We start from the raw sequence: 57,671 nt of genomic DNA, 5'->3' as shown, positions 1-57,671 counted from the left end.
CAAAACGCCAATTGCGTTGTTATGGTGCCGCCAAAAGAATTTCGATTTAACGAAGAAACTGCACGTGATAACGAGTTTCAAAACAGAGTTAATCTCACCGAAACTGAGGTGAAGTTAGAAACTATGGCTGAATTCAAGGCGATGGTGGTTTCATTACGTAAAGAGGGTGTGCAAGTTGTAGAGTTTGATTATCCAGAGCTTGGTGTGGAAACGCCAGATGCGGTGTTCCCAAACAATTGGTTCAGCACCTGCAGCGATGGCAGCTTATTCACCTTCCCAATGGCCTGTGAAAACCGTCAGAATGAAGTGAAACCAAATGCGCTTATTGAAGCACTAGAGGCGTCGGGTCGTATTGTTAATCACACTGAGTCGTTAGAGTCTTATATCGCGCAAGGCTCTTATCTTGAGAGTACGGGTGTGATGGTGATTGACCATATCAACAAGACCATCTATGCCGCGCTTTCTCAACGTTGTGACCGTGAGGTGTTAGAGGATTACGCGAAGCGTATTGGTTATTCACGCGTTGTTTCGTTCCAAACGGCATTGCCATCTGGCCAGCCGATTTACCATACCAATGTCATGATGGCGATTGGTGATAACTTCTGCGTGATTTGTGATGAAGTGATTCCAGAATTTGAGCGCCGTTTTGTGGTTAAGTCACTCGCGAAAGACAAGCAGGTTATCTCGATCTCAATTGATCAGATGAACCGATTCTGTGGCAACATCCTGCAGCTTGAAACCGTGAATGGCGACAAAGTGGTCGCGATGTCTCAATCGGCTTACGACGCGTTCTCTCCCGCTCAACTTGCACAACTTTCGACACACGGAAAGCTGCTACCATTTAACGTGAAAACAATTGAAGACATTGGTGGTGGTTCAGTGCGTTGTATGCTCGGTGAAGTATTCTTACCAACACGAGTGAACCTTCTGTAGCAAACGACTCATGTTGAGCTATAAACCTTTGAATACCACTTTTATCATAGAGTGGTATTTTTGTATTTACCGAAACAGGCGCGGGAGAAAGGCTAGGAAGCCTTCTTGAAAGCTCTGTGTTCGATAAATTGAGTAGAGAGCGTGACTACTTCCTTAGAATACACCAGCGCGGTGTGATTGAGCTTGAGTGCGCAGGTGTCTGTTGCGCCTCGCAGGTTTGCGTCTTCAAGCGTCACGGTGCCATCTCCTTGGTTTCTGCCCAATATAATGCGTCCCACACCTGCGTCGTAGGTGCCAGTAATCACACCAATTGGCACATCATTATCATAGTCACCAAGCCCATCGTTGAGGATGTGTTTGGTCGAACCAAAAATGAACCCAAGACCATGATTAGAAAGCGTTTTAGCTATAGTTGCTCCATTGTGTGGTGTGCCCGCTGTAATGATGCAGGTGTCAGCGAAGTGTGGTTGATAGAACTTAAAGTAGTGACGAATCAGCAAGCCACCGAGTGAGTGACCAAAGAAATAGACCTTATCGTGTTCATCAAAGCGTGCATTCACGAAGCGATTTAGGCGTTTTGCTGCGGATGGAAAGCGCAGTGAGTTATAGGCGAATTTGTGGGTGGTGAAGCCGCGTTTCTTAAAATTCCTATCTAGATATTGCATGATCAACGCAGGCATATACAGACCATGAATTAAAACTATGTGTTTGTTTTTATTATTCATTATTACCCTCCGCCTGATGGTACTTCCAGTATATGGAGTCGCAATTCTAAACTCAATAAAACTTGCTACGAATGGGACACGATAGACAGAGATATAGCGCGCAGGCAGTCCGTTACTCTGACCACCCCCACAGCTCTTGGCGAGTAATCAAATTACCGTAATAACTGGTGGGCCACTCTTTAGGCGCGCCAATCGCTGTTGAAGCATAGTGACAGATACTGTGACTCTGCTGTGCTCACGAATGCGCCTTTCACCTCACCAATCATAGAGCTGTTGTTTTCGGTGATCAAAGTGAACAAGTCGGCAATGTTCGCACTTGCGGTTGGTGCTAGGTAAAACTGTAGCAAGTAACCTTCACCGTTTAGTACGCAATAACCGACAAGTTTGCCGCTCTCGTAAAAACCGAAATGGTCCGACATGGGTACAAAGCCGAAATGCCACATGCCATCGAGTAGCGCTGTCGCTTCTGAAAAGTAAGCCGTTTTTAATTCGATTAGGTCGTTAAGTGTTGTGATTTTTTTGATGTCTAACATCGCTTGTATTCGTGCTATTTCGATTCGGTAGAGTGCGTGGTCGACATCGTACTTTTACTGGATGTGCCACGTTTCAATGCCAGCAAGTGTAGGTGAATACTTTAGGTAGGTATTGAACAAAAGCGACAGTTTTAGATGGAAAAAAAGCCAAATGCTTGAATATTTGGCTTCTAAGTGAATCCACATATAGAGAGTAGAAGCGGCTTTCAAGAAAAACCACTGACCTAACTAGAGTTAACTTTGTGGTTTTAACAAATTCTTCAATTGATAGCTATTATCACCAAAAATTTCTTTCGCGTACTTTGTCATGTCCTGACTAGAAATAGAGTCTGCCGTCCCCTGCAGGTCGAACAACGCCTCAAAACCATAATCATGAATCAAATAACGAGAAATAAACCAAGCTTGTTCAGTAGGCTTATATTTAAGTGGAGTAAGATCAGCTACAAGCTGCTTAGCGGCTGTTCGAGTCTCATCTTCAGAAATCCCTTTTGCTGCTTCAGCGATGACCTTATCAATCGCCTGTTCAATTTTATCTGAGTTTTCTGGGGCCGTTAGAGAGCCGATTAGCCAGTCATAACTCGGCTCACTGTCTTGTGCGACCGAGTACACATAAGGCGCATAATCCAAACCTAACTCTTCACGAACATAAGCCGTTAAACGGCTCGACAACACGCGCTGAAGCATATCGTCCATGAATACATCTTTTGCGGTTTTATCCCGAGCTTGCTGAGTAATCACACGCAATAAATACTGACTGCTGTCTTCATTATTGACGGATATATCCATTCGCTCTTTCGAATCAGTACTATAAGCCACCTGATAATCCGGAGACATAGCGGCTTCTAATGGCAATGATGCAACATATTGACGCACAAGAGGCTTAATTTCAGCAGGGTTAATATCAGCAACAATAACCAATGTATTGTCTCTTAATTTTTGAAAGAGTTGATGGTGCATGTCTAGTATATCTTGCGACGTGACAGCTTTGATATCGTCACTTTCAAGCATCATGTGACGGCTGCTTGTTTGATAGCTATTGCGATTAACCATCTGAATAAACTGACCAACTGGAGTTTCTAAATATGCTGTACGATCTTGAGCAAATTCAGATTTCACAGCCTCAAGCTGATCACTGTCTATTTTAGGTTCGGTTACAATGGTGTGGAGCGCAGCTAAACCCTCTGCAAGCGTCTTTTTCTTGGCGCTTATTTCTAAGCCATGATGAGTAAAGTTGATGAAGGGATAGATTTCAATATCTTCGCGTCTCAAGTGAGCGGTTAACTCCGAACCACTAAATTTACCAACACCACTACGAATCGAAGCTGGCAGAGCAATTTCTACAGCAGGAAACAACGAAGGATCCAACGCCGCTTTCCCCCCCTCACTTGCATAGTAAACCCCAACACTATTACCAGCCTCAGAGTTACGGAGATACAAAACTTCAATGCCGTTGCTTAATGTCCACTGCTTCAAATCAGGATCGTCACTCAACTGAACTTGTTTTACAATTTCGCCTTGAGACGCTGGCACACTAAACGCCGAGCTAGCAGTAACGAGCAATGGCCTGTTGCCTGTCTTTTTATAGGCTTTTCTGACACCTTTTATCTCGTTATTCATTGCCTGCAAGTCTTCTTTAGACGATAAGCCTAATCCCAAAATATATGGGCTAGAAAGTAAATCATCTAAGTTATCATTTACGGCTTTCAGATCCGTACTCGAAAGAAACGCTTTCAAACTCGATTTATAATCGAGCTGTGATTGAACTGTCTGGTCAATTACCAGTGCCGTCGACTTACCGTCAGCATGAGCTACTGCGTCCATTCTCTCCCAGTTAGCTTTAATGTCATCAAGGTTCGCTAGGTATTGCTGTAGCACACTCGCCAACTCATATTCACTTACGCCATAATCACGCAAAGAGGCGAGAGTAGAAACAAACTGCTGCTGACTTTGCTCTCGGCTATCCACAGGAAAACCGACGGTAGTAATGGAATACCTTTGGTACTCTAATAAGTAGGGTGTTGAAGTAACCCACTGCACGGGTAATGCAGCGTCAACAAAATCAGAATTCAACCTTTGTTGGATAAGTTGTTGAGCAATATCATCTAGCCAAAGCTGATGTTGTTGCTCATGACTGCGAGTCACTCTTTGCCCACGATCAATCACTATTCCGATGCTCGGTGGCTCGACCCCAGATCCATACGCCACAAAATCTTGAGTATTGTAATCCGCTAATGTGTTCTTCACGGGAATCGGTGTTGTGCCTCTTTGCCAACCAGAGAAGGTTTCTTCAATCAAAGGGATCACTTCTGCCAGAGTGATATCACCAGAGACTATCACCTCGGTTAACTGAGGTTGATACCAGGTTTGGTAATAGTTTTTTAATTCTTGAACATTCGCATTAGAAACGGATTCTTTATTACCAATGGGATCGTTACTTTGGTAGTTCGTGCCTTCAATCATATGATCGTAGAACTTAAATGAGAGAGGTTTATCTTCAACTCGTGTGTGTCGAAATTCCCCTAATATCACACCTTTCTCTTTTTTGATTTCATCTCCAGACAACAGTAAACCATCGCCAATATCTCTAAACCAAGCCAGCGCTTTGTCTAGATTTTTATTATCGGGTAGATCTAACTTATAGAGGGTTTCTTGGTAAGAGGTGTAAGCATTTAAGTCTGCACCAAAGCTGGCACCAGATTGCTCAAATAGCTCGACCACCTCATTTCCTGAAAAGTTCTTGCTGCCATTAAACGCCATATGCTCAACAAAGTGGGCGTACCCTTTCTGTTTTTCGCTCTCTTGCAAAGATCCGGCATGCACTAGTAAGCGTACCGATACCGATTGTTCTTGGTCAGGGTAGACATGGTAGGTTAATCCGTTATCTAACTCTCCTTTGACCCAATACGGATCGGATTTCAATAACGTTTGTTGCTGAGGAGTAGAGCTGCAACCTAGCAATGTGGAGCTCAGTACGACGACTAAATAGTATGCTTTCATAACGATCTCTTTGAAGGGCTTTCCTCCAATATATCCGATCGCCAAAGTGTAATAATTCGCCATTAAATCAAACGACTAAAATTTTAGAGTCACTCGATATAAGTATGAAAGTGTTTAATTTATAAATTACATGAATGAGTTGTAGAGCCGATATGTAGCGCCTTTTATTCGTTCTCTACATACCTTTAAACAACGCTTGCGAGGCACGGCTGATCGGTAGCTTCTCACCTGACACATAAGCCGACATCTGACCTGAGAGCCCTTTCTTCACCTTATCAATAGCCGACACTTTCACCACCACCGAGCGGTGGATCTGCCAAAACTCATCAGGATTGAGCTGGGCGATCAGCTCTTTTAGTGACACGCGAAGAATAAACTCATCTAGAGAGCCACCTTGGCCTTTTTTGAATATCGAGACGTATTTGTCTTCTGCTTTGAAGTAAGCCACATCATCGACGGCGATAAGGTGAATGTCTTCCCCAACACTGGCTTTGAGCCACGTGAGGTACTTTTTCTGCGATAGATAAGGCGGTTGAGCTTGTTGTGATGTTGATTGAGATAATTGCTGAAGCTGACTCATTAACGCAACAATATCAGGCTGTTCAGGCGTAATACCGGATTGTGTTTGATTGCTCGACAGACGTGCTTGAACCTTCTGACAGGTAGCGAGTAGACGCTCTTCGTTGATGGGCTTCAGCAGGTAATCCATCGCATTGTGTTCGAAGGCTTTAACTGCGTATTCGTCATAAGCCGTAATGAACACAATCAATGGCGGCGAATCTAGCTTGTTCAGTTGCTTCGCCAGCGAGATTCCATCCAGCTCAGGCATACGAATATCGAGAAACGCCACGTCGGGCTTAAGCTGCTGAATACTCTGCATCGCCTCCAAACCGTTTTGTGCCTTGCTGACGATTTCTAGCTCCGGCCAAACCTCAGCCAAGCTCTTGTCTAAGTGATGCCTTAACAGTGCTTCATCGTCTGCGATAATCGCCGTTACGCTCGGCTGTATTGCTGGGTTATTCATGGTTAATCCTTTAAATTCACACTGTAAATCGTCTATTTTTCGTCACTGTTCTGTACTTTCTGGTGTGTCGTTCTAGACAACTGCGTCAGTCAGCGGTAACAAGATCGTCGACACTACCCCGCCTTCAGCTTGTACAGTAATCGTTAGGCTCGCCTTATCACCATAAAGGGTTTCGATTCTTTGACGGATATTGCTTAACCCAACACCATGCCCCGTATTCGCAGAGGGCGTTTTCAACCCAGCACCACTGTCTGACACTTCTATTTTCAACTGCTCAGCTTGTTGAGTAATACGGATATTCACTTGGCCACCCGCTGCTTTGGGTTCGATCCCGTGCGTGAGTGCATTCTCGACCAAGGGTTGAATCAAGAACGGTGGAATCACCTGTAAATTGCTAATCTCGTGTGTTTCAATCGAGAACGTTAAGCGTTCACCCAAACGTATCTTTTGGATGTTCAGATACGCGTCGAGCAAATCGACCTCTTGAGCGATGGTCGATTGCTCAGTGCGACTGTTCTTCAGAGTCACACGCAACAAGTCAGTCAGTTTTTCAAGCATCAACTTAGCTTTGGCGCTGTCACCCTCAATCAATACATTGATGGTCGCAAGAGTGTTAAACAAAAAGTGCGGCTCAATTTGGCTTTGCAGCTGTTTTAACTGGCTAAGTACGACAACTTTTTCTTGATCAGCTTGGCGACGCTTCGCCACCTCTAATTCATTATCGGCACGTAGCTGCTGCTCTCTTGTGTAGAAATAGTAATAACAAACGGAACAGAAGATCACACCAAGCAGCATCACAGACTTAAGATCGGAAAGGTTAGAGCCGAAAAAGCCGTTCAACCAATAGTGTGCATTCAAGGTACCCACCACCATAGCAATGAGCATCGAAACGCCAACTTCAAATACGCGAGATTCTCGTTTAAACCACTTAACCAACACAAACGAAGAACCAACCGCGCTGTAGCCAAAACCGAAGCTGATGGCCAAATTAAGTGTTAACCCGCCTCCCCAAATCGTATGGGTTGTAATTGCAATAAGAACGCAAAATAACGTGGTGAACGCGAAGCTTTTAATCCATGAAAAGCGACTGTTTGAAGAAGTGTCCATTAAAATCGTCCTTTGATATTTAAAAGAATCATATGACTATCCGGTAAATTGGCGTAAGCAGAATCACTTTTACCGCCTAGAAAGCGTGCAGCAAGTTCCAATTCCAACGATGAATCGCCATTATCTAACGCCTGATAGTTGAGCCACTGCGTAGCAATAAAGCCACCATCTTGTGGAGACAGCATGACATCAAATGTTGGCGTAATATCTTCTAGCCAGCCATGTGTCGAGTCTAAAGACCAGTGAAACATGAGATTGTGTTGAACCAAATTAGCGTGTTGATAACCTTGAGCGTTAGAGCCCGCCAACGATGTTGTCATGGGATTAAGAGATAAAGACTCGGCACTTTCTATTGCGCTTTGCCACTCAGAATGACTCCAAGCACGGTTATCAAACCAGTATTCCAACACCACATTGTGGCCAGTATCATTGGCCCATGTTAGTCCCGCTAACGCTTGATAAGCTTCGCCCTGCTCTTCAAGATAAACCGGTTTAAGCATTGAATCCGGCTGACTGTAGCCAAGGCTTTGTCGTTGATAGACCACCGAACCATGAAACTCCCACGCGAGGTTCAACACCGACACTAAACTCGCCCCAAGCAAGCCGTGACGTACATCGTCGTAATAAGCGACCCACTGATACTCGTGATCACCTACAAGATTGTAACGACGTAACCCAAATCCTTGTTGCTGGTTCTGCTTTTCGAATTCATTTACGTCTTGAGAAGTCCATGACGAATCACTGTAAAGCAGTGTCCATTCGCCCGTCATATCGAACAGTGACGCCGATGCCACACCCGCGCCCTCTTCTGCCACAATACCCACAGGGTTTTGTCGATAAGGCTTGATGATGTCTAAAGGTCGATAGCCATAGCCCACGCCCCAATCCAAACGAACCTTACCAAGCGTGACATCGAGGTAGTGGTCTCCGATTACTGAATTCGACAGCTCGACACCACCTTGCCAAAACAACTCACGCACAATGAATTCAGCCTCAAAGATCGCGTCTTGTTCTTGAGGGTTGTTGCTTAGAATATCGTTGGCTTTCACTGCGAACAGACCAAGCCAATTGCCATATCCAACCTCTAGATCCAGCAAGCCATTTAAAGACTGACGATTATCAGACGCTAAAGGGCTGAATGGCGACTCTCTCGATTCAACGGCTTCTGCACTCAATTGCCAGTCCCACGCCAAGCTCAGATCGTCCGCTTGAACTGTGTTACTCCCACAAGACAAGGCAAGCAAAGTAGCGATTGAAAACTTGATGTGGAATCGGCGATTGGAAGCTTTCATGACGTCCACCTACAACCCAGACACGCTGTTACGCGATAGGTAGGCAGGGTTGTAGTATTTGTCTTCCAAGCTTTGTTCAATCACTTCGCGATACTCAATCACGGTTTTCTTACTTGGCTGTATCTTATCGAGCAAGGTCATCGACACCACTGTGGGTAATCCATCACGCACGCCTTCAGTAAACCACGCTTGTTTCGCCAGTTTTCCTGAGCGCAGATACAGATCCGCTTTAACTGGGAATGCACGGTCTGCTGTTAACCACAGATCAATCGACTGGTAACTCGCCCCCTTGGTTTTCGCCGCGAGCTTTAAGTGATGGGTATCGAGTGTCTCGCCAGCCGGCATCTCAACTTGTTGTTCGGCAACCCACTCACCTTGGTAATCTTCACTCCAAGTGAGTGTTGAAATATCGCCTACCGAAGCTTCACCCAATAGCTTTTGCATCGGTGTGATACGAATTGGACGGCGCGATTTCGGCATCAATAACCAATAATTATCTTCAATCATCAGCATCTTTTGACCTGCCTCAACAGCTGATTTAAAGACGACTAATGACTCTCGATTTGGTCTTGTGTAGACGTTGTATTCACGGGTTTTGTCCAGTTGCTCGTCTTGGTAAAGCGCCACCAAAGACACTACCTTAGAGGCTTGTGCGCTGTTCAACCGGTAACTATCCGCCTTGGCGATCATCTCGGTGACTTGTTGTGAATCGACTGCCCAGCTTGGTGTCGATGCTAGAACCAAAACCAATACAGAGCCCAACGCGAAAGCCAAACCCAAGGTATTCAATGAACGAGTTAATTTACACATAAACCAGTGCCTCCGTGATTGGCTTATTCACGCCTTTGCGAGCAGAGAAATAAGCTGCCAGCAAACATATCGTCAGCACACCTAAAGTAGCATAACCAACCAATTCTAATGAGAAGTAAATGTTGAGTGGGTAGCCTTCGGTTCGACCCGGAGGTGGTGGCATTTGCACATCAACCACCAGCAGTAACACCGACACTAAGCCACTCACGATTGCGCCAATCGCACTGCCAATCACCGCCAGTAATCCCGCCTCTTTTAAGAAGCCTGCCACGATTTCAGAAGGGTAACTGCCAAGTGCCGACAAAGTGCCAATTTCACGAGTTCTCTCCGTCACTGACATGGTCATGGTATTGAACAAAGATACGAACACTACCAATGCCATCACTGCGCCCATGATGCCGAAGATCCGGTCGTAAAGGTCTTTAACCTTGGTGTAGAAAAAAGCGCGATCTTGCCACGGGGTAATCTCTATTTCGGGAGCTTGTGGATCGCTTTGTCTATTCAGTAACACCTCGATGCGTTGCTGCACGGTCGAGGTCTTGCTGGTTTCGAAAAGGAATACCGATAAAGTGCTGACTTTGTCTGAGGCTAGAAGCTCTTGAGCAGTAGTGATGTGTACATACAGCTGACGCTTGTCCAGCTCAGGAACGCCTATCGAGTAAATACCCTGCACCTTAAAATCAAAGGCATTCAAAGCGCCGTCGCTAGTGGTGGCGAGCAATGTGACCCAATCGCCAACCGCTACTTTGAGGTTACGAGCAAGATCAGTTCCCAGCATCACTTGTGGCTCTTGGTTGTCGTATCTTGGCGATTTCACATCCGAGAGAGTCTGCCCGCTGCGCACATCAAGAAACGGCCCTTTCATGTCGAACTCACGCTCATTGACGCCCGTACCCATAAAGATGGTCGACTTACTGCCGTTAGAAACCAAACCGCTGAAGTAGACTCGTGGCTGCATACCACGCACGTCGGTGTCGCCAATAATGCTCTTGATTAGCGCTTGAACGTTATCCAGACCATTGCTCAGCGGCATGTCTTCATCTTGTTCAAAATAGCCGGGCGTGCTCAAAGTAAGGTGACCAGTATCTCGGGCGGTCGATTCCCTTAAGGATTCATAGGTGTATAGCCCATAGCCACCCGCACTGGTGAGTGCAAATACGGCAATGGCGATGATCAACACCGAAAGCAGGCTGCGTCTCCCATTTCTCAATAAATTAAGCCACGCCAAACGCACCGAAGTTGGAAGTAAAAACGTGCTCATTTTTTGTTTTAACTTGCCCATGAGATCGCCTCCATTGTTGTGGCTTGTGGTGCCAGCTGGCCGTCGATTAGTTCAATCACTCGGTCACAACGCTGCGCCATTCTTGGGTCGTGCGTTGCGACAATAAAGGTAGTGCCCATTTCGTGTCCGAGCTCTTTCATAATGTCGATCACCAGATTGGCAGTGTGGCTGTCTAAGCTAGCAGTCGGCTCATCGGCAATCACTAGGCTTGGGTTGTGGACCAATGCTCTGGCTATCGCGACACGTTGCTGCTGACCACCTGAAAGGTTGTCTGGACGGTGATGGATGTAATCCCCTAACCCAACACGCTCCAACATGTCTTGCGCTCTGGTCTGCTGTTCTTGCTTGGAGCATTGGTTCAACATCAATGGATAAGCTACGTTTTCTAGCGCCGTCATCACAGGAACGAGATTGAAGCGCTGAAACACAAAACCCAACGACTGACGACGAAAACGTGCAGCGGCAATCTGCTCTGTTGGATACGCTTTGCCATCAATGTTTATCTCGCCTTGATAGTCCATATCCAACAAACCAAGGATATTCAACAATGTGCTTTTTCCAGACCCAGACGGGCCACATAGCGCCACCATTTCACCGCGCTGGATATGTCCATCGACCCCGTTTAATGCATCAACACGTTGACCGCCTGTGACATATGCTTTGCCGATACCTTTAAATTCAATCATTTCATTGTCCTCTGATTACCCATCATTCTTTAGCGTTCGCTGCTGTTACTTTGCTTTCGCGTCCATTATTTAGCATTCGCAACTATTACTTGGCTTTCGCTATTAGGGCCTTCGCCGTCATGGTTTCGATGTTGCCAGCATCGGCTGTTTCCATTTGTTCTAGCCACGCTTGTGCTTGCTTAAGATCTTCAGCACGAATCGATGCCTCAATCGCATAACGGTAAATCCAAGATGTCGCGGCGAAATGCTGTTGCTGGAAAGCGTCTTCCGCAAGTAGCGAGAGGAACAGGTCATAACCACGATCGAAATGGTTAAACATGTCAGGTAGAGAGGTGTAGGTCACCGCAGCCATAGCGCGAGTCAGGTAAGAATCTGGTAGCCCTTGAACACGAGGTTGCTCATGAATCGGTTGGTCTTCGTCTTTCAGCAACACCAGTGATTTATCGATGGTTGATAAACCCTTTTCGACATACTTCATCTTGTTCCAAGGCAAGAGTGCATCACGACCCATTAAGGTTTCTGTGCTGCCTAGATAAACCAAAGTCAGTGGCGTCGCGCCGTCTTGTTGCAGCGTGTCATTGAGGCGCTCATAAGCCACCTCGACCAGCTCTTCATTGCCTTGCGCGGCTTGGTTATAAATATCAAGCACATCTGAACTTGGATTAGCTAGCGCCATCGTTGGAGCGATTGAAGCTAACCCAATTAAAAGTGAACGACGAAACAGAGCAGTAAATGAGTTTGAAGTGTGTGAAGCAGTCATGATGTGTAATCCCTTTCAAATGTTGACGTTGAAAGGTTAACCACAAACTGTCACGCCGTTTTATCAATGCGACGAATGGCAATAATGCGGAGTGAATGGTTGAGTGAAGGCGCGAGTGGGGAAGTTAGAGGTGGGAGTAATTACCCTTTTCTGCAAAGAAAGATTCAGATTTGACCACCAAAATACTGAACTGATTGATAAATGACCATTTCAGTTAACCTAAATAATTCAGCCCTTTACAAAGCTAGTTAGAACAATTTAAGAGACTTTAGTACATACTTTAATCAGCCCAACAATAGCCCACAAAAATGATAGATAACCTCGTCTTATTCCTCTTCTTATTATCTTGATTTCATAAGGAATACTGATGTAGGGTACGAACCGAAAATAGCTCATTACAAGTTATTGAATTTAAAATAATAAAAAACCGATAACTTATTTAATCAATACTTTAATAGCTACAATTCGTGTACGTCGGTCGTTCTGACCAATGGCTAGTTTTATAACAATTCAATGAGAACAAAATGAATTTAATTAACAAATCGGTTATTGCAGCTATCACCAGTGCATTAATAATGACATCAACTCAGTCAATGGCTAGCAGCGGCTGTTACTTTGGAGAAACCGATGGATCTCAATGGTTAGAAAGTGTCATCGAGCCAAATAAACCACTCCTTATTAACTACAACACCAGTGCATGGAATGAAATCGAAAAGTTTGATTTTGACTTCGGCTACGACAAGATTGAAAATCCACGAGGCTTTTCAGTTGAGGTTCTGTTGGCTAACCACACTACAGAAGCAATGTCGATTTCAGGTATCCTTGAGGGAGAGAGTGGAGCAAGCGGCGGCTCGAATAACGCTGGTAGAATTGAACTTCACATGAATCTAAACAATGACCGTTATTTTTCACGTTTAGTTGACGGAAAACTGAATCTTGGGTTAGGCCGTACAGGTTCAAATGAAACCATCGAAGTAATCAAAGTAACAGCAAGATTCTGTGGTTTACCTGTTCAAGAAGGTGTCGCTGTTAGCGCGTCTGATCACAATATTCTTGCAGGCAACGCTCAGCCTCTATCACATTTTATTGATGCGGATACGACGTATCGAGTTTCGGCGACAGGAAGTGCAGTCGATGAAAACGGAAATGCTATCACCGCAGTATCAATCAACTACATTGATTCTCGAAATTCCGAAAATTCGACGCTTCAAGTGAACACCAGCGAAGAGTTCTACCTGCATTCAAATGGTAAGGTATCTCTATATTACGCAACAGAGTCAAGTCAAAACACCGGTGGACACACTGTCAAATTTGAGCGTGTTAATCTGGATTAACACCTACCTACTGATTGGGCTCGCGAATTCTACTCAATACTCGATTATACATAGCAATCGAAAAACTTTTCTGAGCACATAGACAAACCAAAATAGCCGCTAATCAGCGGCTATTTTTAATGTTCCAAATGAAGCTTAGACTACTTTATTCATTAAAACCAACAAGTTAAATTAACCGACCTTCTTAATCATCGTCACCGGGTTGTAACCTTTCTCACCTTTGCTGACTGGCTCACTTGGGTTGTAATGGCGAATAAGCACATTAAATTTGCCCGTATTATTGCCTTCCATAGTTGGGATATTGTTTGGCTGGCCGTCACACCCAAAACGGAGAGTATAAGTGCCATCGCTGTTCATCACAGGCTCCATTTCACTCGAAATGTTAGCCTTATCGTTAAACATACGCCCATCAGCATTGTAAACCGTCGCAGACCAGAATGCCCCTGCCTTCGGGTCTTTGAAAGTCGTCTCGTAACATGCATTTGCATCGAAGTACTGACTGGTTTGATAGATATTGTCTTCGACCATTGCGCCACCCCAGCCACCAGCCGCGTCAACATAATTCATGTAATCAGTTTGACCACTTTCTTTGTTACCAAATGCTTTTGATTGATCATAGCCGTCACTGAAATCGATGTTGCCAGCTCTATCAGTGGCCTTAAATGACGCCATATCCCACTCTTTTACAACAAACGGCTTATCGCTGCTGGTCTCAATCTTCAGGTTACGGCGCGCATCATCTTCAAGAGCCCGAACAATAACAAATGCGTGATCCGTTTTTGCGCTGATTTTATGGCGACCCGAACCGTAGATCATTGGCTGTGTTTCGTGGTTTTCATCGACGACTTGCAGGATACATATTGGTCGGTTTCTGGAACCGTCACATAGACATCATCGTTCGACATATCGATGACAGAAACAGAATAGAAAGTGTCTCGATTCATTCGTACAACGAACTGCTCTTCAAGAACACTGCTCGGTACTGGCATCTCAAAAAATGTGTTGATACCACCCGCTTTTTCTACCACAGCGCCGAGGCGCATATTCGTGTATGCCTGAGCAAAATTATCTTCCGTGACAATAGTTGGCGCTGCAATAACGCTGGTTGAGAATAAAGCGACAGCAGTAAGGGGAAATAGTGTTTTCATAGTAGCGACCTTTATATTTCAAAGTGAATGTCATTTGGAAGAGTATTGTTTGCTCCGCCGACAGTGATCACTCTATACTTCCAAAATGGAAAGCGAGGAAAATAGGACTTTCCAAGGTGGAAAGTGTAGATTAGAACTTACTGCGTACGTTTGTATTGCTGTGTCAGTCGAATAGCCTAAAAAGGGCTGGGATAAAGCTGGGGATCTCAGAGAGCGCTGTCAGCAAGCAAATGACCAAGCTAAGAGAGCAATTAGGACACCCACTTTTCGAACGTACCACGGAAGGGTTGAGGCCAACGCACTACAGCAAATCTATTTTGCCCAAGATTGAGCAAGCTCTGTCGCTCGTGCACTCCGCTACCTCACCAGTAACATTCGATCCTGCTACCTATGAAGGGCCAATCACCCTCGCTTTCTTCGCTTCCACACTCGAATTTTCAGGTCTAAGTTTATTTAGGGAGCTCTCGAAAACATTCCCCAAAGCACAAATAGAGCTGAAGACTTGGACATCAGATACAGAGCAAAAATTAGAAGAGGGTGATATCACCTTGGGCGTGCACTTTCTAAACGAAGACCGCAGTACCAATATCTTCCAGAAACGCATCATGGCCGACCAACTGGTGGTCGCCGTGTCAAAATCATTGGGGCCACTAACATGGGAAGAGGCGTTGCAATTGCCTTTTATCAAGATCCGCAGTCAAGGCTGGAATGAAGACCGCTATCGATATTTAGAGATGTTGAGAAGCAGTGGAATTAACCCCAACATCAGTATCACAGTGGACAATTTTTCAGTTGCGAGGCAAATTCTCGAGCAGGGAGAGCACGCCTGCGTGTTAAGCGACAGTTGGAAGGACGCTTCGCTTAATACGATACAGCCCCCCAAAGCGCTTAGAATTGATTTAAACCTTGTATCCTGCATGCGTCTTGTCGATCGTCAAAGCCCTCTAAATCTTGCAGTTCATGACGTGGTTAAAAGGGTTATGCTTCAGTCTGGGTAGTTAATTCCCTAACACGAGCGGGAAAGGCTCGTTATCACTTTTTACAAACAAAAATAGCCGCTGATTAGCGGCTATTTTTAATTGTCTAAACGAAGCTTCTATTACTTCTATCTTTCTACTTCTTTGTCTCTTCAACCACAGCTTTCATCAATACAGAGGTATCCATGCGGCCTTCACCTTGTGCAGACAGTGCCTTGTATGCGTTGTTGGTCTTTTCCGTCAATGGAAGTTGAATGCCTTGGCGCTCAGCTTCATCTAGGCAGAAACCTAAGTCTTTGATCATCCAGTCAATGGCGAAGCCAAAATCGAACTTGTCTTGTGCCATTGTGGTAGCACGGTTTTCCATCTGCCATGAGCCCGCAGCGCCGTTTTTCAGGCAATCAACCAGTGTTTGGATATCCAAGCCCGATTTCTCTGCAAGTACCAAGCCTTCAGATAGGCCATTCAATACGCCTGCGATACAGATCTGATTGACCATTTTTGCACGTTGGCCTTGGCCGACTTTACCCATCAGAACTGACGATTTTCCGTAAGCTTCGAACACAGGTTTAAGATCGTTAAATAGCTCTTTTTCGCCACCACACATGATGGTTAACACGCCGTTTTCTGCGCCCGCTTGACCACCAGACACGGGGGCATCCATAAAGCGAACACCCGCTTGCTTCGCGGCCACTTCAAGCTCTTCAGACAGCACTGCAGACGTTGTGGTGTGGTCGACAAGAATCGCGTTTGGCTTCATTGCGGCTAATGCACCTGTTTCGCTGGTTGTCATGCTGCGAACGTCGTCATCATTACCAACACAAACCAATACCACGTCAGCTTCTGCTACACATTCAGCCACAGATTCGGCCGCTTTACCTTGATGTTTATCAGCCCAGTCTAGCGCTTTGCTGTGAGTGCGGTTAAATACCGTCACTTCAAAACCGGCTTTGACTAGGTGGCCTGCCATTGGGAAACCCATAACGCCTAGCCCGATAAAACTTACTTTCATATTCTTTCTCCTTTTATTTGACCAAGTCATCGCTATGAAAAGATCGAACACTCTCAATCAATACACCAATAAGCAGGGTCAAAGCCTTTGGCTGATATTTTCTTTCTTTGTACACTAAATACGCTTGGCGATCATCTCCAATGATACTCAGGGAGCACTTGAATCAGATTCAACTCCGGGGAGACATGACAAAAGGCAATGAGGAAAATTTGTACAAATCAATCGCAGTAAATAACGGATCACCTCAGGTTTATAAATACTCGATAACCTCGTCGAGATGTTTGATAGTCGAATCACTGCTTATCAAAAAACTAGGCTTTGTTCTAAAGCCTTTTTTGCCGCTATTTCTGAACACTAACTTTGATAGGGTTAGACTAAAAAGTTAGAGGCTCATTATAAAGGACAACCATCCGAGGTTTCGTTTATTTAAGTAACAAATAGCTTGGGAAACTCTTCTTAGTCAGAACGATATAAACTCTAAAAATCACAATAAAGGCAATGCAGAAAGTCGTGTTAATATTGGTGTCCATACCTAAATGAGAGAGCCCTACAAACGCTGCGCACCCCATGATAACTGGTGTGGCATAGAATTCAGTGTTATTGAACATTGTGGGGCGATTAACAAGGACATCACGCACTACACCTCCAAATACGGCAGTGATTACCCCCATGGTAATAGCAACATAATCCGCATAATCGAGGTGGATCAATTTCTTAGTGACCAAAATAGAGAAAATTGAAATACCAATCGCATCCAAAATCAAAATAATTCGCTCCGCTTTAAGTTGTCTTAGTTTAGCCGCGCTAACAAAACCAACCAGTGAACTAATGATCGCTGCCCAAAAATATTCAGGATATTGAATCCAAAACACTTGCTCGGTGGATAGAATGACATCACGAACTGTACCGCCACCTAATGCCGTTGTTAAGCCAAGAACCAATACACTAATAATGTCTTCTCCTTTGTTGGCTTCACTTAATACTGCGCTGAGCGCAAAGGCACAAATACAAATAATTTCAGTTATGTGGACAAACATACAACTCTAGCTCGTGAATTTCATTGGCTTTAAAAGAATAAAGGCTAACTGAGATTACGATTAGCCTTTAATACATGTATTGCTTCACCTAATATCGAATTATCGATAATTTAGTTTAATGACCACTGTGATCAAATGAACTTGAATCTTTCGCACTGCAATTAGTGGAACCATTTTTCTCCAAAAATTCAATTGATCTTTTGAAATCTGCAATCAATAAGTTCGCTAAGTCAATGGTCAAACCTTGTTTTGCCAAAATACGCTGTATAACCATACTCTCAATATGAGCAGGCAAGCTGTACGCAGGCACTAACCAACCGCGCGTGCGCAGACGATCAGCTAAGTCATAGAGAGTGTAATCTACCTTAACTCCCGGTTTTAAACGCCACGCGATAGCCGGAATGCCTTTTTCACGGTTACCATCGAATAAAAATTCAAACAAGTCGAACTTATTGAGCTCCTCTACTAAATAGTCACACACATCGTAGCTCGCAGAATGGATACGTCGATAACCCTCATAACCTAAACGAAGGAAGTTATAATACTGCGCGATGATTTGACCGGCAGGACGAGAGAAGTTCAACGCGAAGGTCGGCATATCACCACCTAAATAATTAACATGGAACACCAAACCTTCCGGTAAATCTTCACTAGTGCGCCATATGACCCAACCTACGCCCAAAGGTGATAGACCAAATTTATGACCAGAGGTACTGATTGATTTCACACGATCTAAGCGAAAATCCCACGCATCAATTTCTGTCGCACAGAAAGGCGCTAACATTGCACCACTGGCACCATCAACATGAATATCAATCGAAACACCACTTTCACGCTCATAAGTATCTAAAGCATCTGATAAGGGTTTTACCGTTTCGTAAAGACCTGTAAATGTTTGCCCAAAGGTAGAAACTACCATGATTGTGTTTTCATCAACCATATTTAACATGTCTTCTGGCTGCATGAAGTAATGGTTTTCCTCCATATCCATCTGACGAATTTCTATATCCCAATAGCGAGCAAATTTTTCCCAACAAACTTGCACAGGTCCACAAACCATATTGGGCTTTTCGATTGATAAACCTTGTTCACGACGTCTATCACGCCAACGCCATAATGCTGCCAAACCTCCCAACATACAGGCTTCACTTGACCCCGTAGTAGAAGTTCCAACCGTAGTACTGGCATCTGGCGCATTCCATAAATCAGCCAGCATGTGTACACAACGACCTTCGATTTCTGCCGATTGAGGATATTCATCTTTATCAATCATATTTTTGTCGATAGAGAGGTCCATTAACTTGTGAACTTCATCTTCTTGCCATGTTTGGCAAAAAGTCGCTAAATTTTGTCGAGCATTACCGTCTAGGTAAAGCTCATCACGGATCATCTGGTAGATCACGGTTGGTGATTGTTCTTGCTGTGGCAGCTTTTGGGCAGCCGCAACACGATGGATATTTTCTGAGCCAAAAATGGGATCATTGTTTTGTTTTACATGATGAAGTGCCATATTTTTTTCCTACTTTAACGTTGCTGACTACTAAACAAATTCCAACCCATAGTTTGAGCAATTTGTTTGATCATTTGTTGACCACGTACACTGTTTCCATATTGATCTAAGCGTGGTGAAAATGCCGCTAATGCGCCTACATTAGGAATCACGACAACCAAACCACCACCTACACCACTTTTCCCCGGAAGACCAACGTCATACGCCCAATCACCGGACGTATCGTACAACCCTTCCATCGTCATTTCAGCCAAGATATGAGGGATGTTTTCTGGCGAGATAATGACATGTTTTGAGCGTGGATTTTTACCACCATTTGCCAAGGTGGCACCAACGGTTGCTAGCTCAACTGTATTAAATAAGGTTGAACATTGGCGAGTGTAAACATCACACGCTTGCATCGAATCAGAGTAAATACAGTCAGACGACTCAAGTAATAATGCAATAGCGCGGTTATGTACATTGGTGGTTTGCTCAGATTGGTTCACTTCTTCAGAAAGCACTATATCGCTATTGGCTAAGGCAGATTGAAACGCCAAGATTTTCTGCCAACGATCTTGTGCGTCATTAGCTTTTACCATGCTCACCGTTGCAATCGCACCCGCGTTAACTAATGGCGTAAGTGGCTTACCTTGATGTAGCTCCAGAGCCAAAACAGAGTTAAAAGGCATACCTGTTGGTTCTGCACCAATTTTACGATGCAGTTCATCGGCACCGGACTGTTCCAGGACTAGGCCCAATGTCATAATTTTGGAGATAGATTCAATCGCAAATGGGTACTCCGCATCTTGCAACTGAATGACATCACCAGTGACAGAGACAAAAGCCAAGCCCGTCAATTGCGGAGGTACTAAGGCCAAACATGGGATGTAATCGGCATTTTGACCCTCATCGTTATTAATATTACTTTCCAACGCTTTCTGCATAGCTGCAGCTAGCTCGTTGCTACATATAGAGGTATCACCTTTTGACATTAGAAATCCTACCCTATGAGTTCAATGTATGCGTAACTTTGTCAGATGTATTGATCACCCCAGGGTGGATATCTTCAATCTCCCATGTAAACGGAGCGAAATCTGTCACTGCGGGATCACGCCAATGTGGTTTGCGCACTTTGTAAATAACAAATGGCACGGTAACGAACATCCCCGTTAACACAACAAGGATACCGATATACGCTTCAGGGCTACCCACTGAAATTTGACTTGGCGGAATGAATGAGAAGACAAATGCAATCAATGATCCGATAAAACCGAGACCAGCGATGAGCCACATCCCAACATTGCCACCCGGAATTTTATAAGGGCGTGGACGATTAGGCTGGGTGTAACGTAGATGGATTGCCGCTGCGAACATCAACAGATACATGATGAGGTAAAGAACTACCGTTAACTGGCTTAAGATCTGATATGCCGCCTGTACTGACGGTAATACCACAAAGACGGTTGAAATCATTGTTACCAACAATGCTTGTGCCATCATGATATGTGTCGCCATACCATGCTGGTTGGTTTGTTGCCAAAAACGTGGGAGATACCCCCCTTTAGCAACAACAAGTAAACCTGAAGACGGGCCTGCGACCCAACCAACAACCATTGCTAATACGCCCAGAGCCAAACAAGCAGCCATAATAGGTGATGCCCAACTGATACCTGCCCACGCAAACATTTTGTTGTAAGCGACAAGTAAGCTTTGCGTTAAGCTGATGTCTTGTTGCGGGATCACAAAAGCAATGGCTAGAGTGCCTAGAACGAAAACACTAACGGTACCAATGGCTGCAATCATTATGGCTAAGGGATAATTGCGTGCAGCGTTGTCCACTTCTTTTACGTGTAATGCGTTCATTTCCATACCGGCATAAAACAGGAAGATACTTGCTGCAAGAACCACATTATTGAAGTTGGAGAAATCAGGGATCACCTGGCTCCACGACAATTCCACTTGAGGTGTTTGGCCTGAGAATAATAAATACGAAAAACCCAAAACAATCAACACAAGCCCAGGAATCACCGTACCAATTAGACCGCCCCATTTCGCGACTTTGGAGAATGCCTCCGTACCACGTAAAGCGATATAGGTTGCAACCCAATAAATGGCCAACACAATACCGAGAACAAAAAATTTGTTTTGTGCCAATGCTTGATCCCATGTTTGGTCGGGGCCAACAAAAGCAAGTGAAACGGAACCAAATGTTAATGCTGTGGGAAACCAAACCGTTACTTCAATCCACAGCATAAACATGGCCACGAGAGCAAAACGAGGGCCAAATGCTTCGCCTACCCAACGGAAAATACCGCCTTTTTCTGACCACCCCGTGGCGAGCTCAGCCGCAACAAGAGAGACAGGAATGAGAAAAACGATTGCTGCAAAAATATAGTAGAAAATGGAACTGAGACCATACTCAGCTTCGGCAGGAAGCCCCCTTAAACTGACCACCGCAACGATGTTCAGCATTGCGAGGGCAAATATTCCAATACCCTCTTTTTTCGTATTATGCAAATTTGCCATGTTTACCAACCTTATATTTATCATGTTTAAATTGAACAGGTCGGGTGCTGCGAGTAGGCATATAACCTTACTTAATAGTGACAGGTTTTATGGAGACAGGAGGAACCCAATGGCCGAAAAATACCACCAAGAGAATAAACTGAACATTTCATAAAAAACAATTTCATATTTCACATATAGAAATTGCTAAGTAGCTTGTAATATGATAACCAAAGGTAGTAATGATCTTCCTAATCTTATAATAATACCCATGCTATGAATATTTTTATTCTAAGTACTATAAAACGAAGTTTTTTATGATAAAAATATTAATAAACAAGCTATTAAATAAATCTGATATCACAATTTCCTAGTTATTAGGACTGGATAATTCGGATAAATAGATGGAACTAAAATAATTTAGATTATTTTATTTATTAATCTACAAAAAGATGGTGTTCAATCCCAATATAGGTAAAAAAACATCCAAATTAAAAGGTTCATCGCGGCTTTCCAGGGAAAGCCGCTTTTATCTTCAAGAAGAAATAGTCTGTATCTCGATACCCATACCCCATTCGCTTGATTAGCTTTATCTTGTTGTTTATCCCTTCCAATGTGCAGGGGTTGAGCGGATAACTTGCCGATGCGATAATGCCGTGAAGATAAGGACTCAGTTTTCGTGCGAACTCTTGCAATGGCTTAATTCCACTCTCTTGTACTTGTGCCCACCACGCCTCCCAGAGCCCTTTAGCATGTGCTTCTGATTCACAATACCAAAGCTCTTTGAGTTGGGCTCCGAGTATATAAGTGGTCATTAACTCCTTATTAATATTCAATATTTCTGTAAGATAGCTGTCTTGCCGTGTATTTAAGTTGCCTCTATTTTTCAACAACACCCAGCGTGAACGCTTGACCCATTGCCTCGCTTTTTATCTTGCTTGAGTTTGTTGGCTTGGTCGACTCTGACTCTATCCATCACCTCACGACCGAACTTAGCAACAACATGGAACAAGTCGTAAACGATTTTTGCGTTCGGGCAGTGCGCTTGAACTTCAAGGTCAAAAGCCGTATTCATGTCCATCGCGACGGCTTCGATATTTATCCCATGCTCACCTAGCTGCTCGAAGAACGGTCGTATGTCCTTACGGCTACGGCCTAACCCTATCCAAATGACTTGGTGAGTCTTAGCGTCAGCGATGACAGTAGCATACCGATGCCCCTTAAAGATGGCGAACTCGTCCATGACGAGCTGCCTTAGCTCTTCCCATTTCACTGRCGGTACTACTTGTTGAAGTCGGCGCTTATCTATCTCTTTAATRGTGTGCCAATGAACGCTCGTTAACTGGGAGATATGCTTRATRGGRAGAAGAGGYARTAGTTGTTCTATATAGCTTTTTAAGCGCTTCGTTATRCGAGCATAAGGCTCTAACCAAGATAGAGACTCTGTTTTTATGCCGCATTCATGACACTTAATYCTTCGTGTTTGAACMGAGAGYTCAACAGGAACACCGAGCAACATGGCCTCTTTTACATGACGCCATTGATACTCATGGATAGCCTCGGCCTCAAGACCACAAGGGCATTTCGCCTCAGAGTTAGGTTTAAGAGTCAGGGTAATAAGTGATGCTGTCTGGTGAGACTTTACTATTTTAAAGCCTTCCCAGAATGAAGATAGGAAAGTATGATTCGGCATGGAAACGGTAGTTTGTGTATGATTTTTGTTTGGCGACTAAACCMTATCACTTACTACCGTTTTTTTTTNTGGATAGCCTCGGCCTCAAGACCACAAGGGCATTTCGCCTCAGAGTTAGGTTTAAGAGTCAGGGTAATAAGTGATGCTGTCTGGTGAGACTTTACTATTTTAAAGCCTTCCCAGAATGAAGATAGGAAAGTATGATTCGGCATGGAAACGGTAGTTTGTGTATGATTTTTGTTTGGCGACTAAACCATATCACTTACTACCGTTTTTTTTTGTTTTTAGTTCCCGCTAATCCGCGATGAACCATAAAAAAGGGCATTCAATGCCCTCTTTTACTATCACACAATCGAAAAATAATTAAAGCTCAGCGTTGTGGTAAACCTGCTGAACGTCATCACAGTCATCAAGAAGGTCTAGGAACTTCTGGAACTTCTCAGAATCTTCTTCCGCTACTGGCGTCATAGTTTGAGGAACGAAAGTGATTTCCTCAACATCTAGAACTAGCTCAGGGAACGCGTTAGTTAGTGCAGTCTTCGTTTTGAAGAACTCAGTTGTTGGAGCGAATACAGTGATTACACCATCTTCTAGCTCTACATCTGTTACGTCTACGTCGTCCATCATTAGTGTTTCTAGGATGATCTCGTCATCTTCACCTTTGAACTGGAATACAGCTTGGTGAGCGAACATGTGAGAAACAGAACCTTCAACACCGATTTTCGCGCCAGTTTTAACGAAACATTGGCGAACGTCTTGGAAAGTACGGTTGCCGTTGTCAGTTAGACAGTCAACGATTACGCTTGTGCCGCCTGGGCCAAAGCCTTCGTAACGAGCTGGAGCGTAGTCTTCACCACCGCCGCCGTTTGCTTTGTCAATCGCTTTGTCGATAACGTGTGCAGGAACTTGGTCTTTCTTCGCTTTAGCAATAAGGTGCTTAAGCGACAGGTTCATGTCTGGATCTGAACCACCATTCTTCGCACACATGTAAATTTCTTTACCGTATTTGGAATAAACTTTAATTTTTGCGCCAGCAGTTTTAGCCATTGAGGCTTTGCGCACTTCAAAACTTCTTCCCATCGGGATCTTCTCTCTGATTCAATTAACGGGGCAAATTCTAGCAAATTACTGTGTCATTTCAATTCTACAGCTTTGCTGAGCAAGGTTTGTCTGCGGTTATGCGACGCCCATTACTCGTTTGTATTTTTCTACAGACTGTTCAAACCACGCCTTTTCAACTGGGTCACCGAGCTTCATTGCTTCTTCAACAATGGCTTCTGGGCCACATTTAGCCTGCTTCAATTTCCATACTAGAAACGATGCCTGCTTATCCAGTTCGATTTTGTTTTTCTCGCTGGGTGGAAGGAGTGAAAGGTTGATAGACATTAGTCGCCTTCGTCTGTAATACACTTGGCCGAGAAATATATCATAGAGCAGCCTCATAAAACCAATACTATGAGTAGCAGAAAGGATTTATGAGACAAGAAACCAAGCAAGTACTGGTGCAGGTCAAGTTGGGTTAAGAGAAGTTAGCCCTTTTACAACGAGAGAATCAATGATTCGGCTCGCAACACGAACCGAATCAGTTAATCAAATTACAATGCTATTCACTCACCGCGAATACATCACAGCGTGAGGCGCAGATGAAGTCATTTTTGTGTAGGCCTTTGATTGAGTGACTCCACCAAGTGACGGTGACTTTGCCCCACTCCAATAAGATAGAAGGGTGATGGAACTCTTCTTCTGCCAACTCTGACACCTTATTGCTGAATGCCCATGCTTGCTTGTAGTTCTTAAACTTGTATACCTTTTCAAGCTGAGGGATGCCGTCTCTTTCGATGATTTGCCAATCAGACAACTCCAACAAAAGAGACTGTTGTTCATCTTTAGTCAGGGCAATCGCATCGATACTGCAGGCTTCGCATTTTAGTTCATTCAACATGTGTCGGTTCCTTGGGTTCAAAAAGTGGTGGTAGTAACCCCGCCTCAATCGCGAGATCAGCTTGCTGTAACAGGCTTTCTTGGCTAATTTGAAACAGTTCAGCCAAATCATTAATCACATAATATTTCGGTTGCATGATGTCGATGCGGTAAGGCGTTCTTAGCACCGTTTGTAAATCAAAACGCTCACGAACAGCCAAATCCCCTTCCAGCGCATAATTGGTTTCTGCTGGAGAAGAGAGAATGCCGCCGCCGTAGATTTTCAATCTATCGCCCTCTTTTACTAATCCGAACTCAACCGTAAACCAATACAAACGGGCAAGATAACCTCGCTGCTTAGAGGTAGCCGCTTGGCCCAGTTTTCCATAATGCTCAGTGAACGCAGCAAAATCGGGATTAGTGAGCATGGCACAGTGGCCAAAAATCTCATGGAAAAAGTCTGGTTCTTGTAGGTAATCAAACTCGTATCGCGTTCTCAGAAACGTCGCGACGGGAAACTTCTTATTCGCAAGCAGATCAAAAAAACGATCGAAGTCTATCAATGCAGGCACGGGTTGAACTTGCCAACCTGTTGTTTCCATTAGCACTTTATTTATCTCTGGAAGCTGGGGGACTCTGTCTAATGGTAGATCCAGCAGGGTCAAACCGTGCAAATAGGCATCACATGCGCGGTCATTAATGACGTCCAGTTGCCTTTTCACTAAGTCGTGCCAAATGGCGTCTTCTTCGAGGCTCCACTCAACCCATCCCTCTTGGCTCACGGGCTTAGAATGATATTGAGTCATTACACACCTCCTTTTGAATGTCTCACTTTAAGCCTATCTCCACTCCTTATATCCGCCAATTTGCACGATGTTTCGAAATAGGCGACTGTGTAACATTTTATTTACACAATTCCGGTAGCCCCTTATTTTGCTGATCTTTTGACTTTGTAAATCTTAAATACCAGACTGAAAAAGTTAACTTTTTGTTAAAGGTAAAGGAATGCACGAAAGCAATAAGTCAGTTTGGCAGCCTAGCGAGCAACGTATCGCTGATACCAACTTATCCCAATTTATCGACAACCTTAATCTGTCTGGACTAAACCGAGATACGGGCATACAAAGCTATGCCGAACTCCATCAATGGTCTGTGGATCAGCCGGAGTCGTTTTGGCAAAACGTGTGGCAGTTTTGTGGCATGGTTGGCTCGCAAGGTGGTATTGATAACGCACAAAGAGAGAGCATTAGAGCTCAAGGTGAGAGCCGCTGGCAGCAGCCTAAATCGAATCGTGATGCGGTGTGGTTTCCGAATGCGCAAGTAAACTACGCCGAGAGCTTGCTGCGTTTGGCGCACACCATGTCTGATGAGCTTGCGATTTGGTTTGAGAATGAGCGTGGCGAGCAGCAGAGTTATACATGGAAAACCCTGTGTGAAGAAGTCTCTAACGTTCAACAATGGCTCGTAAATTATGGCGTAAAACAAGGCGATGTAGTCGCCGCTTATACCCCTTATCTGCCGCAAACCGTGGTCGCGATGTTGGCAACCACCAGCTTGGGGGCGATTTGGACATCAACCTCGCCTGACTTTGGCGTCGAGAGTGTGATTGAGCGATTTGGCCAAGTGAAACCTAAGGTGCTGTTCACCTGCGATGGTTACACCTTCAATGGTAAAACATTCGATATGGCGGACAAGAACAGCGCCATCATTGAGCATCTCGGTGAGCTAAAACAGGTGTGTCAGATCGGCTATTTAAAAAAGAATGATTTCGAGCATGACCTGTCACTGCAAAGCTGGCACAGCATCATTCATCACTATCAGCCAAAACCTCTTCGATTTACTCGTGTCGGCTTCAATAAACCGTTGTTCGTGCTCTATTCCTCCGGTACCACCGGAAAGCCAAAGTGTATTGTACATTCTGTTGGCGGCACCACCATCAACCACCTAAAAGAGCATCAACTTCATTGCGATATTAAACCAAGAGATCGCGTGTTCTACTACACCACTTGTGGTTGGATGATGTGGAACTGGCACGTCTCTGCGCTCGCGAGCGGTGCTTGTTTGGTTATCTTTGATGGTAGCCCAGTTTACCCACAACCCAATGTACTCTGGGACTTGGCACAGCGCGCGAATGTGTCGCTGTTTGGTACCTCAGCCAAGTACCTAGAAGCGATTGAGAAAGCCGAACTCTCACCGATCGACAGCCACTCTCTGCCTCAATTAAGAACACTGTGCTCGACGGGTTCAGTGCTCTACCCAGAGCAGTTCGATTATGTCTACAAACACATCAAGCAAGACCTGCATTTAGCGTCCATTTCTGGCGGTACGGATATTTGTGGCTGCTTTGTATTGGGTAACCCTATCTCACCTGTTTATCGAGGTGAGTGCCAACAGGCAGGGCTCGGAGTCGACATCAAGGTGTTCAATTCGTCGGGTCATAAGGTAAATCACGAACGTGGCGAACTGGTGTGTGCAAATTCCCTCCCCAACTTCCCTGTTGGCTTCTGGAATGACAGCGGAGAGCGCTACCACAACACCTATTGGGACAGGTTCGATAATGTATGGCATCACGGTGACGAAATCGCCCAGAGCGTACATGGTGGCTATCTGTTCTACGGTCGAGGCGACACCACACTTAACCCCGGTGGCGTGCGAATTGGTACTGCAGAGATCTACCAGCAAGTGAACACCATAGAGGGCATCATCGATTCCATCGCAGTCGGTAAAGACATCGATCGTAATGAGCAGATATGGCTGTTTATTCAGTTACAACAAGGTGTGGATCTAGATGAAACGCTATTGACTGCCATCAAAAGCAAGCTCAAGTCATCTTGTTCACCAAGGCATGTGCCGAGCCAAATTTTTACTATCAGTGAGGTACCAAAAACACGCTCTGGCAAACTGGTGGAGCTGGCTGTGAAACAGGTAGTAAATGGCAAGGATGTAGAAAACCTCGGGGCGATTGCTAACGCCAAGATTTTGGACGAGATAAAGCGTGTCGTTTCAGTTTAATGCTCAAATACCATGAGGCGTTTTTATTGTCCACCTTGCAAGGGTTCACCGCCTAACTCGCTTTTGGTTCATTTCTACTGCGTGATAGGCTTTTCATATTGGCTAGCTATACATCAAAGCCTATGCCTTGTATAAATTTTCCACAAAGTGCTACAAAAGTCAGCTCAAAAGGTCATCAGATCCGAAAGTTGCATTAGGCTCGCTGGTATCTCGAATTACGGATAATTTTCAACTACCGAAACCTAAATTTTCAAGTTGAACGGGCATTGAGCTCATTCCACTTGACACTGATTTGATAAACAAAGCCAAGTTTAATTATTAATATTTCGTATTTCTATCTTAAGGTGTCGGCATTTTACAACTATGTTAATAAATTGTGATGTAATTTAACCAATTGTTGCTTGGTTGAGAATCACCGCTGGGGGAGACCTACTTGGACTTACTAAATTTCACCATAGATAACTTAGCGCTACTAGGTACGCTTACAATGGAACACATCTCTTTGGTCGCTCTCGCTGTTGGGCTTGCCATCTTAACTGGCGTACCTATCGGCATTCTTATCACACAAAATGAGCGTGTTGCGAAAGGGGTGCTTTACGTAGCGTCCATCATTATCACCATTCCTTCAATCGCACTGTTTGGTTTGATGATTCCTCTCTTATCGACCATTGGTCATGGGATTGGTTACGTGCCCGCCGTAATTACCGTGCTGCTTTATTCTCAGCTGCCTATTATTCGCAACACTTATACCGCCATTCATAACGTAGAACCGTCACTCAGAGAGGCTGCTCGCGGCATCGGGATGACGCCTTTTCAGCGTTTGAAAATGGTGGAAATTCCATTGGCGATTCCGGTGATTATGGCGGGGGTGAGAACGGCCGTAGTAATGAATATTGGCGTTATGGCGATCGCCGTATATATCGGAGCGGGAGGGCTAGGCGTGTTTATCAGCCGTGGCATCTCGCAAAGTGATCCTCGACAACTGATCGTGGGTGCCATCGCCGTCAGCCTTCTGGCTATTATCGCGGATTACGGATTGATTCGACTACAAAAAAGATTAACGCCACCGGGCCTGACCGCAGCTCGATAAAGGATAAATTATAGGGACATTCAAATGATCAAAATTGACAAGCTAACCAAAATTTTTGAAACGCCTAATGGCCCGGTGACTGCGGCAGATCACATTGAGATGAAAGTTCCCAGTGGTGAAATTTGTGTGTTACTTGGCCCATCCGGTTGTGGCAAAACCACCACGCTGAAAATGGTCAACCGAATTATTCCCGCGACATCGGGCAAGATCTATCTTGGTGGTGAAGATACCTCCGGGATGGATACGGTTACTCTGCGCCGTAACATCGGTTATGTTATTCAGCAAATTGGTTTATTTCCCAACATGACGATCGGCGAAAACATCGCGGTGGTTCCCAAGTTATTAGGATGGGATAAGGCAAGGTACATGACGCGTGCAAAAGAGCTATTGGAGATGGTGGCTCTTGATCCCAGTGTCTTCCTTAATCGTTATCCAAATGAGTTGTCTGGCGGACAGCAGCAACGAATTGGTGTTGCCCGAGCGCTAGCGGCGGATCCTCCCGTCATGCTGATGGATGAACCTTTTGGTGCGATTGACCCGATCAACCGTGAAGTAATCCAGGATGAGTTCCTTAAAATGCAGCAAGAGCTCAACAAGACCATCATGTTTGTCAGTCATGACATTGATGAAGCGGTCAAAATGGCCGATAGAATAGCGATTTTCCGTGATGGTCACCTAGTTCAGTACGATACGCCTGACGATTTGCTTGCGCACCCGAAAGATGATTTTGTGAAAAACTTTGTCGGAGATGATCGCGCGCTTAAACGTCTTCGTTTAGTTACAGCTGAGTCCGTCATGCAGACCACCTTTGCGTACGTTAAACCTAACGATACGCTTGCCGACGCTCTAACCAAAATTGACGCGTATGGATATCGCGATGCCGTGATATTAGTGAATGACAAACACCAACCTATCGGTTATGTGCCCAAAGCTACCACAATCAATACGAAGGGGTACTGCGGCGAACATTATGTCGGTCTGAAAACAATCGCCCGAACCACGGATGATCTGCGTAAAGTGGCGTCGAAGATGTTCACGCACGACATTGTTTGGATGCCGTGTGTTGACGAGAATGGCCGCTTAGTGGGTGAAGTCACACAGCGCGGCATTACCCATTATCTAGGCGCAACTTATCAGCGCGATACCTCTCCTAGTCAGCTGCAGTCATTGCATCAGGCTAAGGAGGCATCGTGACCAATCAGTTAAAACAAACCTACTATTTCGTTTTATTGGCGTGTGTCTTTGCGTTGGGTATTTATTTACAAGGCGTGGGTACGATCGATGATTTTCTTTACTACCAAGAAGACATTGTTTATTTGACGGTTCAGCACATTGAACTGGTGCTGCTGTCTGGTGGATTGGCGATCCTAATCGCGATTCCCGTCGGCGTATTGCTTAGCCGTCCTCGTTTTCAGAAAGTCGCAGAATCGGCGATGCAGGTTTTGAATGTGGGGACCACGATTCCTACTTTAGCCATTCTCGCGCTGGCAATGAGCTTTCTTGGCATTGGCACCGTGCCAGCGGTATTTGGGCTGACGATTGCCTCGTTATTGCCGATTGTCAGAAACACCTACATTGGACTGAAAGAAGTGCCCGCTCATTTAAAAGAAGCGGCATCAGGCATTGGTATGACCGAGTTACAAATGTTGTTTCAGGTTGAAATTCCTAATGCGCTGTTCGTCATTTTTGCCGGTATCCGCACGGCTTTAGCTGTCAACGTGGGAACCGTGCCACTGGCCTTCTTAATTGGTGGCGGTGGGTTAGGGGAGCTCATTTTTACCGGTATTGATCTGGATGAACCCATCATGATGCTAGCAGGCGCTATTCCTACAGCGATGTTGGCTATCGCTATCGACAGTGTGGTAGGAGCCGTTTCCTATGTCACTGTACCTAAAGGCTGTAACCCTATTAGAGCTAGACAATAACAATCCAAAAATTGAACACAGACAGGAGTCAAACATGTTGAAGCAAATTACTCGCCGCTTGCTGGCCGTTGGTGTACTGCTTTCAAGTTTTCACGCATCTGCGGAAATCGTCGTAGGTGGTAAGAACTTTACAGAACAACAACTTTTAACGGAGATTACGTCTCAATATTTAACCCAAAAAGGCTACGACGTTGATAAGCGTTCGGGAATGGGCAGTGCGGTTTTGCGTAAAGCGCAAGAAAACGGCCAGATCGATCTTTATTGGGAATACACGGGCACATCACTAATCATTTACAATAAAGTCAAAGACAAGCTCCCAGCAGAGCAAGTGTATCAACGCGTTAAGGAACTGGATGCAAAGAAAGGCCTAGTTTGGCTTAACCCTTCAAAAGCGAACAATACCTACGCGCTCGCTATGCGCAGTGACGATGCGAAACAACGTGGCATCTCAACCCTATCTGACTTTGCCGAGCAAATGCGCCAAGAGTCAGAGCCGCCAATGGCCATTGCTTTGAATGCGGAGTTTTATGCACGAAAAGATGGCTTCCGACCTTTACAGAAAGCCTACAAATTTAAAGCTTCACGAGAACAAGTGAAACGTATGGATACGGGGTTAACTTATGATGCGCTGAAAGGTAAAGAAGTCGATGCTGCGCTAGTATTTGCAACAGATGGTCGTATCAAAGCATTCGATTTTACCGTTTTAAAGGATGACAAACAATTCTTCCCTGATTACGCGATCACACCTGTGGTTCGCCAAGAAACGTTAGATGCGAACCCTGAGCTTGCCGAGCAAATGAACGCGCTTTCTGCGGCGATCGATGGCGATACGATGTCGATGTTGAATCAACAAGTTGATGTGGAGCGACGTTCGATTTCAGAAGTCGCTAGCCAGTTCCTATCTGAGCATAACTTGGGGTAATACCATGACTCCCCTAAAAGTCAGTGTGGTCTAAATCAACGCCCAGTTAGGCGATGTGAATGCCAGTCTGAATACTCACCAGGATTACGAAGATCCCCCCGGGCATGCCCGGGGTACTGCCATTCATCCACGGGTAAACCCGTAGTTTTCTGTATCCACAGAATAAAGCAAGCTGTGGCCTTAGGGATCACAGCTATTGCTGTTTCCTGAGCTATCCTTGACCGGATACCAGCTCAAATCCTCTGTGCGTGAAGGCACCATGAAGCGTGATGGTGATACGTGGCTTAAAGAGCTTGCACAACTTGCGCTGAAGATGTCCGTGGTTGTCGGCTTTATTGAACAGGTCACCTCGGAAGAGCACTGAAACACGATGGTTTGGTTTTAACTTGCGCTGATTTGTGGAATCCACCTTTGTTTCATTGCGCGCTACTCGATAAGCCTGAAATTTTGCTCGCGCCGATTAACTCGGCCAGCAGTATTGTCAGTAAAGACTTTTCTAATGAAGACAATTGGCTGGTTAACGTTAAGTTTTATACGGTACTCTACAGAACCCCAGTTTTGATGGCCAATCGTTACGGGCCAGAGGGCAAAGCGTGGTTTTTGGGGGAAGCTGTATTTTGTCTCCAACGGGCGAGCTATTGGCGCAGACAGAAGGCGGTGAAACCTTGATAACTGCAACCTTGTTATTGGGCGATATTGATAAAGCCAGATTCGAGCTGCCTACCATGCGAGACAGTAATACACCATTGATCACAAGGCTATTGTCGAAGGCAAAACGCTAAAACTGGAACAGTAGACGATGCAATCTATTCATCGATTTATTCACGAATTAACCTTTGAATACCTTCCAACTTACGTTATTGAACAAGCGAAATATTGCGTCTTGGATCTGTTAGATGTCGCCGCAGCTGGTAAAGCGACGCAGCTGCAAAACATGGTAGCCAAACTCGCGCAGAAACAGTTTGCCGGTGATACGCCGATGCTGTTTTCTGATCACACGGCCAGTGGTTGTGGGGCGACTCTATATGGCGGCATGTTGATTGATAGTATGGACACGCACGACGGCCAAGTCCTGACGAAAGGCCATGTTGGCGTCGCTGCGGTGTCTGCAAGAAGAAAAGGCTTAACGGAGGTATAAACAGAGCACGCGCTCGGCATTGCCGAGTTTTATGGTCCGCGCAGTCAAATGATGCGTTGTATTGAACATCCAACCATGCTCAAAGACGGCTCTGGTTGGATCCGTGACTCTGCAGGGCCAGCAAACTCACGCTTTGTGGGCAGATTTAGGGCAGCGCTGGTATATTCTGGAGCAATACTTTAAACCGTATCCGGTTTGTCGTTGGGCTCAACCCCAGGGTTGAAGCAGTGAGAACGCTGCAACAAGAAAATAAACTAGAACCTGATGAGATTGAACTTATCGAAGTTCATAGCTTTCATCAGGCGGTGTGCCTGCATACCAAGCGCCCAGAGACAACCGAGCAGGCTCAGTACAGTTTGCCATTTTCAGTCGCTAGTGCGGTCATGGATAATACGGTCACGGTAGGCGCAGTTACCAAAGGACTGAAAGATCCTGCTCGCTTGGCACTTAAGGAGCGGATAAAGTTAATTGAAGAGCCCGCTTACAATGATAAGTTTCCAGCCGAACGCTGGGCGCATGTCGTGGTGACGTTGAAAAATGGCGACAAACTGACTTCGCCTCCCTGTATTGCGCGAGGTAATCCTGAAAATCCTCTCAGTCGAGACGAGATGCGAGGTAAGTTTCGCACTTTGGCAGAGAAAGAACTGTTCGCTTCACGCGTGTCAGCAATAGAAGAAGGGTGTTTGCAACTTGATAAAGCCAGTAAAGAGCAGGTACTTGCATGGCTATCATTGCTTTACCAAGGTACTTTGTCTGACAAATCGCCTGGCACGTCACTATGAGATCGAAGAGATCGAACTTCTTTTCTCTTACTCAATCTTAAGCTAAACGTCGCTCTTCACGCGGCGTTTTTTCATAGCGTTTTTTGTAGCAGCGCGCAAAATACGATGTAGAACTGAACCCACAAGCGGTGCTGATTTGGGTGATGGACAGCATGGTTTGCAACAACAAATGTTGAGCGCGTTCTAAGCGCAATTGGAGGTAGTAATTGCCTGGTTTGTCTTGCAAGTATTGTAAAAATAACCTTTCCATCTGCCTGACCGATAATCCTACTTGTTCGCCAATTTCATAGCATTTTAGCGGCTCTTCCATGTTGGCCTCCATGATCTCTACAGCGTCGAGCAGGCGCGGGTGGCGGATGTTGTGTTTACGGATTAACGACATCCGCTGTTTATCATGCGCTGGTCGAATCGCAGGGTGAATGCATTGCTCTGCCACTTGATTCGCCAAGTCGCTCCCATGTTGGTTTGTAATTAAATGAAGCATCATATCCAAACCAGCTAAGCCGCCCGAACAAGTTGGTGTGCGTGGGTCGAATTCGTACAACTCACTGGTCACGTTAATGTCTGGGAACTCCTCTGCCAGGCTGTTGGCGGACTCCCAATGCACGGTACACGTTTTGTTTTTTAACAGGCCAGCTTTTGCTAACAACACGCTGCCTGTTGAAGTTGAGCCCACGGCGATGCCTTGACGAAGCGCCTGTTTTAACCACTGATTCACCGAGCCACTCGCAGCAGCAACGTGGGCGCCAATACCTGCTACAACTAGCAGCAAGTCTAAATGGGCAATGTTGTTGATTGACTGTGTTGGCGAGAATGAAACGCCATTACTGGCCGATACTTCTTTATCTTCGAATCCATAAATGTCCCACTGATACAAATCGCAACCAGCGAGGCGATTAGCCATTCGAAGAGGCTCAATAACCGCCGAAAAAGAGAGCATCGAGAAATCAGGAATAAGGTAAAAACCAATGCGATACGTGTTTGTCGTTTTCATTCTCTGTGGTCACCTAGTAGGTAGTTCGTCTATGTCGTATTTCTTTATAAGAATGTCGCAATTATTAAATTATTGCTATCAAAATTCGAACATGATGTGACTTAAGACAAGGAGTTCATTGTCGAGCATACACATTCATTTGGACGAGATAATTATGATTGAACAAAAAGCCCCAGTAATTAGTGATGGTCTACGCCTTGATGGCGCTTTCTTTACTGACGAGAACGTTAACAACCCAGACTTACCGATCGTTATTGTCTGCTCAGGCTTTACTGGGCAAAAAAATATTCACCCAGAGCGTTACGCGAGAGCCTTAACTGTGAAGGGCTTTACAGTATTCGGATTTGACTACCGCGGCTTTGGTGAATCTGAGGGTATTCGTGAGCGAGTTATCCTGGATGAACAAGTACGTGACATCGCCAATGCAGTTGCGGTTGTGAAGCAGCGAGCTAACGAGGAAGGGCGCAAAGTCGTACTGGCTGGCTGGGGCATGGCGGGTGGATTAATTCTTGATGCTTACCGAGTTTGCCAAGATGCGATTGATGGCCTTATCTCCATGAACGGCTTTTATGATGCGGTGCGTGTTCAGGTTGCTCAACGTGGCGAGCACGGTTGGAAAGCGTTTCGTCAGTTTATGTTAAAAGAGCGTACACGTCTTGCTCTTGGTGGAGAAAAGCAGGGGATTGATCCGTTTGAAATCTACCCGCTTGATCCAGTCAGCCGAGAATATGTATTCACTGAACTGGTCAAAGCACCAGGCTACGGCGTGACATCTGATCTGGATTTTGCGGATTCTCTCATCAATTTCAAACCGGAAGCTCTACTGGACGAGCGATTTGCAGACGCGCCAATCTTAATTGCTCACGGTGCAGAAAACGATCTTCACCCAGTGACCGAAGCAAAGTCGCTGTACGCGAAATACCCTGGGCCGAAATCTATATTCTTACTGCCTGAAGGTGGTCACACCGAGTGGATGTTGGACGATGATCCTAAGTTTATTCAGTTCTCTGCCGTGATCGCGAACTGGCTGAGTGAGCACTTCAGTTAAATCTTCAAGAGGTGCTTTCGTTGATGGCACCTCTACCTTTCTGACAGGATGATTTTCGATGAGCATAATTCCATTTTGTGAAGCGTCTGACCCATTTGTAAATAAACCAACAATCGCGATTCCTGAAGGCGCGGTTGATTGCCACGCCCACGTTTTTTCTTCACGTTATCCGTACTGTGAAACGCGAACCTACACGCCACCTGATGCCAGCGTCGGCGCGTACCTGCATTTGCACCAGCAATTAAACATCCGTCATGGCGTGCTGGTTCAGCCGAGTGTGTATGGCAATGACAACCAGTTGCATCTTGATACATTGCGATATTTACGCCAGCAAGGTTACGACTACAAAGGCATCGCGGTCGTGGATGCGGACGTTTCCGAGCAAACGCTGGATGAGCTACAAGAAGCCGGATTTTGTGGGGTGCGGATGAATTTACTGTTTAAAGGTGGTATTGAGTGGCGTGATATTGAACGTTTAGCGGCTCGCCTTGCAGAGCGACACTGGCACCTTCAATGCTTAATTGATGTTTCGCAGTTTGATGACTTATATCAGCGATTAAGGGCTTTACCCGTGCCCGTAGTGATTGATCATCTTGGACATATGCCAACAAACAAGCTTATTTCTCATCCTGGTTTTCAAACCTTATTGAAGCTTAAGGCCGAAGGGAAAGTGTGGACAAAATTGTCGGCACCGTATCGTTTATCTCCTCAATCGCCGCCTTGTAATGACGTTTCTCCGTTTGCTCAAGCTTTGCTAAAAGCAAATGAAGAGCAATGTGTCTGGGGTTCGGATTGGCCTCACCCATGTTTTGATGCTGAGATGCCGAACGATGGCCAGCTGATGGATACTTTGTGGCACTGGACGCAAGATACGACACGGTTTCGCAAGATTCTGGTCGATAACCCGAAGTGCCTATACCGCTTTTAACTCCGCATTCAGGTTACGAACCCAAAAAGACAAACGTCAGGCACTGATCTAAATTATGCTTCCTGCACTTCCGCTAAAGGCTTCCTCTGACTCTGTGGTTATCCAGGTTTTTCACCCTTAAACAGCTTGGTTTCAAGGCTGATACTGGTGCTCGCTACATGAAACGAGTGTTAGAAATTAACGAGCAGGAGGGCTGGGTGAGAGTGGAAACAGGAACAGTCAAAGACAAACTCTACGACATCATTTGCCCTTTTGGTTATTTCTTCTCGCCAGATCTATCGACCAGCAACCGCGCAACACTAGTTGAGATGATTAATACCGATGCATCAAGCCAAGGCTCTTAGCAATATAGCAAAACCTAGGATCATGTGTTCGGACTCAAAGCCGCATTGACGGATGGTTCGGCGCTCGATACCGAGCTGTTCAACAAAACAAATGGTTAAACAGTGATATAGGATCGCGAGCGTTAAAAATTACGGAGGAAATTTGTCGAGTTCGCAAGCAGGCAGAGTGATGATATTAAGGATCAAGTTGAACGCTTACTTTCAATTATCGATAAAGAAATGGATCACCGACGCAGTGATATAATAGGTTATCAAGTCTGTCGTGAACCCCAAGACATCCAGGCCATTAATGGTATGCGTAAGAAAGCGGCGTTTTGACCCCGACAATAAAATAAACCCTGGGAAGATTTGCACACCACTGAACAGCGACACTGAAATGGTAAAAATAACAGCGACCAAGCGTGTAAATCTGGCACCCTGATGTTTACAGTATCTCCGCAACATAGGGAGTGCTAAATTATCTAAAATAATTCAGCTAAAATTTGTTTCTTTATATTTACATCATGAAATCGCGTCCTGTTGGCTATCCGGCATCGCATCAATAAAAGCGGGCAACTGATTACACGCTTCGACAATCGAATTAATCAACGGATAAGGCGACATATCAACGCCAAAGCGCAGCGCATTATACACTTGCGGCACTAAGCAAATATCGACGATACAAGGCGAATCCGTAAGGCTATACACCGAGTCGCCGTGCGCTTTTCTGTGCTTCGCCAGCTTCTCTTCTAAAGCATGGAAACCCTGGCTCATCCAATGATGAAGCCAATCCCTTTTCGCCTCTTGTTCGCACAACAATTCTCGCTCCAAATACTGCAACACACGCAGATTATTCAGAGGGTGAATTTCCATCGCAATATCCTGAGCCATTGCCAACGCTTGATAGCGCAGTGGTGATTGCTCAGGGATCAACAAGGTGTCTGGGCTGCTCTCACACAAATAGCTTTCGTCCAAGTATTGTAAAATCGTCAGCGACTGATTGAGTTGAACTTCACCATCCACCAGCACAGGCACTAATTCACTGGCATTGAGCTCGCGATATTGTGGATCATGCTGCTCGCCGCCATTACGCACCAAATGCACTGATTTCGACTCATAGCTAAGTTGCTTTAGGTTCAACCCAATACGCACTCTATAGGCTGCGGAAGAGCGCCAATACCCATAGAGTGTGATCTTCTTGTTCATAAAGAGCCCTTGTCCATACTATTTCTCTCTGTTGCTTTACTCTTGTCGCTATCACTAGCGTGGTCGATATTGACTGACTTTTTGGTCAATCGCGCCAAAGATCGAGTCTCCATCAGCATCGAACATCTCTAGGCGAATCGAATCACCAAACGACATGAATTGAGTCGACGGTTTGCCATCACGAATCGTCTCTATCATGCGTACTTCAGCAATACATGAATAGCCCACACCGCCTTCCGCAATCGAGGTGCCGTGGTCAGTGCCTTGCTTATTCGATACTGTGCCAGAACCGATAATCGCACCAGCCGACAACGGACGAGTCTTCGCAGCATGAACAATCAGCTCAGCGAAATTGAAGGTCATGTCCACACCTGCATTTGGACAACCAAAAGGCGTGTCGTTGTAGGTTGAAGTCAGTGGCAGATGCACCTTGCTCCCTTTCCATTGTTCACCCAGCTCATCGGGCGTAACGGCAACCGGAGAAAACGCTGAAGAAGGTTTAGACTGGAAGAAACCAAAGCCCTTGGCAAGCTCAGCCGGAATCAAACCACGCAGCGACACATCATTCACCAAAATTAGCAGACGTATCGAATCATGCGCTTGCTTGGCACTGGCTCCCATTGGCACATCTCCGGTGATAACCGCAACTTCTCCCTCGAAATCGATCCCCCATTCGTCACTGGCAAATTCAATATTGTCACGTGGGCCAATAAAGGCATCTGAGCCACCTTGATACATGAGCGGGTCAACCCAGAAGCTTTCTGGCATTTCAGCACCACGAGCCTTGCGCACCAGTTCAACGTGGTTTACATACGCGCTACCATCTGCCCATTGATAAGCGCGTGGCAGAGGCGATTCACAATATTGAGGCGCAAACACTTCACTGCCCGTCACATGGCCAGTGTTGAGCGAGGTGTATAGCTCTTCTAACTGAGGTGCAACACTATCCCAGTTATCCAAGGCTACCTGCATGGTTGGCGCCAGGTGCATCGCGTGGAAAATATCCGTCGCTGGCACACACTGTTTGAGATCTCGACTCACGACCATCAACAGACCATCGCGAGTACCATTTTTCTTGGTTGCTAATTTCATCCTTGTTGCCCCTTACTTCTCTTGCCAACTGTAGACATATTCTTTGTTCTCAACGCTATCAAGTGCGTCAGAGAACTGCAGTGCATGGCGGGTATCAATCATCACAGCCACTTCGTCGGTAAACTTTTTCTTATACGCTTGCCCAGCCTTAAAGGCTTTAGGGTGAGGTCCATGAGTGAAACCCGCAGGGTGGAAAGTCACCATGCCCGCTTCAATATTGTCGCGACTGAAGAAGTCCCCTGCGTGATAGAACAGCACTTCATCGTAATCATCATTGTTGTGGTAAAACGGCACTTTCAGCGCACCGGGGTCGCTCTCAATCGGGCGCGGCACAAAGGTACACACCACAAAGCCAGCGCCAACAAAGATCGTGTGTGCAGACGGTGGCAAGTGGTAGCGATGTGACATCAGCGGTCTGATATCGCGCCAATTCACTTTCACCACAGCCAAATCACCATGCCAGCCAATCGCGTCTAAAGGATTGAACGGATAAGTGATCACACTGACTTTGTCGTGGCGTTTCACCTGAACTTGAGTTTGATCTTCTGAATACTGAGCGCGGAATTGATCGTTGATCGATGGAATTTCAAGAACCGCCGGATCAAACACCGCGTGATTGCCGACCATACCTTTCTCTGGCAAGGAGTAAGCCGCGTCTGTGTTCTCAATCATCAAGATAAACATCGGCTCGCTTGGCTCTAAACGCCAGTTGGTCGAGCGCGGGATCATCACGTAATCCCCTTCACTCACGGCTAGATGACCATAGTCACAATAAAGATCAGCGCTGCCTTGGTGAATGAACAGCAGCTCATCACCGTCGGAATTACGCACTAAGAAATCCATCTTCTCATCCATTCGCCACACACGAATTTTGCAGTCCGCATTGTGCAAAAGATGAGGCACCGCCCAAGGGGTTATCTGACTGGCTTTCTCCACCAGCGTAAAATCAAAAGCGCGAGGACGTAAATCACCCTCCCACTCCGACCAACCTGTTGGGGCGTGTTGGTGATGAAAGTGAGCAGCAGGGCCGAAGAATCCACTTCGACCCGCCTCTCGCTCATAGATTGCCTCTTCAGGGAAGTCGGCGTGCGCTTGTTTAGAACACAGCCCCTCCCGATGAGGAAACGAGATCCATTTATGCATCGTCTAACACTCCTCGACGAATCTGGTCCTCTTCAATCGATTCAAACAGCGCCTTGAAGTTACCTTCGCCAAAGCCTTCGTTGCCTTTACGCTGAATGATTTCAAAGAACACAGGCCCGATTACGGTCTGCGTAAAAATTTGCAGCAAAATGCCGTCTTTGGTCGGTGCGCCATCAATCAGAACACGCAGCTCGCGCAGCAGATTCGTGTCTTCACCGTGGCCTTTCACACGATCGTCAACTTTCTCATAATAGGTATCTGGGGTTGGCATAAAGTCCATGCCGCGATCACGCAGAGTCTTCACGGTTTTGTAGATATCATCTGTAGCAAGTGCGATATGTTGAATGCCTTCACCATTGTATTCACGGATGAACTCTTCAATTTGTGATTTGTCATCTGAAGACTCATTGATAGGGATGCGGATTTTGCCACATGGGGAGGTCATTGCGCGGCTCACAAGACCAGTCAGCTTGCCTTCAATGTCGAAGTAGCGAATCTCACGGAAGTTACCAAGACGTTCATAGAATCCGGACCACACATCCATATTGCCTTGCTTAACGTTGTGCGTGAGGTGGTCAATTTCATACAAACCAACATTGGCTTCGGCCATGCGCTGTTCCGCATCGTCATAGAATCGGAAGTCGACGTCGTAGATGCTCTGCTTGCCATAACGATCCACAAAATAGAGCAGGCTTTCACCGATACCATAAATGGCAGGAATGCTCAGCTCCATCGGCCCGATTTCTGTTTTGTACTCTTCACCACCGCCGCTGAACGCCTGCGTCATTGCCGCAGTTGCATCATTTACACGAAACGCCATGCCACACACAGATGGGCCGTGAACTTTAGCGAACGCTTCAGCTTGGCTGTGTGGTTGTTCATTGACAATAAAGTTGATGTCACCTTGTCGATACAGCCAAGCCTCTTTTGAACGGTGCTTAGCAATCTCGGCAAAACCAAGTGACACAAACAGCGCTTTAAGTTGCTCTATTCCCTTGTGGTCGACAGCTGTGTATTCAACAAACTCGAATCCATCCGTACCAAGCGGGTTGTATGACTCCACCATGAACTTTCTCCTTGTACCTATCGGTCTTGTGTTACGTTTTTTATGAAATGGTTGTGTGTTTTTTGTCCTTAATTAAATTTGGCCTACAAGCCGACAGATTGGAATGGATGGAGAGAAATGAACAATCACGCTAAAAACTCGTCAACTTGTAAAATATTTGTTACACACAAATCACAACAACAAGAAAGTGAGTACTATCAAGGGATTGAAAGACGGTGGTTTGATTTACAACCAAGCAATAGATGTTATTAAGTTGTTACGTTTGAGATTTTCAATGGAAAGTGCAGATTAGAGAATTCCGCAAAAACTCATTCACCGGCAAACAAAAAAGCCGCTGTAGTCAGCGGCTTGATAAGTTCTAAAACGAAGATAATTCGCATTTAAAGATTCACTTTAATCCCAGTTAAGGATCGACCAATTTGGTTTATCGGCCAGTGCTTTCAAACGCGGGCATGGATTCACCAAGTAAGCGAAGTCAGCGTGTTCACACAAAGGTAAATCGTTGATTGAATCCGTATAAAAGTGAATGTCTGAATAGTTGGTTTCTTGATTGTCTAACCACTCTTTCAAACGCGTCACTTTACCTTCTCGATAGCTTGGCACACCTGATATTTGAGATGTGAAACGACCTTGGTTTTCGACTAAATCGATACCGAGTGCGTTCTCAATACCAATCTTGCGACCGACCGCTTCTACTAAGAAAGTGACGCTCGCCGAGATGATCAACATGTCGATATCGTCACGTTCTAGCTGCTCTATCAATGGTTTCGACTGTTTGAACTGCTTAGGTAAAATATGCTGCTCAACACACTCCTCAACCAAAGCACTGACTTGCTCAGTTGGCATGTCAGCCAGTGGCTCCATAGCAAACGCAAGGTAATCTTCCATGTTAAGCTTACCTTCCGAATACAAGCCCATTAAGCGCTGGTCTTCTTCAATAAAGTTCGGCGCTGTAGCAATGCCCTTTTCAACCAAAAATTCATTCCATAGCATCGCTGCATCGGCATTGATCAGCGTTTCATCCATATCAAATACATACAAAGGTTTGAACATCTTAGGCTCTCACAGGTTGAATTTCGTTAAGGTTAAACAGGAGTTCAAGTTGGCTGCCGTTTGCCAATAGTCGTTCAGAGGAACGGTTAAGTAGGTCGACCGTCAGCTCGCACTCATCGACATCCACTTGGTAGCGAATCACGTTGCCCAACAGCTGATGGTTACGAATGGTGCCGGTTTTCGGCGCAGAGATATGTTCGCCATATTGTCGACCTTGCTCTTTAACGTAGATAGATTCAGGTCGAATCGCCACCTTCCACTCGGTTTCAATATTAAACAGCTGCTTAGCCTTGTTCGCTTGTACCAAGTTGTAGTGTCCCATAAACCCTGCCACAAACTCATTAGCTGGTTGAGTGTAGATCTCTTCAGGTGTGCCGGCTTGGACGATCTCGCCTTTATTCATCAGGAAGATACGGTCAGACATGATCATCGCTTCTTCTTGATCGTGAGTCACGAAGATCGTGGTCAGGTTCATCTCTTTTTGGATGTCTCGGATCTGTTGGCGCAGATGTTTACGGATCTTCGCATCCAGCGCTGAAAGAGGTTCATCAAGCAATAAAATACGCGGCTTGACCACCAAAGCTCTGGCTAAAGCCACACGCTGACGCTGACCACCTGATAATTGATGCGGGTAGAACTTCTCTTTGCCCGATAAGTCCACCAGCCCAATCACTTTCGCGACTTCGCGCTTTATCTCGTCAGCAGCAAGCTTTTTCATTTTAAGGCCAAACGCAATGTTGCCCTCAACCGTCATGTTCGGGAACAAAGCATAAGATTGAAACACCATGCCGATGCCACGCTCTTGCGGCACTTGGTGAGTGATCGCTTCACCATTCACCCAAATCTCGCCACCATCGACCGGATTTAGACCTGCTAAGCTACGCAGCAGCGTTGATTTACCGCAGCCACTTGGGCCAAGCAACGTGATGAATTCCCCCTTCTCGATAGAGAATTCAATGTCTTCAAAAACTGTGTTGTCACCAAAACGCTTGGTGAGGTTTTTCGCATTTACATAGCTCATTATTTGGTTCCTTGGCTGAAACGACTTGCCAACCAAGTCAGTAAGAAAATAAACAGGAAGTACGTCATCGCAAGGGCTGACGTGAAGTGACCGCTGGTTTGACGCATGTTGTATAGGTAGATTTGCAGTGTCTCGTAACGTGTACCAACCAAGATGTTGGCAAACACGAACTCGCCTAGTAGGAACGAGAACGATAAGAACAGCGATGCCATTAAGCCTTTTTTAAGGTTTGGCAAAATAATCAACAAGAACGCCTTAGTGGTGCTTGCACCGAGCAGGTGAGCCGCGTCCATCAAGTCGTGCAAGTTGATTGCTTCAAAGCTGTTGGCAATCGCGCGATACATGAATGGCAGCGCGATGGTGAAGTAAGTACCAATCAGAATCCACGGCGTGCCTATCAGTGAGATTTCGCTATCGGCATACAGCTGAAGCAAGCCTACCGAAGACACCACTGGTGGCACCGCGAACGGTAATAAGATCAGGATATTCATGACCTTGTCGAGTTTCGGGAAATAGTAAAACACCACGAAAATCGCAGGCAGAATCAACACCACACTTAATGACAATGCTGCCACACAAATAAACAGTGAACGACCAAAGGCTTGTAAGAAGCGAGGATCCGTCAGCAGATTGATGTACCAATCCAAAGTAAAACCATCAGGCAAGATCGTGGCGCCCCAACGCGACGAGATCGAGTAAATGAAGGTCGCTAAGATCGGGATCATCATGATGCCAACGATCGAATAGACCACGGTTTTATGAAAGTGAGTATTTGCGGTGTTCATTACTTTCTCTTCCCTGCGTAGCTTTTGCTGATCAGCCATTGGTTAATCACAGTGATAAAGGCCAGCATCGCCATCAGAATCACGGAAATTGCAGCGGCTAGGTTTGGCTCTAGGAACAAGTCGCCCGATACCAAGCTCGCGATTCGAATCGTAATCACGTTGTAGTTGCCCGAGGTCAACGCATACACGCTCGCATAGGCGCCAATCGCATTGGCAATCAAGATGATGAAGGTGCCAAATAAAGCAGGGGAAAGCACAGGAAGCGCAACTTTGGTCCAGTATTGCCAGGTTTTCGCACCAAGCAGCGCTGAGGCGGCTTGCCAGTCATCGCTAAGGGCATCAAACCCTGGATACAGCAACAGCACCGCCAATGGGATCTGGAAGTAGATGTAAATTGCTAGCAAACCCCACTTGCCGTACAAGTCGAAGTCCCCTAGCAATCCGTACTGCTTAAGCAATAAGGTGATTGCTCCGTTGGTGCCTAATATGATGATGAAGGCGAACGACAGAGGCACACCAGAGAAATTGCTATTCATGTTGGTGAAAGCAATCACTGCGTCGCGGATTTTAGAGTCGACACGGCGCAGTGAAGAAACGAGCAGAGTCGCAATCGCCAAACCAAAGATACTCGACCAAATCGACAGCCATAAACTGTTGCCAAAGGCCTGCATCATGAAGGCTGAATCGAAGACTTCAGAGTAGTTTTCTAAAGAAAGCTCATCGTCGTAGAAGAAGCTGTTGATCAACACCCAAACCATAGGAGCCAGTTGGAACAGATAGAAAAACAGGGCGAGAGGCGCAAGCCACAAAGCGGGCTTGAAGCGTTTGAACCAAGATTTGGTTTTAGGTTTAAGGACAGAGCCATCGCTCTGCGTGATTACAGAACTGCTCATAAGGCCAACAATTCCTGAGTGTAAGATTTATCGTGTTCAAGGTTGAGTAGCTGACACACGCTGCCGCAGATGTCAGTCTGTTTAACTGAACAGGCTTGGTGTGTGAACTTATCGCCAATCACAAAGAATGGAACTTCACGTTCTTCAGGAAGAATGCCACCGTGTGATAAGTCATTATTCATGCCGTGGTCACTGGTGATGATCACCTGATAACCATCGTCCACCCATTTCTCAAGGTAGTTCGACAGGTAGATATCTGCGCCACGTGCACTGTTGCGGTATTGGCGAGAATCCAACCCATGCTTGTGTCCCATGTCATCAATGTTCATTGGGTGAATCAGTAAGAAATCCGGCTGATGAGTGACACGCAAGTGCTCAGCATCCAAGAACAAGGCTTCATCTGGGTAATGATCCCAATGATAGAAACAGCCATGTTGAATGTTCATGGTTTCGTCGTTGGTAAAGCGGTCACGCACCGCATCAAATGGCGCTCGATTATACAGCTCACTCACCCAGTGATACGCCGCGGCAGCCGTCACTTTGCCCTGCGATTTGGCCAAGCTAAAAATCGATTCGTGATTCGATAAACGCACGATTTGGTTGTTAACGATACCACTCTCAACGGGGCGAACTCCGGTAAAGATGCATTCATACAGTGGACGTGACATGGACGGCAACTCACACTGCATTGCGTAAAGTGTGGCGCGAAGCTTGTTTTTTTGCGCGCTCACGTTTAGCGAGTCGCCCTGCTTGTTATGCAAATCGCCCTGTTTTTCATGCATATCGCTCAGTTCTAGAAGACCGTTCAGGTAGCCCATGCAATCACGGGCTACCTGATAATTCAGTCCATCTAGAACAACAAGGATAACCTTATTGCTCATGGTCTATTCTCTGTTGCTTGTTTTGAATATGGATTACTGCTGATGAATCAAGACACTTTCTTGCCATTGACGCGGCAGTCGGCGTGCTGATTTTTCCCATGCTGAGAAATCAGTGACTGGGTGAACGTTGCTGTATTGCTCGTTCGAGATCAGCTTGTCTTGTACTGATTGAGGAAGCGTAACGTTGCTACGGATTGGGCGCGCGTAACCTTCTGCTAGGTTGATCTGGCCTTGGTCACTGAAGATGTATTCACGAGCCAGCTTCGCCGCATTCGGGTTCTTCGCGTATTTGTTGATGATGGTGGTGTAACCAGAGATCACTGAGCCATCTTGTGGGATGTTTACAGTGAAGCGCTCACGATCAATCTTGTCGCGGTAGTTCAGTGCATTGAAATCCCACATGATCGCGACTTCCACTTCACCTTTTTCAAGGTTCGCAATGCTTGGATCTGTGTAAGATAGACGGCCTTGCTTCGCTAGCTCACCAAAGAATTTAATCGCCGGTTTTAGGTTCGACTCATCACCGCCATTCGCAAATGCTGCAGCTAGAATCGCGTTGTTTGCTTGTGCTGCGACACCTACGTCACCAACAGTGACTTTGTAATCGCCTTCTAGTAGGTCACTCCAAGATTTGGGTGCGTCTTTAACAAGGTTGTTGTTTGAGATAAACGAGATAGTGCCCGTATAAGCCAGAGCCCAGTGACCATCTTTGTCTTTCGCCCAGTCCGGAATATCATTCCAAGTACTTGGCTTGTATGGCTGAGTCACGTCTTTCTTCACCGCAACACGAGCAAAGGCGAAGCCAACGTCACCGATATCTGCGGTTGCGTTTCTTTTCTCTGCTTCAAATTTCGAGATCTCTTGTGCAGAGCTCATGTCAGTATCCTGATGCTTCAAACCGTAGTTCGCTTTCAGATCAGCCCATGTGCCTTTCCAGTTTGCCCAACTGTCTGGCATGCCCACACTGTAAACCGCACCCTCTTTTTGAGCAGCTTCAATCAGTGACTCAAGATCGGCATCCTTCGCCATCGCTGGCATTGAAAGTGTTGCCGTTATGAGCGTTGCGCCTAACAGTTTTGCAGGTAAACCTCTCAGTTTGGCTGGCGATACAGTTGAACGGCTAAGCAAAGTTTTCATTGTCTCTATCCCTCTGGACTAGGTCAGTAAGTTCGTTTTGTATGCTATCGCCAGAGTGTGACGCTTTCGCGCAACTTATTTGACAGTTCAGATGCATTTACATGGCAGTTATATTTCACTCATATGACAGTAAGCCCTTGTTTACTGTCATATTCCTGTTAACTGCATGGTTTACCTTATTGAGCACACGAACTTATGGACTAGATCAGTAATGAGAATATTGGCAACAGCGCAATCAGGGACACAGCTAGGTAGAATTAAGGCGAGCATTAGAGAACAACTTCAATCAGGTATATTCACCGAGGGGCAAAAACTGCCATCCGAACGAGAGCTCAGCGAACTGTTTTCCACCACTAGAATCACGCTCAAAGATGCATTGGTGTCGTTAGAAACTGAAGGTCTGATATACCGAGAGGAGCGCCGAGGATGGTATGTGTCACCCGAACGTATTCGCTACAACCCACTGTCTCGTTCTCACTTCCATCAAATGATTCGCGAACAAGACCGCATAGCAGAAACACGGCTACTGAGCACTCGCACAGAGATGGCGGCAGGCGATTACGCCAAAGCATTAGAAATAGAACAGATAACGCCAATACACGTGATCGAGCGATTACGCTTTATTGATGGCAGAGCGGTGCTGTTCGTTGAAAACGTATTGAAAGCCCCCCTGTTTGAAAAAATATTGTCGGAAAACCTCACCATGTCGCTGACTGGTATTTATAGAGAGAAGTATGGCTATGAAACCAAACGTTCGCGCTTTGATGTTATTCCCACTTCAGCCCCAGCCTATGTCGCTAAGGCGCTAAATTTGACTGAGGGTCAACCGGTGTTGAAGATCTGCCGTGTGAACTACAAGCAAGATGGCGAGCTAATGGACTGCGAATTGGAATACTGGCGACCAGACTCAGTAGTGATCCACATTGATAGCATTGGCTAGTGCCGCATCCATAAAGATAGGTAACCCCACTTATACAAAAACTCCGGCGGATTAGGTAGGAGTTTTGGGTTTTTACGATGAGGTTTAATGGTGCACCGACTAAATAATCTTCTGCTCACCTTCTCCTGTCAGTTCGCGCTTGCCAGACAAAAAACTCGCCACGACTTCTCTCAGTGTACCTTGGTTAACAGGTTTAGGTAGAAACTCGTCCATACCCACATCAAAGCATAAGTGCTTATCTTTCAGCACTACGTTGGCTGTCAGCGCCACGATAGGAATATGTTTCGACGTCCCTTCTTCGAGTGCTCTAATCTGTTTTGTCGCTTCAAAGCCATCGAGCACAGGCATCTGACAATCCATAAAGATCATCTGATACTCATTATGCTTAAACTTTTCGACTCCCACTTTACCGTTATCGGCAATGTCTACCTCAAAGCCAAGCTTCTTAAGCATCATCTTGGCAACCTGCTGGTTGACTCTAGAGTCTTCAACCACCAGTACTTTACCGCTAAATAACGAGGTTTCAGTTTGAGGCTTAGACTCTTCAGCCTTTACGCTCTCTTTCGCCACCACCGCTGGTTTAGTGGTTGGTACAGGCTCATTGTCCTTAAACGCGACTTCACCTCGGTTTGGATAGGTGAAAGTCGAGGTGTCCGCCGATCTCGCTAATACCTCACTGATGGTCCATTTAAGCTGGTTATCTTGATATGGGCGAGCAATGTAGGCAATAAAACCCACTTGCTTAGCATGTATTTCGTCTTGCTTACGTGGATCAGCAGAGATCATGACAAGCTTAGGGCAAGCTTTGCCGAACCGCTCGATCAGGTTTCTTGCAAGCTGGAACCCATCGATGGAAGGCATCACTTTATCAATCAACACTAAGTCATAAGGCGAAGCGTTTTCGACAGACTCTGAAACGAGATCTAACGCTTGGGTTGCGGTTTCACAGCATGTAGAGGACACACCAAACGATTGTAGCTGTGCCGATGTAATACGCATGTTCAGTTGGCTATCATCCACCAGCAACACCGAGACCTTATTAAAATCGATATTATTCTCGTCGATTTCCAAACACGGATCAAAGTCAGCCACAAAGCAAAAGGTACTCCCCTTGCCTTCAACACTGGTTAGCTCAAGCTTGCTGCCCATTAAGGTCACAATCTTATCGCATATGGTCAGCCCCAATCCGGTACCGCCGTATATGCGCGTGGTGCTGCCATCCGCCTGCTGAAACTTATCAAATACCGATTTTTGTTTGTCTTCCGCGATACCAATACCGCTGTCGGCAACTTCAAATCGAACTCGCAACTTGTGCTCAGGCTCGATCACTTTCTCTAAGCGAAGAGAAAGCGTCACATGACCTCGCTCGGTAAATTTAATGGCATTACCGACTAAATTATTGAGCACTTGTCTGAGTTGGGTTCCATCACCAATCACCATGGTTGGAATCTTGGGATCAATCAATAGTTGGAATCGAAGCCCTTTATGCTCGGCTTTCACTCTGAAGGTCGATTCAACATCGGCTGCAATACCCATCATTTTCATAGGCTCTTGTTGAAGCTCTAAGCGTCCCGCTTCAATTTTCGAATAATCCAAGATGTCATTAATTAGGTCTAGAAGAGTTAGCGAAGAGGTATTGAGCATGTTGATGTACTCTTTTTGCTCTTTCGGCATATTCATTTCTGAGAGCAGAGACGAAATTCCTATAATCCCATTCATTGGAGTGCGGATTTCGTGGCTCATATTAGCCAAAAATTCACTCTTGTTGAGGTTAGCAACTTCAGCCGTCTCTTTGGCTTTAATCAACTCTTGATACTGTTGACGAATACGTTCAATTGATTGGTTATAGCTGTTTTCTAGCGTCGATATTTCATCTTTATAAGTAGAGTCGGTTGGCGTTAAAAAACGGGGGTTATTGTCTTCAACTTGCTGCTCGTTTATCTGAGATGACATAGTCATTAAGCGTTTGACGACCAAACGATAAACAATGGCCAAAGAGACCAAAGACAACAAAAAGATTTTCACGGCTTCAAAAGCAAGTAACAACAGCACTCGCTCTTCGAAGTCATTGAGGATCATACTTAAATCGGATTGCACCGTGAGGGTGGCAAGTGAGAAGTCTTTCCCCCCCATCTGATACACCATTTCCCATGACTGAGAATATGACTGCCCAGTCGTAGAGCTGCCGAGCTCTAAGATTTTTTCATCAGGGCTTTCAATGAGGAGATAACTGACCGAAGGAAGACGGGAGATGCCCTCTGCTTGCACAAACAACTGAGCTCGATCTTCAACCCATAGGCTTGACGTTAAGCCAGAGAGGTAACCAGCTTTAACCTGTTCTATCTGAGAACTGATAAAAGAAACTCGATTTTGGTACTCCAAATACAACCCCAGACCTGTCACAATAACTGTGAATAAGGTACTGATAGCAATGATGGCCCCGATCAACTGTCGAGAGAGTCCAATATAGCGTTTTCCTTTTTTCACCATATAAAAATTACCGATGTTGTTATCTTAGTAAACTACAATTACTCAACTAGTATAGTAGTAGTCATTCATCAAATAACTAGGGAAGGTTATGAAAAAACATCTTATCGTTGCATCCATAGTCAGTTTGTTTTCAAGCAGTTACGCTTTCTCAAGCGAGCCTCTTCACTACTACATTATTGCGAGCCAAGCGCAACCTTTTCAGATCGAAACTGACGGGTCATCCCACAGAGGAATCGTTTCTGATATTGTTGAAGCAGTGTTTGACGATAGCCAGTACGAGATTAACTACCATACCTACCCTTTTAATCGAATGATTGACAAGCTAGATGCGAGAGAGAACCCAAATTGGGTTACCTACGGCAGCCCTAGCTGGGGAAACATACAATCAGTAAACCTATCTGAAGAGCCAATTTACAATGTAAAACACGTATTGTTGAGTAGCGGTAAAAAGCCGTTCGAGTTTAATACGATTGACGATTTAGATGGCAAGGCAGTGGTATTGCTGGTGGGATTTGAATACCCAAACCTAGAGCCTTACATACAACAAGGTAAGCTCAATGAGATCCGAGTTAAAGATTACAACGCAGCCTTTCGCGTCATAAACCGTGCGCCAGGTAACATTGTTTTTGTAGAGATGGAGTCTCGAATCAAATACAACCTAAACCAACAGAAACTCAATATCGATGATTACCAAATGCAGGACTTTGGTTCAGTCATCTATAACTACCCGATTCATTTGGCTTTCGATCCGGAAATGGACCCCAAGCTCGAGACTTTTATTAACCAACGTTTAGGCCAAATGAAAGACGATGGTCAACTTGATGACATTGTCCAAAGTTACTTATAGTGCTAGCGTCACTCTATGAATCGGTAATGTACTATAGCGACCTCAGATACCTGGAATTATAGAAACCTAAAAGGCCGCTCTGCATTTAGCGTACGAGCTAAACAGAGCGACCTTTTTAATGTGTACTTAATGTGACGTGATCAAGTGCAGTTGCTGACTACGAAGTTGTTGGCGCACTGCCATCAAAATTTTTCCTAAATGATTTTCACCAGTTCCATCTCCCCCATCACCCCAAAAATGGTCTTTATGAGAGTGCTCTTTGATCACCGAATCACCCGTGCTCGTTAAAAACAAAGCAAATTGCGGATTCTGTGTGAATTTCTCGGTCACAATAAATCGCATCACCTCAACACGAATATCGTACCAGTCCTCTCGAACCTGCTCTTCGTATTGTCGGCTTAATGAGAATGCTTCAGCAGGTGTGCAAGCTTCAAGAATCATGTTTCTCAGCGACGGTGAACAAAACTTCATCGCCTGATAATAGTGCTCACTGGTTGCCCACACTTGACCATCCACCTTGATCGGGCAAGCGGCAAAATTTGAAAGGTATCCGTTCTGATCTTCTGGTTCATAAAACAACAATTCTTCAGCTTGAGCCACAGAGTTCGACATAGCCTTCTCCTTACCAACGACATCACATTTCTTGTTTTGCCTTTAAAATTAGTGGCTCCACATTTCACTGTCAAACAACTTGGTTCAAGATTATGTAGTCAACCTGCTTTTAAACGAAAAGTAGAAGCCACCGAGAAAAATTGTGTGAGTGAGCAGTGAGCCTAGAAGGTAAAATTGCGGATGAGAATCGAGAGAGAAATGAACAAAGTACTTATAAATCAAAGGGTGGCACTGAGCCACCCTATTAAATGCAATCGGGGATATTAGTGAATCAGACCCAGCTCCCTCGCTTCTTCCAGACTCAAACCGCTTTCTCTAATTTCTTTTAGAGCCTCGATACGACGACGAGCTTCAGCGGACTTCATTTTCTTTTCTGGTTTGAAAGATACTTCTTCTTCAGCATCCCACTTGTTTGCAATGTTTGTCATTTCATCATGGTTGATAGAATTAATGGACATGTTTTCCTCCGAAAAGCACCATGTAATGGACAGGTAATCTGTAGCAAATGCTATTTCGCTTGTTAAGAAATTCTGCGCTGAAATGTGATGATTCCGACGCTTCATAAAGCCAATTAATAAATAGCTAATTTAAACTTTGCCAAAGCCATTTTCTGCAATTACATTTAAAAAATTCCCCATAAGAAATGGGGTTTGATCCAACTCTCACTTTCCTCCTTTATTGTTCGCGTTCCCCACTGAAAATTCCTGAAATACTCCAAGATAAATTTCGAGGCACTTCATTGTTTTTGTGCTGATCGCTTTCACTAAATCCAATACATGTTAATGATAATAGTTATCAATATCATAAATAAGTATCAATCATGTCTATGGAAAACCCAGATACGCCTCTTCTAGAAGTGAAGAACCTATGTGTCGACTACATCACCGATGACGGAGACTTCAACGCGGTAAAGTCCGTCAGCTTTAGCATAGGACAAGGAGAAATCTTTGGTCTAGCTGGCGAGTCGGGTTGTGGCAAGAGCACCATCGCATTTGCTGTTAACCGACTTCACAAGCCGCCCGCATTCATCTCTGGCGGTCAAATACTTTTTGGTGGGCAAGACCTACTGAGACTATCTGACAGCCAGCTCAATACATTACGCTGGAGTGAGATCGCCATGGTGTTCCAAAGTGCCATGAACTCACTCAACCCTGTATTAACTATCGAAGAGCAATTTGCTGACGTACTACGCCACCACAAAGGAATGAGTAATGAACAAGCCAAGGATCGCGCAGAAAGGCTACTCGACCTAGTAAACATTCCTCGCTATCGCCTGACCGAATACCCTCATCAGTTTAGTGGCGGTATGCGTCAACGATTAGTGATTGCAATCGCTCTCGCTCTCAACCCCAAACTGATCATCATGGATGAGCCCACTACGGCACTGGATGTCGTCGTTCAACGAGAAATATTGCAACAGATACACCAACTCAGAGAAGAGTTCGGCTTCTCAATCCTCTTTATCACCCACGATTTGGCCCTGATGAGCCAGCTGTGTGACCGCATTGCCATTATGCGTCATGGTAAGATAGTTGAAGTCAATCAAGCCTACGAGATTCGCAATAACCCTCAGCACTCCTATACACAAAAGCTGTGGAGTTCATTCCCTAATATTCACGAACATGCTCACGCCACAGCGTGCTAGGAGCCTCAATGTCACAACCAATTATGCAAGTAAAAAACCTCGTTAAAGAGTTCACCGTTGGTGGCGGATTTGGCAAAGAGGAGATATTTAGAGCCCTGCATGGCGTGAGTTTTGACTTATACGCAGGAAGAACGCTAGCACTCGTTGGCGAATCAGGCTGCGGAAAAAGTACCTGCGCGAGACTAATGACCAAGGTTTATCCACCGACAGAGGGCGAGATCCTGTTCAATGATAAAGATATCTCAACCCTCAACAGCCGCAAAAATATCTTGGACTACCGCAGCCGAGTACAAATGGTGTTCCAAGACCCATTTGGCTCGCTGAATCCGACACATACAATAGAACATCACTTAACACGCCCTCTTAAGATTCATAAACAAGTCGCTAACAAACAAGCGCTAACAGAGCGCCTGGAAGAGTTATTAACGCTGGTGGAGTTACCCATTGAAACACTGGCTAAGTACCCTCACGAGCTCAGTGGAGGCCAAAGACAAAGGGTTAACCTAGCAAGAGCACTGGCTGTTGGCGCTGAGGTTATTCTTGCCGACGAACCCACCTCCATGCTAGATGTTTCGATTCGACTTGGCGTACTTAACCTAATGCAAAGAATGAAGAAAGAACTCGGTATTGGCTTTTTGTACATAACCCATGATCTCGCTACCGCACATTACATCGCAGAAGAGACAGCAGTTATGTACAAAGGACAGATCGTCGAATGGGGATCCACTCAGTCGATCTTGACCAACCCTCAACACCCATACACCAAGCTATTGATCTCTGCGGTGCCAGATCCTGATCTGCCATTTGGCGAACTCGTTAAAAATGAACCAAACTATTCAATAGACGCGGATCGTATTCGAGAACAAAGCAGTGAAATACAGCATAACGTTAAGCAAGTTGCTGATAATCACTTTGTAAAACAATGGGATAATGTTGCATGAATGAACTAGACACTTGGTTAGAGCGGATCGGAGATTGGTACAAAGCCCGAAAGCATGATCAAGTGGAACGGTTAGAACCTTTGATCTTAACGCCTCCAGATGCACTCTGGGGGCCATTGATCACGGATGAACAAAGCAAAGGCATCGCATGTTGGTTAGATGGCTGCCTGAGAATCTTTACCTTCTATCGACAGCCAAACGAAAATGCACACCATCAAGAAAAGGCTTACCAATACCTAATGTTTGCTTACGGCAAGCTGCAAGCGGTGTCTTATGACCCCAAAGCGGAGCCAGACTTACAGGAGTGGTGTACTCAACGAGTTCAGCATCTGTGTGTGGTGGCTCTAGAGTTTGCCAATCAGCAGCAGGAGCCGCGCTGGCAAGCAGAATCAGAGAAGTTGATCGAGTCGCACGTCCGCTTCATGGCTAGCCATCCAAGAAACGATGATCAAGGTAATGTAAAACATCAGATTCACTAATCGCTACTCACCTGCTCCACAGTCGTCTCTAAAAAGCATCCATTCCTGCCAATGAGCCAGATCCATGAAAGTATGATCTAACCTTGATCATGCTTCGGAAGGAAACACATTAAACTATTGATTTTTAATTGCTAGTAGAATTTTAGACAAAAAAAAGCGAGTCCCTTATGGAACTCGCAAAAATCTATTCAGTATGATGTAACAAAATATGAGCCAATCTATTAATCATAAGAAAGGACAAAAGGTTGTCTATTCGGGATAAATAGTAATCAACCGAGTGCGCTACTTTGTCATCACTTTGTCAGCGTTAGGTGCGGTTCTTATCAACACCTAATGATGTTTCAAATTTCCATTCACAGGCTTAAAAACAGGCCCGGAATTAGTGGCCAATCGCCATTTCATCTAACGCTAAGAACACATTCTCGTCCAAATGCCCTTCGTGAACTTGCTTACACACTTTACGGCGAACCGCTAAGCCTGAGATAAGACGTTCAATCGAAAGGTGGCGGTTGCTGTTGCTATCGCGTCCGTTGTACAGCTCAATTAACTTACTTAACGTTTCGTAAGGAATAATCTCATCCCCTACTCTTAGCCAATCAAGCTTCTCAATGAGCTCTGAGCACTCTTCTTTGATTGAGGCGTGAGAATGCCCTGTCATAGCGGATAAAGCCGTTATGCTTCGTCCTAGAGCCTCTGCAGAGGTATATTTAGAGAGTGTTATCATGATCTCGTCTGCATTGATCTCAACAGAATGCTTACGCTGCTTAACACGACGCCCTAATTTACCTCTTGGTGATGGTGCCTTACGTTGGATTGGTTCGAACTCACCATCGATAATTTCAGACAGCTCTTCCAGCTTCTGCTTTGATACCATCTCGTTGCGGAGCGGGTTTGGCAGCGTTGGTGCCATATTACGTTTGCCGGCGTTGGTGGTACGGGCTCTCGAGTAACGCAACACTTCTTCCACGTTACATTTGATATCAACTTGATAGTCGGTAGTTTTTCCTTTCTCGATCAAAGCCGTGATCGTCAAATGGTAACCCCACAGGTTAACCAGGAAGGTATCTTCTTGATCCCCAGCTTCGCCTAGCTTTCTCAACTCACGGATCAGATCCATTGAGAATCGACGCCAATCGATGTTACGAGCCAACTTCTGATTAAGTTCGCTTAACAGCATGCAATCAGAATGACGACGTGCCATACGGCTTCTGAAGTAAGAATACATTTGGAAAACCAAGGTATGCTGTTTCAGGATCTCAGGCGGGAACAAGAAGAAATAATCACGTGTTAGCAGCTCTTCGTAGAACGATGGTTCCCAAACAAGGATGTATAGGTTCGGTTTAATGCGAATTTCGCCGTCAGAGCCCTCTGTAGGCGCCTCTTCCGATGCAGTAATGGTTCTAGCTAAGAATCGGAAACGATCACTCTTAAAGCCTTCAGGCATGTTCTCGCTAAGCCAACGACCAGTAAGCTCGTGCAATTGAAAATCCGTAAATTCGATACGGTCAATACTGTCACGGATTGAGTCACGTGCAGGTCCGCTGTCTTTTTTGCCTCGAAGCGACAAAATATCGGTGATGTAGAGAGGTGTTTTATTCGGTGTGTGCTTTGCATCAAGATGGTAATCATCTTGGTGGTGATCATGGTATTGAACGGTGAGTGTAAATAACGCGAATAGCGTCATGAGATCATCAACCGTCATGATATTTTTCGATGATCTTGTCTCAATCACTGCGCGAGTACCTGAGATAGAAACCATTGATTTTTGGTAACTCTTACGTGTTCGTGGTGGCGCCAACGCTTGATCAATAATCCCCGCCCAGTTTGTTGGAGACACAATGAACTGATCTGCTTCATCTTTCATTGTTGGAGGAGTATTTAGTCCGTGTTCATTCAGCAGGCGTTTGTTTACTTTGGTTTGAGCTAGGGCTTTAGAACGCTTTTGTTTTTCATTTTGTTTGACACTTTCCGTCACCAAGCTGGTGGCACCCAATACCGATATTAATTGGTT

The 57,671-nt window shown here is 45.4% G+C and carries 55 protein-coding genes and 3 pseudogenes (2 of these 58 cut by a window edge); 20 read left to right on the top strand and 38 right to left on the bottom strand.

All coding sequences use genetic code 11. The annotated features are described in order from the left end of the window. Positions 1 to 933, top strand: the 3' portion of a protein-coding gene (locus tag L1D11_RS07520) for an arginine deiminase-related protein (RefSeq protein ID WP_239832817.1). 42 nt of this gene lie to the left of the window's left edge; only the last 933 of its 975 coding nucleotides appear in the window; the start codon falls outside the window, past its left edge; it ends in the stop codon at positions 931 to 933. A gap of 92 nt (positions 934 to 1,025) precedes the next feature. Here the strand turns inward: L1D11_RS07520 and L1D11_RS07515 are convergent, their stop codons facing one another. The 10 genes and pseudogenes from L1D11_RS07515 to L1D11_RS07470 form a co-directional block, all read right to left on the bottom strand. Next, on the bottom strand, positions 1,026 to 1,658 hold the full coding sequence (locus tag L1D11_RS07515; RefSeq protein ID WP_239832816.1) for an acetyltransferase: 633 nt from the start codon (positions 1,656 to 1,658) through the stop codon (positions 1,026 to 1,028). Positions 1,659 to 1,773: 115 nt separating this feature from the next. Next, a pseudogene (locus L1D11_RS07510) lies at positions 1,774 to 2,191 on the bottom strand (GNAT family N-acetyltransferase); the annotation flags it as partial. A gap of 234 nt (positions 2,192 to 2,425) precedes the next feature. Further along, entirely contained in the window at positions 2,426 to 5,188 is a 2,763-nt protein-coding gene (locus L1D11_RS07505; RefSeq protein WP_239832815.1) for a M16 family metallopeptidase, read from the bottom strand. 175 nt (positions 5,189 to 5,363) lie between these two features. Beyond that, complete coding sequence (locus L1D11_RS07500; protein WP_239832814.1) at positions 5,364 to 6,212, bottom strand: response regulator transcription factor; 849 nt, start codon at positions 6,210 to 6,212, stop codon at positions 5,364 to 5,366. 72 nt (positions 6,213 to 6,284) lie between these two features. After that, entirely contained in the window at positions 6,285 to 7,319 is a 1,035-nt protein-coding gene (locus L1D11_RS07495; protein ID WP_239832813.1) for a histidine kinase, read from the bottom strand. Continuing rightward, a complete protein-coding gene (locus tag L1D11_RS07490) occupies positions 7,319 to 8,611 on the bottom strand; it encodes a hypothetical protein (RefSeq protein WP_239832812.1) in 1,293 nt (430 codons plus the stop codon). Before L1D11_RS07490 ends, L1D11_RS07495 begins: the two co-directional genes overlap by 1 nt. Positions 8,612 to 8,620: 9 nt before the next feature. Beyond that, a complete protein-coding gene (locus tag L1D11_RS07485) occupies positions 8,621 to 9,421 on the bottom strand; it encodes an outer membrane lipoprotein-sorting protein (RefSeq protein WP_239832811.1) in 801 nt (266 codons plus the stop codon). Then, positions 9,414 to 10,703, bottom strand: a complete 1,290-nt coding sequence (locus tag L1D11_RS07480) for an FtsX-like permease family protein (RefSeq protein WP_239832810.1) — start codon at positions 10,701 to 10,703, stop codon at positions 9,414 to 9,416. Before L1D11_RS07480 ends, L1D11_RS07485 begins: the two co-directional genes overlap by 8 nt. Next, positions 10,691 to 11,389, bottom strand: coding sequence for an ABC transporter ATP-binding protein (locus L1D11_RS07475; RefSeq protein WP_239832809.1), 699 nt, complete (start codon positions 11,387 to 11,389; stop codon positions 10,691 to 10,693). Before L1D11_RS07475 ends, L1D11_RS07480 begins: the two co-directional genes overlap by 13 nt. 85 nt (positions 11,390 to 11,474) lie before the next feature. Continuing rightward, entirely contained in the window at positions 11,475 to 12,149 is a 675-nt protein-coding gene (locus L1D11_RS07470) for a hypothetical protein (RefSeq protein ID WP_239832808.1), read from the bottom strand. Between the two features lie 524 nt (positions 12,150 to 12,673). Here L1D11_RS07470 and L1D11_RS07465 point away from each other — a divergent pair. Beyond that, a complete protein-coding gene (locus tag L1D11_RS07465; protein ID WP_239832807.1) occupies positions 12,674 to 13,483 on the top strand; it encodes a hypothetical protein in 810 nt (269 codons plus the stop codon). A gap of 171 nt (positions 13,484 to 13,654) precedes the next feature. On the opposite strand, the gene L1D11_RS07460 is transcribed toward L1D11_RS07465, so the two are convergent. Both L1D11_RS07460 and L1D11_RS07455 read right to left on the bottom strand, forming a co-directional pair. Then, positions 13,655 to 14,299 (bottom strand): DUF1214 domain-containing protein, encoded by a 645-nt coding sequence (locus tag L1D11_RS07460; RefSeq protein ID WP_239832806.1) that lies wholly within the window; start codon positions 14,297 to 14,299, stop codon positions 13,655 to 13,657. Further along, entirely contained in the window at positions 14,296 to 14,631 is a 336-nt protein-coding gene (locus L1D11_RS07455) for a DUF1254 domain-containing protein (protein ID WP_239832805.1), read from the bottom strand. The genes L1D11_RS07460 and L1D11_RS07455 overlap by 4 nt, the downstream gene beginning before the upstream one ends. Before the next feature lie 140 nt (positions 14,632 to 14,771). On the opposite strand from L1D11_RS07455, the gene L1D11_RS07450 reads away from it, so the two are divergent. Beyond that, positions 14,772 to 15,629, top strand: a complete 858-nt coding sequence (locus L1D11_RS07450; protein ID WP_275665918.1) for a LysR family transcriptional regulator — start codon at positions 14,772 to 14,774, stop codon at positions 15,627 to 15,629. A gap of 115 nt (positions 15,630 to 15,744) precedes the next feature. Here the strand turns inward: L1D11_RS07450 and L1D11_RS07445 are convergent, their stop codons facing one another. The 11 genes and pseudogenes from L1D11_RS07445 to phhA form a co-directional block, all read right to left on the bottom strand. After that, the gene (locus tag L1D11_RS07445) at positions 15,745 to 16,650 is read right to left on the bottom strand and encodes an NAD(P)-dependent oxidoreductase (RefSeq protein ID WP_275665917.1); all 906 of its coding nucleotides are present in this window, start codon (positions 16,648 to 16,650) and stop codon (positions 15,745 to 15,747) included. Further along, positions 16,634 to 16,808: pseudogene (locus tag L1D11_RS07440) on the bottom strand (LysR family transcriptional regulator); the annotation flags it as partial. The gene L1D11_RS07445 and the pseudogene L1D11_RS07440, both read right to left, overlap by 17 nt. Before the next feature lie 234 nt (positions 16,809 to 17,042). Further along, positions 17,043 to 17,657 (bottom strand): trimeric intracellular cation channel family protein, encoded by a 615-nt coding sequence (locus L1D11_RS07435; protein WP_239832799.1) that lies wholly within the window; start codon positions 17,655 to 17,657, stop codon positions 17,043 to 17,045. Positions 17,658 to 17,772: 115 nt separating this feature from the next. Beyond that, positions 17,773 to 19,167, bottom strand: a complete 1,395-nt coding sequence (locus L1D11_RS07430) for a glutamate decarboxylase (protein WP_239832797.1) — start codon at positions 19,165 to 19,167, stop codon at positions 17,773 to 17,775. A 14-nt stretch (positions 19,168 to 19,181) separates the two neighbouring features. After that, the gene (gene glsA / locus L1D11_RS07425) at positions 19,182 to 20,141 is read right to left on the bottom strand and encodes a glutaminase A (RefSeq protein ID WP_122053296.1); all 960 of its coding nucleotides are present in this window, start codon (positions 20,139 to 20,141) and stop codon (positions 19,182 to 19,184) included. A gap of 13 nt (positions 20,142 to 20,154) precedes the next feature. Continuing rightward, entirely contained in the window at positions 20,155 to 21,675 is a 1,521-nt protein-coding gene (gadC, locus tag L1D11_RS07420; protein ID WP_275665916.1) for a putative glutamine/gamma-aminobutyrate antiporter GadC, read from the bottom strand. A gap of 479 nt (positions 21,676 to 22,154) precedes the next feature. Beyond that, a pseudogene (locus L1D11_RS07415) lies at positions 22,155 to 23,347 on the bottom strand (ISL3 family transposase). Positions 23,348 to 23,710: 363 nt separating this feature from the next. Then, entirely contained in the window at positions 23,711 to 24,427 is a 717-nt protein-coding gene (locus tag L1D11_RS07410) for a YebC/PmpR family DNA-binding transcriptional regulator (RefSeq protein WP_004736950.1), read from the bottom strand. A gap of 96 nt (positions 24,428 to 24,523) precedes the next feature. Next, positions 24,524 to 24,733 carry a DUF3283 family protein gene (locus tag L1D11_RS07405; RefSeq protein WP_239832213.1) on the bottom strand — a complete coding sequence of 70 codons (210 nt, stop codon included), beginning with the start codon at positions 24,731 to 24,733 and terminating at the stop codon, positions 24,524 to 24,526. 217 nt (positions 24,734 to 24,950) lie between these two features. Then, the gene (locus tag L1D11_RS07400; RefSeq protein ID WP_239832212.1) at positions 24,951 to 25,289 is read right to left on the bottom strand and encodes a 4a-hydroxytetrahydrobiopterin dehydratase; all 339 of its coding nucleotides are present in this window, start codon (positions 25,287 to 25,289) and stop codon (positions 24,951 to 24,953) included. Further along, on the bottom strand, positions 25,279 to 26,073 hold the full coding sequence (gene phhA / locus L1D11_RS07395) for a phenylalanine 4-monooxygenase (protein WP_239832211.1): 795 nt from the start codon (positions 26,071 to 26,073) through the stop codon (positions 25,279 to 25,281). The genes L1D11_RS07400 and phhA overlap by 11 nt, the downstream gene beginning before the upstream one ends. Positions 26,074 to 26,272: 199 nt before the next feature. Between phhA and L1D11_RS07390 the strand changes: the two genes are divergently transcribed. The 9 genes from L1D11_RS07390 to L1D11_RS07350 all read left to right on the top strand — a co-directional run bounded on the left by L1D11_RS07390 (position 26,273) and on the right by L1D11_RS07350 (position 34,136). After that, on the top strand, positions 26,273 to 28,279 hold the full coding sequence (locus L1D11_RS07390) for an acetoacetate--CoA ligase (protein WP_239832210.1): 2,007 nt from the start codon (positions 26,273 to 26,275) through the stop codon (positions 28,277 to 28,279). 433 nt (positions 28,280 to 28,712) lie between these two features. Then, positions 28,713 to 29,369, top strand: a complete 657-nt coding sequence (locus tag L1D11_RS07385; protein WP_239832209.1) for an ABC transporter permease — start codon at positions 28,713 to 28,715, stop codon at positions 29,367 to 29,369. Positions 29,370 to 29,393: 24 nt separating this feature from the next. After that, positions 29,394 to 30,563, top strand: a complete 1,170-nt coding sequence (locus tag L1D11_RS07380; RefSeq protein WP_239862306.1) for an ABC transporter ATP-binding protein — start codon at positions 29,394 to 29,396, stop codon at positions 30,561 to 30,563. Continuing rightward, the gene (locus L1D11_RS07375) at positions 30,560 to 31,294 is read left to right on the top strand and encodes an ABC transporter permease (RefSeq protein ID WP_239832207.1); all 735 of its coding nucleotides are present in this window, start codon (positions 30,560 to 30,562) and stop codon (positions 31,292 to 31,294) included. The genes L1D11_RS07380 and L1D11_RS07375 overlap by 4 nt, the downstream gene beginning before the upstream one ends. A gap of 34 nt (positions 31,295 to 31,328) precedes the next feature. Beyond that, entirely contained in the window at positions 31,329 to 32,216 is an 888-nt protein-coding gene (locus L1D11_RS07370; protein ID WP_239832206.1) for a glycine betaine ABC transporter substrate-binding protein, read from the top strand. A gap of 217 nt (positions 32,217 to 32,433) precedes the next feature. Further along, positions 32,434 to 32,580 carry a hypothetical protein gene (locus L1D11_RS07365; RefSeq protein WP_239832205.1) on the top strand — a complete coding sequence of 49 codons (147 nt, stop codon included), beginning with the start codon at positions 32,434 to 32,436 and terminating at the stop codon, positions 32,578 to 32,580. Positions 32,581 to 32,833: 253 nt separating this feature from the next. Beyond that, the gene (locus L1D11_RS07360; RefSeq protein ID WP_239832204.1) at positions 32,834 to 32,998 is read left to right on the top strand and encodes a hypothetical protein; all 165 of its coding nucleotides are present in this window, start codon (positions 32,834 to 32,836) and stop codon (positions 32,996 to 32,998) included. 17 nt (positions 32,999 to 33,015) lie between these two features. After that, positions 33,016 to 33,354, top strand: coding sequence for an MmgE/PrpD family protein (locus L1D11_RS07355; RefSeq protein ID WP_239832203.1), 339 nt, complete (start codon positions 33,016 to 33,018; stop codon positions 33,352 to 33,354). Between the two features lie 227 nt (positions 33,355 to 33,581). After that, a complete protein-coding gene (locus tag L1D11_RS07350) occupies positions 33,582 to 34,136 on the top strand; it encodes an MmgE/PrpD family protein (RefSeq protein WP_239832202.1) in 555 nt (184 codons plus the stop codon). A 37-nt stretch (positions 34,137 to 34,173) separates the two neighbouring features. On the opposite strand, the gene L1D11_RS07345 is transcribed toward L1D11_RS07350, so the two are convergent. Further along, positions 34,174 to 35,130, bottom strand: coding sequence for a GlxA family transcriptional regulator (locus L1D11_RS07345; protein ID WP_122053306.1), 957 nt, complete (start codon positions 35,128 to 35,130; stop codon positions 34,174 to 34,176). 154 nt (positions 35,131 to 35,284) lie between these two features. Here L1D11_RS07345 and L1D11_RS07340 point away from each other — a divergent pair, with 154 nt between their 5' ends. From L1D11_RS07340 to L1D11_RS07330, 3 genes are all read left to right on the top strand, one after another. After that, the gene (locus L1D11_RS07340) at positions 35,285 to 36,178 is read left to right on the top strand and encodes an alpha/beta hydrolase (RefSeq protein WP_239832201.1); all 894 of its coding nucleotides are present in this window, start codon (positions 35,285 to 35,287) and stop codon (positions 36,176 to 36,178) included. A 58-nt stretch (positions 36,179 to 36,236) separates the two neighbouring features. Next, positions 36,237 to 37,106 carry an amidohydrolase family protein gene (locus tag L1D11_RS07335; protein ID WP_239832200.1) on the top strand — a complete coding sequence of 290 codons (870 nt, stop codon included), beginning with the start codon at positions 36,237 to 36,239 and terminating at the stop codon, positions 37,104 to 37,106. Between the two features lie 158 nt (positions 37,107 to 37,264). Next, complete coding sequence (locus tag L1D11_RS07330) at positions 37,265 to 37,450, top strand: FAD-binding protein (protein ID WP_345772737.1); 186 nt, start codon at positions 37,265 to 37,267, stop codon at positions 37,448 to 37,450. 501 nt (positions 37,451 to 37,951) lie between these two features. On the opposite strand, the gene maiA is transcribed toward L1D11_RS07330, so the two are convergent. From maiA to L1D11_RS07280, 10 genes are all read right to left on the bottom strand, one after another. Then, positions 37,952 to 38,635 carry a maleylacetoacetate isomerase gene (gene maiA, locus L1D11_RS07325; RefSeq protein WP_239832199.1) on the bottom strand — a complete coding sequence of 228 codons (684 nt, stop codon included), beginning with the start codon at positions 38,633 to 38,635 and terminating at the stop codon, positions 37,952 to 37,954. Positions 38,636 to 38,689: 54 nt separating this feature from the next. Next, a complete protein-coding gene (locus L1D11_RS07320) occupies positions 38,690 to 39,727 on the bottom strand; it encodes a fumarylacetoacetate hydrolase family protein (RefSeq protein ID WP_239832198.1) in 1,038 nt (345 codons plus the stop codon). Positions 39,728 to 39,739: 12 nt separating this feature from the next. After that, positions 39,740 to 40,870: a homogentisate 1,2-dioxygenase gene (locus L1D11_RS07315; protein ID WP_239832197.1), complete on the bottom strand. Its 1,131-nt coding sequence runs from the start codon at positions 40,868 to 40,870 to the stop codon at positions 39,740 to 39,742. Further along, entirely contained in the window at positions 40,863 to 41,936 is a 1,074-nt protein-coding gene (hppD, locus tag L1D11_RS07310; RefSeq protein ID WP_239832196.1) for a 4-hydroxyphenylpyruvate dioxygenase, read from the bottom strand. Before hppD ends, L1D11_RS07315 begins: the two co-directional genes overlap by 8 nt. Positions 41,937 to 42,329: 393 nt before the next feature. Beyond that, on the bottom strand, positions 42,330 to 42,989 hold the full coding sequence (locus L1D11_RS07305) for an HAD family hydrolase (protein ID WP_239832195.1): 660 nt from the start codon (positions 42,987 to 42,989) through the stop codon (positions 42,330 to 42,332). A 1-nt stretch (position 42,990) separates the two neighbouring features. Beyond that, positions 42,991 to 44,010, bottom strand: a complete 1,020-nt coding sequence (locus L1D11_RS07300; protein ID WP_239832194.1) for an ABC transporter ATP-binding protein — start codon at positions 44,008 to 44,010, stop codon at positions 42,991 to 42,993. After that, positions 44,010 to 44,795 carry an ABC transporter permease gene (locus L1D11_RS07295; protein ID WP_239832193.1) on the bottom strand — a complete coding sequence of 262 codons (786 nt, stop codon included), beginning with the start codon at positions 44,793 to 44,795 and terminating at the stop codon, positions 44,010 to 44,012. The genes L1D11_RS07300 and L1D11_RS07295 overlap by 1 nt, the downstream gene beginning before the upstream one ends. Beyond that, positions 44,795 to 45,688 (bottom strand): ABC transporter permease subunit, encoded by an 894-nt coding sequence (locus L1D11_RS07290; protein ID WP_239832192.1) that lies wholly within the window; start codon positions 45,686 to 45,688, stop codon positions 44,795 to 44,797. The genes L1D11_RS07295 and L1D11_RS07290 overlap by 1 nt, the downstream gene beginning before the upstream one ends. Then, on the bottom strand, positions 45,685 to 46,569 hold the full coding sequence (locus tag L1D11_RS07285; RefSeq protein ID WP_239832191.1) for an alkaline phosphatase family protein: 885 nt from the start codon (positions 46,567 to 46,569) through the stop codon (positions 45,685 to 45,687). Before L1D11_RS07285 ends, L1D11_RS07290 begins: the two co-directional genes overlap by 4 nt. 33 nt (positions 46,570 to 46,602) lie before the next feature. Beyond that, positions 46,603 to 47,706, bottom strand: a complete 1,104-nt coding sequence (locus L1D11_RS07280) for an ABC transporter substrate-binding protein (protein WP_171369605.1) — start codon at positions 47,704 to 47,706, stop codon at positions 46,603 to 46,605. A 211-nt stretch (positions 47,707 to 47,917) separates the two neighbouring features. On the opposite strand from L1D11_RS07280, the gene L1D11_RS07275 reads away from it, so the two are divergent. Next, positions 47,918 to 48,646 carry a UTRA domain-containing protein gene (locus tag L1D11_RS07275; protein WP_239832190.1) on the top strand — a complete coding sequence of 243 codons (729 nt, stop codon included), beginning with the start codon at positions 47,918 to 47,920 and terminating at the stop codon, positions 48,644 to 48,646. Positions 48,647 to 48,745: 99 nt separating this feature from the next. Here the strand turns inward: L1D11_RS07275 and L1D11_RS07270 are convergent, their stop codons facing one another. Then, complete coding sequence (locus tag L1D11_RS07270; RefSeq protein WP_239832189.1) at positions 48,746 to 51,136, bottom strand: response regulator; 2,391 nt, start codon at positions 51,134 to 51,136, stop codon at positions 48,746 to 48,748. Positions 51,137 to 51,224: 88 nt separating this feature from the next. Between L1D11_RS07270 and L1D11_RS07265 the strand changes: the two genes are divergently transcribed. Further along, positions 51,225 to 51,983 carry a transporter substrate-binding domain-containing protein gene (locus tag L1D11_RS07265; protein WP_239832188.1) on the top strand — a complete coding sequence of 253 codons (759 nt, stop codon included), beginning with the start codon at positions 51,225 to 51,227 and terminating at the stop codon, positions 51,981 to 51,983. A 126-nt stretch (positions 51,984 to 52,109) separates the two neighbouring features. Here L1D11_RS07265 and L1D11_RS07260 read toward each other — a convergent pair whose 3' ends face one another. Both L1D11_RS07260 and L1D11_RS07255 read right to left on the bottom strand, forming a co-directional pair. Further along, positions 52,110 to 52,595 carry an NADAR family protein gene (locus L1D11_RS07260; protein WP_239832187.1) on the bottom strand — a complete coding sequence of 162 codons (486 nt, stop codon included), beginning with the start codon at positions 52,593 to 52,595 and terminating at the stop codon, positions 52,110 to 52,112. A gap of 263 nt (positions 52,596 to 52,858) precedes the next feature. Continuing rightward, positions 52,859 to 53,053 (bottom strand): hypothetical protein, encoded by a 195-nt coding sequence (locus tag L1D11_RS07255; RefSeq protein WP_239832186.1) that lies wholly within the window; start codon positions 53,051 to 53,053, stop codon positions 52,859 to 52,861. 362 nt (positions 53,054 to 53,415) lie between these two features. On the opposite strand from L1D11_RS07255, the gene L1D11_RS07250 reads away from it, so the two are divergent. The 3 genes from L1D11_RS07250 to L1D11_RS07240 are packed head-to-tail and all read left to right on the top strand — an operon-like array spanning position 53,416 to position 55,660. Beyond that, positions 53,416 to 54,240: an ABC transporter ATP-binding protein gene (locus L1D11_RS07250; protein ID WP_239832185.1), complete on the top strand. Its 825-nt coding sequence runs from the start codon at positions 53,416 to 53,418 to the stop codon at positions 54,238 to 54,240. 8 nt (positions 54,241 to 54,248) lie between these two features. After that, positions 54,249 to 55,181: an ATP-binding cassette domain-containing protein gene (locus tag L1D11_RS07245; RefSeq protein ID WP_239832184.1), complete on the top strand. Its 933-nt coding sequence runs from the start codon at positions 54,249 to 54,251 to the stop codon at positions 55,179 to 55,181. Further along, positions 55,178 to 55,660 carry a transcriptional regulator gene (locus L1D11_RS07240; RefSeq protein WP_239832183.1) on the top strand — a complete coding sequence of 161 codons (483 nt, stop codon included), beginning with the start codon at positions 55,178 to 55,180 and terminating at the stop codon, positions 55,658 to 55,660. Before L1D11_RS07245 ends, L1D11_RS07240 begins: the two co-directional genes overlap by 4 nt. A 379-nt stretch (positions 55,661 to 56,039) precedes the next feature. Here the strand turns inward: L1D11_RS07240 and L1D11_RS07235 are convergent, their stop codons facing one another. Continuing rightward, positions 56,040 to 57,671: the 3' portion of a replication initiator protein RctB domain-containing protein gene (locus tag L1D11_RS07235; RefSeq protein WP_239832182.1), read on the bottom strand. Its footprint extends 348 nt past the window's final position; 1,632 of the gene's 1,980 nt are visible here — the last part of the coding sequence; the start codon falls outside the window, past its right edge; it ends in the stop codon at positions 56,040 to 56,042.

It is taken from the genome of Vibrio sp. Isolate32, assembly GCF_022397955.1.
GTDB lineage: Bacteria > Pseudomonadota > Gammaproteobacteria > Enterobacterales > Vibrionaceae > Vibrio.
The sequence above is the reverse complement of the archived record's forward strand: the minus strand, read 5'-3'. Positions and strand labels throughout refer to the sequence as shown.

What these genes read in the sequence shown, in the direction of transcription:
- L1D11_RS07515 (WP_239832816.1), bottom strand. Translation starts at nt 1,658, where the DNA reads ATGAATAATAAAAACAAACACATAGTTTTAATTCATGGTCTGTATATG.
- L1D11_RS07505 (WP_239832815.1), bottom strand. Translation starts at nt 5,188, where the DNA reads ATGAAAGCATACTATTTAGTCGTCGTACTGAGCTCCACATTGCTAGGT.
- L1D11_RS07500 (WP_239832814.1), bottom strand. Translation starts at nt 6,212, where the DNA reads ATGAATAACCCAGCAATACAGCCGAGCGTAACGGCGATTATCGCAGAC.
- L1D11_RS07495 (WP_239832813.1), bottom strand. Translation starts at nt 7,319, where the DNA reads ATGGACACTTCTTCAAACAGTCGCTTTTCATGGATTAAAAGCTTCGCG.
- L1D11_RS07490 (WP_239832812.1), bottom strand. Translation starts at nt 8,611, where the DNA reads ATGAAAGCTTCCAATCGCCGATTCCACATCAAGTTTTCAATCGCTACT.
- L1D11_RS07485 (WP_239832811.1), bottom strand. Translation starts at nt 9,421, where the DNA reads ATGTGTAAATTAACTCGTTCATTGAATACCTTGGGTTTGGCTTTCGCG.
- L1D11_RS07480 (WP_239832810.1), bottom strand. Translation starts at nt 10,703, where the DNA reads ATGGGCAAGTTAAAACAAAAAATGAGCACGTTTTTACTTCCAACTTCG.
- L1D11_RS07475 (WP_239832809.1), bottom strand. Translation starts at nt 11,389, where the DNA reads ATGATTGAATTTAAAGGTATCGGCAAAGCATATGTCACAGGCGGTCAA.
- L1D11_RS07470 (WP_239832808.1), bottom strand. Translation starts at nt 12,149, where the DNA reads ATGACTGCTTCACACACTTCAAACTCATTTACTGCTCTGTTTCGTCGT.
- L1D11_RS07465 (WP_239832807.1), top strand. Translation starts at nt 12,674, where the DNA reads ATGAATTTAATTAACAAATCGGTTATTGCAGCTATCACCAGTGCATTA.
- L1D11_RS07460 (WP_239832806.1), bottom strand. Translation starts at nt 14,299, where the DNA reads ATGATCTACGGTTCGGGTCGCCATAAAATCAGCGCAAAAACGGATCAC.
- L1D11_RS07455 (WP_239832805.1), bottom strand. Translation starts at nt 14,631, where the DNA reads ATGAAAACACTATTTCCCCTTACTGCTGTCGCTTTATTCTCAACCAGC.
- L1D11_RS07445 (WP_275665917.1), bottom strand. Translation starts at nt 16,650, where the DNA reads ATGACTTGGTCAAATAAAAGGAGAAAGAATATGAAAGTAAGTTTTATC.
- L1D11_RS07435 (WP_239832799.1), bottom strand. Translation starts at nt 17,657, where the DNA reads ATGTTTGTCCACATAACTGAAATTATTTGTATTTGTGCCTTTGCGCTC.
- L1D11_RS07430 (WP_239832797.1), bottom strand. Translation starts at nt 19,167, where the DNA reads ATGGCACTTCATCATGTAAAACAAAACAATGATCCCATTTTTGGCTCA.
- glsA (WP_122053296.1), bottom strand. Translation starts at nt 20,141, where the DNA reads ATGTCAAAAGGTGATACCTCTATATGTAGCAACGAGCTAGCTGCAGCT.
- gadC (WP_275665916.1), bottom strand. Translation starts at nt 21,675, where the DNA reads ATGGCAAATTTGCATAATACGAAAAAAGAGGGTATTGGAATATTTGCC.
- L1D11_RS07410 (WP_004736950.1), bottom strand. Translation starts at nt 24,427, where the DNA reads ATGGGAAGAAGTTTTGAAGTGCGCAAAGCCTCAATGGCTAAAACTGCT.
- L1D11_RS07405 (WP_239832213.1), bottom strand. Translation starts at nt 24,733, where the DNA reads ATGTCTATCAACCTTTCACTCCTTCCACCCAGCGAGAAAAACAAAATC.
- L1D11_RS07400 (WP_239832212.1), bottom strand. Translation starts at nt 25,289, where the DNA reads ATGTTGAATGAACTAAAATGCGAAGCCTGCAGTATCGATGCGATTGCC.
- phhA (WP_239832211.1), bottom strand. Translation starts at nt 26,073, where the DNA reads ATGACTCAATATCATTCTAAGCCCGTGAGCCAAGAGGGATGGGTTGAG.
- L1D11_RS07390 (WP_239832210.1), top strand. Translation starts at nt 26,273, where the DNA reads ATGCACGAAAGCAATAAGTCAGTTTGGCAGCCTAGCGAGCAACGTATC.
- L1D11_RS07380 (WP_239862306.1), top strand. Translation starts at nt 29,394, where the DNA reads ATGATCAAAATTGACAAGCTAACCAAAATTTTTGAAACGCCTAATGGC.
- L1D11_RS07370 (WP_239832206.1), top strand. Translation starts at nt 31,329, where the DNA reads ATGTTGAAGCAAATTACTCGCCGCTTGCTGGCCGTTGGTGTACTGCTT.
- L1D11_RS07355 (WP_239832203.1), top strand. Translation starts at nt 33,016, where the DNA reads ATGCAATCTATTCATCGATTTATTCACGAATTAACCTTTGAATACCTT.
- L1D11_RS07345 (WP_122053306.1), bottom strand. Translation starts at nt 35,130, where the DNA reads ATGAAAACGACAAACACGTATCGCATTGGTTTTTACCTTATTCCTGAT.
- L1D11_RS07340 (WP_239832201.1), top strand. Translation starts at nt 35,285, where the DNA reads ATGATTGAACAAAAAGCCCCAGTAATTAGTGATGGTCTACGCCTTGAT.
- L1D11_RS07335 (WP_239832200.1), top strand. Translation starts at nt 36,237, where the DNA reads ATGAGCATAATTCCATTTTGTGAAGCGTCTGACCCATTTGTAAATAAA.
- L1D11_RS07330 (WP_345772737.1), top strand. Translation starts at nt 37,265, where the DNA reads ATGAAACGAGTGTTAGAAATTAACGAGCAGGAGGGCTGGGTGAGAGTG.
- maiA (WP_239832199.1), bottom strand. Translation starts at nt 38,635, where the DNA reads ATGAACAAGAAGATCACACTCTATGGGTATTGGCGCTCTTCCGCAGCC.
- L1D11_RS07320 (WP_239832198.1), bottom strand. Translation starts at nt 39,727, where the DNA reads ATGAAATTAGCAACCAAGAAAAATGGTACTCGCGATGGTCTGTTGATG.
- L1D11_RS07315 (WP_239832197.1), bottom strand. Translation starts at nt 40,870, where the DNA reads ATGCATAAATGGATCTCGTTTCCTCATCGGGAGGGGCTGTGTTCTAAA.
- hppD (WP_239832196.1), bottom strand. Translation starts at nt 41,936, where the DNA reads ATGGTGGAGTCATACAACCCGCTTGGTACGGATGGATTCGAGTTTGTT.
- L1D11_RS07305 (WP_239832195.1), bottom strand. Translation starts at nt 42,989, where the DNA reads ATGTTCAAACCTTTGTATGTATTTGATATGGATGAAACGCTGATCAAT.
- L1D11_RS07300 (WP_239832194.1), bottom strand. Translation starts at nt 44,010, where the DNA reads ATGAGCTATGTAAATGCGAAAAACCTCACCAAGCGTTTTGGTGACAAC.
- L1D11_RS07295 (WP_239832193.1), bottom strand. Translation starts at nt 44,795, where the DNA reads ATGAACACCGCAAATACTCACTTTCATAAAACCGTGGTCTATTCGATC.
- L1D11_RS07290 (WP_239832192.1), bottom strand. Translation starts at nt 45,688, where the DNA reads ATGAGCAGTTCTGTAATCACGCAGAGCGATGGCTCTGTCCTTAAACCT.
- L1D11_RS07285 (WP_239832191.1), bottom strand. Translation starts at nt 46,569, where the DNA reads ATGAGCAATAAGGTTATCCTTGTTGTTCTAGATGGACTGAATTATCAG.
- L1D11_RS07280 (WP_171369605.1), bottom strand. Translation starts at nt 47,706, where the DNA reads ATGAAAACTTTGCTTAGCCGTTCAACTGTATCGCCAGCCAAACTGAGA.
- L1D11_RS07275 (WP_239832190.1), top strand. Translation starts at nt 47,918, where the DNA reads ATGAGAATATTGGCAACAGCGCAATCAGGGACACAGCTAGGTAGAATT.
- L1D11_RS07270 (WP_239832189.1), bottom strand. Translation starts at nt 51,136, where the DNA reads ATGGTGAAAAAAGGAAAACGCTATATTGGACTCTCTCGACAGTTGATC.
- L1D11_RS07265 (WP_239832188.1), top strand. Translation starts at nt 51,225, where the DNA reads ATGAAAAAACATCTTATCGTTGCATCCATAGTCAGTTTGTTTTCAAGC.
- L1D11_RS07260 (WP_239832187.1), bottom strand. Translation starts at nt 52,595, where the DNA reads ATGTCGAACTCTGTGGCTCAAGCTGAAGAATTGTTGTTTTATGAACCA.
- L1D11_RS07255 (WP_239832186.1), bottom strand. Translation starts at nt 53,053, where the DNA reads ATGTCCATTAATTCTATCAACCATGATGAAATGACAAACATTGCAAAC.
- L1D11_RS07250 (WP_239832185.1), top strand. Translation starts at nt 53,416, where the DNA reads ATGTCTATGGAAAACCCAGATACGCCTCTTCTAGAAGTGAAGAACCTA.
- L1D11_RS07245 (WP_239832184.1), top strand. Translation starts at nt 54,249, where the DNA reads ATGTCACAACCAATTATGCAAGTAAAAAACCTCGTTAAAGAGTTCACC.
- L1D11_RS07240 (WP_239832183.1), top strand. Translation starts at nt 55,178, where the DNA reads ATGAATGAACTAGACACTTGGTTAGAGCGGATCGGAGATTGGTACAAA.